The 57,063-nt window shown below is 68.5% G+C and carries 46 protein-coding genes and 3 pseudogenes (1 of these 49 only partly in view); 20 read left to right on the top strand and 29 right to left on the bottom strand.

What is annotated here, in order from left to right; all coding sequences use genetic code 11:
- Nucleotides 1–656: 656 nt before the first annotated feature.
- The 4 genes from AC07F3_RS34945 to AC07F3_RS34930 form a co-directional block, all read right to left on the bottom strand.
- On the bottom strand, nucleotides 657–1,688 hold the full coding sequence (locus tag AC07F3_RS34945) for a hypothetical protein (protein ID WP_479118664.1): 1,032 nt from the start codon (nucleotides 1,686–1,688) through the stop codon (nucleotides 657–659).
- Nucleotides 1,689–1,715: 27 nt separating this feature from the next.
- Nucleotides 1,716–3,089, bottom strand: a complete 1,374-nt coding sequence (locus AC07F3_RS34940) for a peptidoglycan-binding protein (protein ID WP_479118663.1) — start codon at nucleotides 3,087–3,089, stop codon at nucleotides 1,716–1,718.
- Nucleotides 3,086–4,729 carry a hypothetical protein gene (locus AC07F3_RS34935; RefSeq protein ID WP_479118662.1) on the bottom strand — a complete coding sequence of 548 codons (1,644 nt, stop codon included), beginning with the start codon at nucleotides 4,727–4,729 and terminating at the stop codon, nucleotides 3,086–3,088. The genes AC07F3_RS34940 and AC07F3_RS34935 overlap by 4 nt, the downstream gene beginning before the upstream one ends.
- 555 nt (nucleotides 4,730–5,284) lie before the next feature.
- Nucleotides 5,285–5,998 carry an alpha/beta fold hydrolase gene (locus AC07F3_RS34930; protein ID WP_479118661.1) on the bottom strand — a complete coding sequence of 238 codons (714 nt, stop codon included), beginning with the start codon at nucleotides 5,996–5,998 and terminating at the stop codon, nucleotides 5,285–5,287.
- Nucleotides 5,999–6,263: 265 nt separating this feature from the next.
- Here AC07F3_RS34930 and AC07F3_RS34925 point away from each other — a divergent pair, with 265 nt between their 5' ends.
- Both AC07F3_RS34925 and AC07F3_RS34920 read left to right on the top strand, forming a co-directional pair.
- Complete coding sequence (locus AC07F3_RS34925; protein WP_479118660.1) at nucleotides 6,264–7,487, top strand: IS110 family RNA-guided transposase; 1,224 nt, start codon at nucleotides 6,264–6,266, stop codon at nucleotides 7,485–7,487.
- A gap of 73 nt (nucleotides 7,488–7,560) precedes the next feature.
- A complete protein-coding gene (locus tag AC07F3_RS34920; protein ID WP_479118658.1) occupies nucleotides 7,561–7,764 on the top strand; it encodes a hypothetical protein in 204 nt (67 codons plus the stop codon).
- A 26-nt stretch (nucleotides 7,765–7,790) separates the two neighbouring features.
- Here the strand turns inward: AC07F3_RS34920 and AC07F3_RS34915 are convergent.
- Nucleotides 7,791–7,934, bottom strand: a pseudogene (locus AC07F3_RS34915) (IS5/IS1182 family transposase); the annotation flags it as partial.
- A gap of 402 nt (nucleotides 7,935–8,336) precedes the next feature.
- On the opposite strand from AC07F3_RS34915, the gene AC07F3_RS34910 reads away from it, so the two are divergent.
- Together AC07F3_RS34910 and AC07F3_RS34905 are read left to right on the top strand one after the other, a co-directional pair.
- Complete coding sequence (locus tag AC07F3_RS34910) at nucleotides 8,337–8,867, top strand: GNAT family N-acetyltransferase (RefSeq protein ID WP_479118657.1); 531 nt, start codon at nucleotides 8,337–8,339, stop codon at nucleotides 8,865–8,867.
- A gap of 133 nt (nucleotides 8,868–9,000) precedes the next feature.
- On the top strand, nucleotides 9,001–9,414 hold the full coding sequence (locus tag AC07F3_RS34905; protein ID WP_479118655.1) for a nuclear transport factor 2 family protein: 414 nt from the start codon (nucleotides 9,001–9,003) through the stop codon (nucleotides 9,412–9,414).
- 509 nt (nucleotides 9,415–9,923) lie between these two features.
- Here the strand turns inward: AC07F3_RS34905 and AC07F3_RS34900 are convergent.
- Complete coding sequence (locus AC07F3_RS34900) at nucleotides 9,924–11,711, bottom strand: eCIS core domain-containing protein (protein WP_479118653.1); 1,788 nt, start codon at nucleotides 11,709–11,711, stop codon at nucleotides 9,924–9,926.
- Between the two features lie 323 nt (nucleotides 11,712–12,034).
- Between AC07F3_RS34900 and AC07F3_RS34895 the strand changes: the two are divergent.
- A pseudogene (locus tag AC07F3_RS34895) lies at nucleotides 12,035–12,603 on the top strand (transposase domain-containing protein); the annotation flags it as partial.
- On the opposite strand, the gene AC07F3_RS34890 reads toward AC07F3_RS34895, so the two are convergent.
- Both AC07F3_RS34890 and AC07F3_RS34885 read right to left on the bottom strand, forming a co-directional pair.
- Nucleotides 12,513–12,911: a transposase gene (locus tag AC07F3_RS34890; RefSeq protein WP_479118651.1), complete on the bottom strand. Its 399-nt coding sequence runs from the start codon at nucleotides 12,909–12,911 to the stop codon at nucleotides 12,513–12,515. The pseudogene AC07F3_RS34895 and the gene AC07F3_RS34890 sit on opposite strands and share 91 nt — an antisense overlap.
- 46 nt (nucleotides 12,912–12,957) lie before the next feature.
- Nucleotides 12,958–13,143 (bottom strand): hypothetical protein, encoded by a 186-nt coding sequence (locus tag AC07F3_RS34885; RefSeq protein ID WP_479118650.1) that lies wholly within the window; start codon nucleotides 13,141–13,143, stop codon nucleotides 12,958–12,960.
- Between the two features lie 1,220 nt (nucleotides 13,144–14,363).
- On the opposite strand from AC07F3_RS34885, the gene AC07F3_RS34880 reads away from it, so the two are divergent.
- Nucleotides 14,364–14,891 (top strand): hypothetical protein, encoded by a 528-nt coding sequence (locus tag AC07F3_RS34880; RefSeq protein ID WP_479118649.1) that lies wholly within the window; start codon nucleotides 14,364–14,366, stop codon nucleotides 14,889–14,891.
- A 377-nt stretch (nucleotides 14,892–15,268) separates the two neighbouring features.
- Here AC07F3_RS34880 and AC07F3_RS34875 read toward each other — a convergent pair whose 3' ends face one another.
- The 4 genes and pseudogenes from AC07F3_RS34875 to AC07F3_RS34860 form a co-directional block, all read right to left on the bottom strand.
- Nucleotides 15,269–15,484: a hypothetical protein gene (locus AC07F3_RS34875; RefSeq protein WP_479118648.1), complete on the bottom strand. Its 216-nt coding sequence runs from the start codon at nucleotides 15,482–15,484 to the stop codon at nucleotides 15,269–15,271.
- A 371-nt stretch (nucleotides 15,485–15,855) separates the two neighbouring features.
- Nucleotides 15,856–16,084: pseudogene (locus tag AC07F3_RS34870) on the bottom strand (phosphodiesterase); the annotation flags it as partial.
- Between the two features lie 183 nt (nucleotides 16,085–16,267).
- The gene (locus AC07F3_RS34865; protein ID WP_479118647.1) at nucleotides 16,268–19,354 is read right to left on the bottom strand and encodes a jacalin family lectin; all 3,087 of its coding nucleotides are present in this window, start codon (nucleotides 19,352–19,354) and stop codon (nucleotides 16,268–16,270) included.
- Between the two features lie 457 nt (nucleotides 19,355–19,811).
- The gene (locus AC07F3_RS34860) at nucleotides 19,812–20,213 is read right to left on the bottom strand and encodes a hypothetical protein (RefSeq protein ID WP_479118646.1); all 402 of its coding nucleotides are present in this window, start codon (nucleotides 20,211–20,213) and stop codon (nucleotides 19,812–19,814) included.
- 480 nt (nucleotides 20,214–20,693) lie between these two features.
- Here AC07F3_RS34860 and AC07F3_RS34855 point away from each other — a divergent pair, with 480 nt between their 5' ends.
- The 3 genes from AC07F3_RS34855 to AC07F3_RS34845 all read left to right on the top strand — a co-directional run bounded on the left by AC07F3_RS34855 (nucleotide 20,694) and on the right by AC07F3_RS34845 (nucleotide 24,141).
- Nucleotides 20,694–21,578, top strand: a complete 885-nt coding sequence (locus AC07F3_RS34855) for a helix-turn-helix domain-containing protein (protein ID WP_479118645.1) — start codon at nucleotides 20,694–20,696, stop codon at nucleotides 21,576–21,578.
- Between the two features lie 58 nt (nucleotides 21,579–21,636).
- Complete coding sequence (locus AC07F3_RS34850) at nucleotides 21,637–21,987, top strand: hypothetical protein (RefSeq protein WP_479118643.1); 351 nt, start codon at nucleotides 21,637–21,639, stop codon at nucleotides 21,985–21,987.
- Between the two features lie 942 nt (nucleotides 21,988–22,929).
- Entirely contained in the window at nucleotides 22,930–24,141 is a 1,212-nt protein-coding gene (locus AC07F3_RS34845; protein WP_479118641.1) for a Fic family protein, read from the top strand.
- Nucleotides 24,142–24,350: 209 nt separating this feature from the next.
- Here the strand turns inward: AC07F3_RS34845 and AC07F3_RS34840 are convergent, their stop codons facing one another.
- The 4 genes from AC07F3_RS34840 to AC07F3_RS34825 form a co-directional block, all read right to left on the bottom strand.
- A complete protein-coding gene (locus AC07F3_RS34840) occupies nucleotides 24,351–25,319 on the bottom strand; it encodes an alpha/beta hydrolase (protein ID WP_479118640.1) in 969 nt (322 codons plus the stop codon).
- A gap of 795 nt (nucleotides 25,320–26,114) precedes the next feature.
- Nucleotides 26,115–26,837 carry a toxin-antitoxin system YwqK family antitoxin gene (locus tag AC07F3_RS34835; RefSeq protein WP_479118639.1) on the bottom strand — a complete coding sequence of 241 codons (723 nt, stop codon included), beginning with the start codon at nucleotides 26,835–26,837 and terminating at the stop codon, nucleotides 26,115–26,117.
- Nucleotides 26,838–27,321: 484 nt separating this feature from the next.
- A complete protein-coding gene (locus tag AC07F3_RS34830; protein WP_479118726.1) occupies nucleotides 27,322–27,489 on the bottom strand; it encodes a hypothetical protein in 168 nt (55 codons plus the stop codon).
- Between the two features lie 343 nt (nucleotides 27,490–27,832).
- On the bottom strand, nucleotides 27,833–28,189 hold the full coding sequence (locus AC07F3_RS34825; protein WP_479118637.1) for a toxin-antitoxin system YwqK family antitoxin: 357 nt from the start codon (nucleotides 28,187–28,189) through the stop codon (nucleotides 27,833–27,835).
- 471 nt (nucleotides 28,190–28,660) lie between these two features.
- On the opposite strand from AC07F3_RS34825, the gene AC07F3_RS34820 reads away from it, so the two are divergent.
- Together AC07F3_RS34820 and AC07F3_RS34815 are read left to right on the top strand one after the other, a co-directional pair.
- The gene (locus tag AC07F3_RS34820; protein ID WP_479118636.1) at nucleotides 28,661–29,281 is read left to right on the top strand and encodes a hypothetical protein; all 621 of its coding nucleotides are present in this window, start codon (nucleotides 28,661–28,663) and stop codon (nucleotides 29,279–29,281) included.
- Between the two features lie 291 nt (nucleotides 29,282–29,572).
- Nucleotides 29,573–30,610: a terpene synthase family protein gene (locus AC07F3_RS34815; protein ID WP_479118634.1), complete on the top strand. Its 1,038-nt coding sequence runs from the start codon at nucleotides 29,573–29,575 to the stop codon at nucleotides 30,608–30,610.
- 177 nt (nucleotides 30,611–30,787) lie between these two features.
- Here AC07F3_RS34815 and AC07F3_RS34810 read toward each other — a convergent pair whose 3' ends face one another.
- Nucleotides 30,788–31,396 (bottom strand): dihydrofolate reductase family protein, encoded by a 609-nt coding sequence (locus AC07F3_RS34810; RefSeq protein WP_479118632.1) that lies wholly within the window; start codon nucleotides 31,394–31,396, stop codon nucleotides 30,788–30,790.
- Nucleotides 31,397–31,757: 361 nt separating this feature from the next.
- Between AC07F3_RS34810 and AC07F3_RS34805 the strand changes: the two genes are divergently transcribed.
- Complete coding sequence (locus AC07F3_RS34805) at nucleotides 31,758–31,967, top strand: hypothetical protein (protein ID WP_479118630.1); 210 nt, start codon at nucleotides 31,758–31,760, stop codon at nucleotides 31,965–31,967.
- Nucleotides 31,968–32,146: 179 nt separating this feature from the next.
- Here the strand turns inward: AC07F3_RS34805 and AC07F3_RS34800 are convergent, their stop codons facing one another.
- Nucleotides 32,147–32,905, bottom strand: a complete 759-nt coding sequence (locus AC07F3_RS34800; RefSeq protein WP_479118628.1) for a TMEM175 family protein — start codon at nucleotides 32,903–32,905, stop codon at nucleotides 32,147–32,149.
- Nucleotides 32,906–32,938: 33 nt separating this feature from the next.
- Entirely contained in the window at nucleotides 32,939–34,141 is a 1,203-nt protein-coding gene (locus AC07F3_RS34795) for an alpha/beta hydrolase family protein (RefSeq protein WP_479118627.1), read from the bottom strand.
- A 113-nt stretch (nucleotides 34,142–34,254) separates the two neighbouring features.
- Here AC07F3_RS34795 and AC07F3_RS34790 point away from each other — a divergent pair, with 113 nt between their 5' ends.
- Nucleotides 34,255–34,866: a TetR-like C-terminal domain-containing protein gene (locus AC07F3_RS34790; protein ID WP_479118625.1), complete on the top strand. Its 612-nt coding sequence runs from the start codon at nucleotides 34,255–34,257 to the stop codon at nucleotides 34,864–34,866.
- A 1,167-nt stretch (nucleotides 34,867–36,033) separates the two neighbouring features.
- Nucleotides 36,034–36,360, top strand: a complete 327-nt coding sequence (locus AC07F3_RS34785) for a hypothetical protein (RefSeq protein WP_479118624.1) — start codon at nucleotides 36,034–36,036, stop codon at nucleotides 36,358–36,360.
- A 1,108-nt stretch (nucleotides 36,361–37,468) separates the two neighbouring features.
- On the opposite strand, the gene AC07F3_RS34780 is transcribed toward AC07F3_RS34785, so the two are convergent.
- Nucleotides 37,469–37,591 (bottom strand): hypothetical protein, encoded by a 123-nt coding sequence (locus AC07F3_RS34780; RefSeq protein ID WP_479118623.1) that lies wholly within the window; start codon nucleotides 37,589–37,591, stop codon nucleotides 37,469–37,471.
- Between the two features lie 479 nt (nucleotides 37,592–38,070).
- On the opposite strand from AC07F3_RS34780, the gene AC07F3_RS34775 reads away from it, so the two are divergent.
- Nucleotides 38,071–39,450, top strand: coding sequence for a M12 family metallo-peptidase (locus tag AC07F3_RS34775; protein WP_479118622.1), 1,380 nt, complete (start codon nucleotides 38,071–38,073; stop codon nucleotides 39,448–39,450).
- A 50-nt stretch (nucleotides 39,451–39,500) separates the two neighbouring features.
- On the opposite strand, the gene AC07F3_RS34770 is transcribed toward AC07F3_RS34775, so the two are convergent.
- Nucleotides 39,501–39,746, bottom strand: coding sequence for a hypothetical protein (locus AC07F3_RS34770; RefSeq protein ID WP_479118620.1), 246 nt, complete (start codon nucleotides 39,744–39,746; stop codon nucleotides 39,501–39,503).
- Between the two features lie 1,033 nt (nucleotides 39,747–40,779).
- Between AC07F3_RS34770 and AC07F3_RS34765 the strand changes: the two genes are divergently transcribed.
- Both AC07F3_RS34765 and AC07F3_RS34760 read left to right on the top strand, forming a co-directional pair.
- Complete coding sequence (locus AC07F3_RS34765; protein ID WP_479118618.1) at nucleotides 40,780–41,193, top strand: hypothetical protein; 414 nt, start codon at nucleotides 40,780–40,782, stop codon at nucleotides 41,191–41,193.
- Between the two features lie 287 nt (nucleotides 41,194–41,480).
- Entirely contained in the window at nucleotides 41,481–42,194 is a 714-nt protein-coding gene (locus AC07F3_RS34760) for a hypothetical protein (protein ID WP_479118616.1), read from the top strand.
- Nucleotides 42,195–42,758: 564 nt separating this feature from the next.
- Here AC07F3_RS34760 and AC07F3_RS34755 read toward each other — a convergent pair.
- Nucleotides 42,759–42,965: a hypothetical protein gene (locus tag AC07F3_RS34755; protein WP_479118614.1), complete on the bottom strand. Its 207-nt coding sequence runs from the start codon at nucleotides 42,963–42,965 to the stop codon at nucleotides 42,759–42,761.
- A gap of 595 nt (nucleotides 42,966–43,560) precedes the next feature.
- On the opposite strand from AC07F3_RS34755, the gene AC07F3_RS34750 reads away from it, so the two are divergent.
- The 3 genes from AC07F3_RS34750 to AC07F3_RS34740 all read left to right on the top strand — a co-directional run bounded on the left by AC07F3_RS34750 (nucleotide 43,561) and on the right by AC07F3_RS34740 (nucleotide 47,528).
- Complete coding sequence (locus AC07F3_RS34750) at nucleotides 43,561–43,995, top strand: PP2C family protein-serine/threonine phosphatase (protein ID WP_479118724.1); 435 nt, start codon at nucleotides 43,561–43,563, stop codon at nucleotides 43,993–43,995.
- Nucleotides 43,996–44,070: 75 nt separating this feature from the next.
- The gene (locus AC07F3_RS34745) at nucleotides 44,071–45,657 is read left to right on the top strand and encodes an FMN-binding glutamate synthase family protein (protein ID WP_479118613.1); all 1,587 of its coding nucleotides are present in this window, start codon (nucleotides 44,071–44,073) and stop codon (nucleotides 45,655–45,657) included.
- 143 nt (nucleotides 45,658–45,800) lie between these two features.
- Nucleotides 45,801–47,528 carry a thiamine pyrophosphate-dependent enzyme gene (locus AC07F3_RS34740; protein WP_479118611.1) on the top strand — a complete coding sequence of 576 codons (1,728 nt, stop codon included), beginning with the start codon at nucleotides 45,801–45,803 and terminating at the stop codon, nucleotides 47,526–47,528.
- Nucleotides 47,529–48,300: 772 nt separating this feature from the next.
- Here the strand turns inward: AC07F3_RS34740 and AC07F3_RS34735 are convergent.
- From AC07F3_RS34735 to AC07F3_RS34705, 7 genes are all read right to left on the bottom strand, one after another.
- Complete coding sequence (locus AC07F3_RS34735; RefSeq protein WP_479118609.1) at nucleotides 48,301–49,041, bottom strand: SDR family NAD(P)-dependent oxidoreductase; 741 nt, start codon at nucleotides 49,039–49,041, stop codon at nucleotides 48,301–48,303.
- An 84-nt stretch (nucleotides 49,042–49,125) separates the two neighbouring features.
- Nucleotides 49,126–49,557, bottom strand: a complete 432-nt coding sequence (locus AC07F3_RS34730) for an Rrf2 family transcriptional regulator (RefSeq protein WP_479118608.1) — start codon at nucleotides 49,555–49,557, stop codon at nucleotides 49,126–49,128.
- Nucleotides 49,558–50,341: 784 nt separating this feature from the next.
- A complete protein-coding gene (locus AC07F3_RS34725; RefSeq protein ID WP_479118606.1) occupies nucleotides 50,342–52,099 on the bottom strand; it encodes a SpoIIE family protein phosphatase in 1,758 nt (585 codons plus the stop codon).
- Between the two features lie 556 nt (nucleotides 52,100–52,655).
- Nucleotides 52,656–53,675 (bottom strand): YdcF family protein, encoded by a 1,020-nt coding sequence (locus tag AC07F3_RS34720; RefSeq protein WP_479118605.1) that lies wholly within the window; start codon nucleotides 53,673–53,675, stop codon nucleotides 52,656–52,658.
- 232 nt (nucleotides 53,676–53,907) lie between these two features.
- Nucleotides 53,908–54,816 (bottom strand): RNA polymerase sigma factor SigF, encoded by a 909-nt coding sequence (locus AC07F3_RS34715; protein ID WP_479118604.1) that lies wholly within the window; start codon nucleotides 54,814–54,816, stop codon nucleotides 53,908–53,910.
- Between the two features lie 373 nt (nucleotides 54,817–55,189).
- Entirely contained in the window at nucleotides 55,190–56,449 is a 1,260-nt protein-coding gene (locus AC07F3_RS34710) for a serine hydrolase domain-containing protein (protein WP_479118602.1), read from the bottom strand.
- 522 nt (nucleotides 56,450–56,971) lie between these two features.
- Nucleotides 56,972–57,063: the 3' portion of a LysR family transcriptional regulator gene (locus tag AC07F3_RS34705; RefSeq protein ID WP_479118600.1), read on the bottom strand. The gene runs 853 nt beyond the window's last position; 92 of the gene's 945 nt are visible here — the last part of the coding sequence; its start codon lies off the right edge, out of view — the gene reads right to left on this strand; the stop codon is at nucleotides 56,972–56,974.

Raw genomic sequence — 57,063 nt, 5'->3', positions numbered from 1 at the left:
CGCCGATGCACGTACGGCAAGTCCGGTAGGAAGATCCAGACTGAGGTGTAAACCAGCCCCAAAGCGGGTGCTTCAAGCAACTCGTACGGCACGTAGCGGAGGGGGAGCTGGAGTTAGGCCTCGCATGAGGTGGTCGGACCCGGTGGTCACGTCATGGCTGCGAGCAGTTCCATGTTCAGGACCGGGCGGGCACACTGGGCTGATGATGGAGGTGGACCCTGAGTGGGCTGCGCGCATCCAGTACGCGCCGGAGAATGATAGCCATTGTCGGTGCATCAACTCTTGGGTGCCTCCGGTCGAAGAACTGTTGTGGCGCACAGCCCGTGCCAGCACGCTCAGGCGCTTCTTTCCCTTCTCCAGTCACAATTCCCTATGCTTCGCGACGAGTTCCGACTTTGCGACTGCCGAGAATCTGGGTCCTTGCATCGTGTACTGCTACGACGACTACGGCAGCCCGGACCGCAGACCGGAGTACTGGGTGTGGGACGCGTGGCCGGACGACTGGCTGCGCAAGCCCGTCCTTCGGACGTACGACGTCGATGCCGCGGTACGCGAGCTGGAGCGGCTGACTGCAGGCTTCACGCCGACAGACACCCTCGTGGCCGGACCGAAGGAGGCGGCGAGGGTTCGGCCAGGAGCAGGGCGAATTCCAGGGGTCAGGACGGCGGCGTCTTCTTGGCGTACGCGGTCGTGACGAAGCAGAAGACCTGGCCCTGGGACGGGTCGCCGACCGTGATGGCAGGCGAGTTCAGGACGTCCGACGCGTCGAACGTGATGGTGAGGTCGTCGCGGCCAGAAAGGTTCGGGTCATACACGGAGAGCGTCACCTGGTTGCCGCTCATCTGGTAGCCCCACACCGCAACCTGGTGGTCGTGCTGCAGGTCCAGCGGATTGACGGAGAGGACCTTCACCAGGCAGATCGGAGCCGGGAATCCGCCGTCGATCCAGGTGCGGATCTGGGGCCAGGCGTCCTTGATGATGGTCGGCGACCGGCCTTCCAGGGGGTTTCCGGCGCTTCCGGTGTCGGGGTAAGCCGGGTTGCCGATGGCGAGCAGCGTCGCCGGGAGCGAGGGCAGGTCGAAGCTGTCGAGGAGCCGGCCGACGATGAAGTCGTAGAGAGGTGTCCCGGGGGCGGCCGGGTCGGGGCGTTCCTGCGGGACGGGCAGAGAGGCCGCCCAGTAGTCGAGAGCCGCGTAGACCATGCCGCCGCACAGCCCGTACTCGGCGTCGCCGATGGGGATGGTGGCCACTCCGAGGTCGATCGAGGTGAGCGGGGCGCTGGCCCAGCTGTTGTCGAACGGGAAGCCGTGCTGGGACGGCCGGAAGGTGGTGTTGTGCGGCGTGGACGGCTCCAGCACGTAGTCGACGCTCACGTTGTCGCCCGACCACCCGCTCTGGTACAGCGCGAAGCCCGAACTGACATCGGTGGCGTACTTGTTGGTGCCGGCAAAGGGGTTGTCCCAGGCGATCTTCAACGAGGCGCCGTCACCGCCGATCGCGTACACGGCGTTGCCCTCAGTGCCGGTGGCGATGCCCGAGGACTCGGAGGCCCATGTGGTGTCGGCCTGCGGGCCGACGTTGTCCGGCGGCTGAGTAGTCCATTCGCCGCCCGGGAGGTCCGTGGAGGTGAGGGTGAGGTCCTGGTCGGTATGGTTGTGCAGGACGACCTGGGTGCTGCGTGCGGCCATCGCAATCGCCTCCTCATGAGGTGTCGGCTAGGTGGCGGTGATGAACGGGACCTGAAGACTGTCCCAACTCGCCTGGCCTGGGCTGCCGTTGGCGGCGTCCTCGGAGAATCCGAGCTTGACCTGCCAGGCCTGGTACGACTCGATGTCCCCGCTACCCCATACGTCCTTCTGCGTGGTGCTCGTGTACCGGTCGCAGCCGACGGCGACGAGGCGGTCGTGCATCGCCGCGATGATCGGGCTCTGTCGCCCGGCGACAAAGAAGTCGGCACCGGGGAAGGGCTGGAACCGGGGTGGCGCCGCGGCCGCCAAGGCCGGGTCGCTCACGGGCGGCAGTGACGGCAGGACGCTTGCGACCAGGCCGACGGCCTGCATCCCGCTGCGCCCGAGCGGCGCCGCGCCCCCGGCCGCCGCATCCCCGGCCGAGACGAGGAAGGGGCCGAAGTTCGCGGTGTCGCGCGGCAGCTGGTCCGGGCTGTTGATGACCACGTTCCGGACGATCAGCAGGGCGTACGGGAGCGTGTTGGCAGTTCCCGCCGCGGGCTCTGGTACCAGCGTGCCGGCGGCGCGGCCGGGGACGTACCAGTTGGTGGCCGAGAGCAGGACGTCGTCCCACCACGGGCTGCCCGAGGCGAGCCGGGTGAGCGAGACCAGGGTGTATTGGAACGCGACGACGGCCTGGGGCGGGGGCTGCCCCGGGCCGATGATGGCGATGGGGGCGCCGGCGCTGACGATGGCGCCCTCCGGCACGAGCAGCTGGAGCAGGGTGCCGGCCGCGGGGGAGGGGATCTCGGTGTCGACCTTGTCCGTGCCCACCTCCAGCAGTGGTTCGCCGGACTGGACGGTGTCGCCGACCGCTTTCAACCACCGGGTAACCATGGCGTCCTGGGCGACCCCTTCCAGGGCGGGCATCGTCACGGCGGTGTCCGCCGGGTCTGCCGGATCGGGAGCCGACTGGGTGCGGGCCGTACTGGTCGTCTGCCAGGACGGCGCGTCCGGCAGCGGCCAGTCCGGCGGCTCGCTGCCCAGCGGCGCGGACGGCGGGACCTGGTCGAGCAGGGTGCGGGCCGCCGCGATCCGCTGGACGAACTGCTTGCCGGCGAGGCCGGACGGGTCGAGGGGCACGGCGCTCGTGACGATCGTCGAGTAGAGAGCAGTGGCGCTCTCGCCGCCCGGGGGTGCGGTCGTCTCGACCTGCCCGGGGCGCAGGAGGAGCGTCGTGTCGAAAGTCGTGAGCCACTGGGCCAGGGCCAGCGTGTTCACCACGCCTTTCTGCACGATCTGGTCGTCGACCGGCACGCCGGGGAAGAAGGCGACGGCTTTGTCCGGCGTGAGGGTGCCGAACAGCGCGGTGAGGTCGGCGACCAGCGCCTCTTCAGCGGTCTTCAGATCGGGGGTGGTCACGACGACGGGGATGCCGGGATGACGCGCACGACCCAGCCGAGGATCTGCGTCCCGTGGATGCTCAGCGTTCCGCCGGCGGCGGTGCTCTGGAAGCTCCAGCTGGAACTGCCGTCGTCCTGGCTGAACTGGCTGCCGTCGGTGCTGGAGTCCTGGTGGTTATAGGTGGCCCCGAGCCCGAACGCCCCCACCGAACCGCCGTAGCTGGTTCCGGAGGAGCTCGTCTGGCTGGCGGCGCTCTGGGCGAACGTGTTGGAGAAGGTCTCGAAGTCGCCCCAGTCGTCGCAGCTGACGCTGATGTTGCGGGCAACCAGGATCTGCACGGGCAGGGCCGGGAAGAAGTTGGCGTTGTTCCCGGCGGTGTTCGTGCCGTCGCTGAGGAAGTTCGCCCCCTTGCCGGTGATGTGCCAGCCCGCGCCGACGCGGAAGATCTCGTCGAAGAGCCACGGCCGGTCGATCGTCGCGAGGAAGAACTCGCCCGAGATGCTCGCGCTGCTCGACTGGTCCCAGCCGGTGGACCCGGCCGAGGAACCGGAGGCGAATCCGCCAGAGCTCTTGGCCGAGGAGAAGCCCACGTCCCCGGTGGCGCTGAACGGGCCGTACACGATCCCGACGCCGCCGGAGTCCGACTGGCTGGAGGAGCTGTAGTAGCTGCTGGAGAAGTCGTTGAAGGTGCTGCTGGAGGCTGAGTCGTAGGTCGAGTCCGACACCGAGATCTGCATGACGCCGAAGCTGTCGTCCGTCGCCTGGCACCAGGACGGCGGATCGATCGTGGTGTAGGCGAACTGGCCCACCGCGGCCGACGTCTGACCGAACAGCTCCCAGCGCTGCTTGACCGAGTCGACGGCGCCGGTGACGATGTCCTTGCCCTGCGCCCGGATGAACGCTTCCGCCTGGGAGTACGTCAGGGCGCCGGCGGCCTGGTCGGCGGCGTCACGGTCGGTCTCGGCGTCCTGGATCTGCTGGTCGAAGACCTTGCCGTCGCCCAGCGGGAACGCGGCTGCCAGGTTCGGGTCGCTCATGGCCGCGACGAACGCCGCCGCCTTCTTGCCGATCAGGCCGGTGACGGTTTCACGGGCCTTGCGGTAGTCGCGATACCCCTGCGAGGGCACTCCGGGGCGTGCGTAGAGGACACCGAGCGCCTGCTTGATGGCGGCCTCCTGGGCCGGCGGTGTCACCGGTGGCTGGTCGGCGGTCATCGACTGAGCGACCAGCTCCCAGGCGTCGGCGACCGAGCCCAGGCCGTACGCGGCGATGGGCGTGCCGAGCTGCAGGCTCACGTTGGCAAGACGGGAGGTGGCGACCGCCGAGTTGATCCCGATCTCGGCATTTGGGTCCGGTGGGGGCGGAGGCGGCGGTTTGTTCGTGGTCTTGGCGCCGTTCGCCGGCGCCGCGGGGGCCGGCGGCTGCTGGACCTGGGGGAGCTTGATCTCGCCCCCAGAGGCCATCAGCGCATAGGCGTCGCCGCCCTCGACCGTCCAGGGGTTCTCGTATTCCTTTGGATCGATGGGGATACCGGGAGACTGGTGCAGGAACACCATGTCCTTGTCGGCCTGCAGTACGGCGCTGATCGCGGCGCCCATCTGATCCAGTGCTGACAGGAGGGCCTTTTGCAGCGCTCCCAGACCGTCGATGTTGGCCATTTGAGGTCCCGATGTGAGTGGAAGTCTCGATCTGATGGAGCAAAGCCGATGAGCCGTACGCGGCTGCGCGGCTCCGCGTCGGATAGGACAGGGCGGCAGACAGCCAAGGCGATGTCCTTAACTCCATTCGAGCATGGCAGGCAGGCCCTGACCACCGGGACGCGACCGGGCCCGCCTTGGCTGCTGCCGACTCCCGTAGGGCGTGAGCCGCCTGGATACGGTGGCGGCATGGCAGTCATTTTGTGACATCCCCGCCCCGGCCTCACGTGGGACTGGTGGGCGACCGGCACCTGGCATGGTTCAACGACAACCCGGCGCCGCTCCACGCCTTCTGCCGCAGCGGCGAGCTCCAGACCTACACACGCAACGGCCGTCCCGGATTGCGGCCCCGGTTCAGCTGCGACGGGCAGTGGCAGACACCTGGACGGTCCATCTCGGCGAGAGCTGGGTCTAGCGGTCCGCTATGAGGCGACTGTCCTCATAGCGGCCATCGGCGAGTGGCTGTGACCAGCACACAAGCGCGTCCAAAACCAGTTCGCAACTATGGAGGTGCTCTCACTCCACGGCAGCATCGAGGAGAATCTGCGCCAGCTCGCGCGGCTGGGAGAACATCGGCCAATGGCCGGTGTCCATCTTCACCAGCCGCCAGCACTCGCTCGTCAGCAGCTCGGTCACATCTTCGTCGGGCTCGGCGTCGTCAGGCTCGCTCCCCGGCATCACGCACAGAATGTATGTGGCCGGAAGTTCACCGAGCGGCCCCGCCAGCACAGCGGGCTCGGTCAGCGTGGCACCTGGATGAGGCGTCGAGCCACGCACGAGGCGTGCGATCTGCTCATCGGTGAGACCTTCGCCGTCGTAATGAGTGGCTGGCGCGAGCGGCCAAAACCCCCCGTTCTTGGCGATCGATGCCTCCACCGCCGCCCCGCCGTCCGGCCAGGCGGAGACAAACGAATCGCCGTCAGTTGGAACACTGGAGTCGACGAATATCACGCGGGCCAGTCGGTCACCGATCCGCTCCGCGGCCTGGCCTACCGGAATGCCGGAGTAGCTGTGCCCCACCAGGACTACGTCACGTAGACCCTGGCGTTCCACCTCGGCAACGATGTCCTGGACGTGCGTGGCTTGTCCTGCCGGGACGCCCTGCTTGTCAGCCAGACCGGACAGCGTCAACGGATGGACGCCATGGCCAGCCGCGCGCAGATACGGCACGACCTCGCCCCACGCCCACGCCCCGAGCCGTGCACCTGCGACCAGCACGAAATTCACCATGCCCGCACCGTATCGGGCAGCCTAATGGGAGCTACGGAGTCGGGGAATGCTTGATTCCGTAGCCGCCAGCAGGTGAGCACTATCGCTGCCGGAACCAGTCGAGTTCTGCTGTCAGACCGTGCCCCTGCTGGTCGGCCGGGAGGCCAGACCGCTGATGGGGTGGCGTGCCCGCCCTGCAGGGCGTGAGCACTGGATCCATTAGGCCGCGTGCCGTGCCTTCCGCAGGCTGCACCGCTGTGTCAAGTACGGAACTGGGGAGGGTCTGTTGCTGCTGATCGGCGATGACTGGGCCGAGGACCACCACGATGTCGAAGTCCAGGACGAGACCGGCCGCAAACTGGCCGCCGCGAACCTGCCGGAGGGGGTGGCGGGCATCGCGAAGCTGCATGAACTCATCTCCCGCCATGGCGGCGCGGACCTGGACCCGGCCGAGATCGTGGTCGGCATCGAGACCGACCGCGGCTCGTGGGTGCAGGCCCTCATCGGCTCCGGCTACCAGGTCTTCGCGATCAACCCTCGCCAGGTCAACCGCTTCAAGGAACGCTATGCCTCCTCCGGGGCCAAGAGCGACAAGGGCGACGCGCACGCGCTCGCCGACATGGTCCGCATCGACCGCAACCAGCTGCGGCCCGTGGCCGGCGACAGCGAACAGGCACAAGCTGTGAAGGTCGTCGCCCGTGCTCACCAGAGCCTGATCTGGGAACGCACCCGCACCTTCCAGCGCCTGCGCTCCACTCTGCGCGAGTATTTCCCCGCCGCGCTGGCCGCCTACGCGGACCTCACCCTGACCAGCACGGACGCACTGGAACTGCTGATCAAAGCACCCACCCCGGCAGCGGCGGCGAAGTTGACCCGCACCCAGATCACCACCGTCCTGGCCCGCCACCGCCGCCGCAACCGGGACGCGAAAGGGGCCACCATCCAGACCGCCCTGCGAGAGCGGCAGCTCGGCCTGCCCGAACAGGTCACTGCCGCCTACGCGTCGGCCGCCACTGCCCACGCACAGCTGATCATCGCGCTGAACGAGCAGATCGTCGCGATGGAAGAGCAGGTGAAGGCACATTTTCTGGCGCACCCGGACGCTGAGATCTACCTCTCGATGCCCGGCATCGGGGAGATCAACGGCGCCCGGGTGCTCGCCGAGTTCGGAGACGACCCCACCCGTTACGCCAGCGCGAAGGCCCGCAAGAACTACGCGGGCACCAGCCCGATCACCCGGGCCTCCGGCAAGAGCCACACCGTCCAGGCCCGCTACGTCCGCAACAACCGCCTGGCCGACGCTCTCCAGACCCAGGCATTCGCTGCCCTGCGCTCGCCCGGCGCCCGCCGCTACTACGACAAACAACGCGCCCGCGAACTCGGCTACAACCCCGCCCTGCGCCAACTCGGCAACCGCCTCGTCGGCATCCTCCACGGCTGCCTCAAAACCCGCACCCACTACGACGAAGCGACCGCCTGGTCACACCACGCCCACACACCCGCCACTTGACCTCAAACGACATGGGGTGTCTGACAGCCTCGTGGCCGTGGTCGGACACCGCCGCGTGTGGATAATGCCTCCCGTGACTTCAGACATAGCCCGCCCGAGATGGTGGTCCGCGCTTCGAGGCTTCCTGCTCTTCTTCGTGTGTGGCGGGCTTGGCTCCTTCGCCTATGGGGTGATTCGGCATCGCCCGGTCGACGGGATGCCGTGGGGCGGGCTGCTCTTCGGGGCGATCCTCTGTGCGATGCTCAGCGCCCTGGTCCCGGGGCGACGGCGCCGCTGAAATCCCTCTCACGCGAGGGAACGCGTTCAGGCCACGTCAGCCAGGGCGAGTCTGCGGTAGCAGATGAGGGTGCAGGCGATGCTGGTGAAGGCGAGGAAGTGGTCGGCCTTGCGTTCGTAGCGGCGGCGGAGCCGGCGACAGCCGGCCAGCCACGACATGGTGCGCTCGATGGGCGCACGCCGCTCGATGTGCACCGTCTACAAGGACAAGATTGCCTGCGCCTCGCTGCTCACCAACAACAAGATGATCGCGGGGGTCAAGAACTGCCTCGTCAAGGCCGGAATCGGCGGAGCGGCAGCCTTCATCGTGGGCCGCACACCTCGGCGTGCTCGGGATCCCTGCACAGGCTGCTGGGGCGGCGGTTGTTGGTCAGCCACTGCCCGATCCGCCGGTGGAGCGCGGTGGCGTACCGGCGCGGCCAAAGTGGCTGCCTCAGGAAAGTGGGCCCGCGCGGCCGCCAAGTTCTCAGCGAAGCCCGCGTCGGCGGCGTCTATGTCTTCACCCCGGTCACCGCCACCCCGGTGCGGGAAATTCGCTGGTCGCCGGTTGCTGGTGGTGTTCATACTGCCGCAATGGATCCGGTGACGCTTGAGACCGACCGTTTGGTGCTGCGTGCCTTCACGTCTGCCGATGTGGATGCGGTGTACGAAGCCTGCCAGGACGAGGACATCCAGTTCTACACCCCGGTGCCCGTGCCGTACCGGCGGGCGGACGCGGAGAAGCTCGTCGGCGAGAAGCTGCCCGCTCAGTGGGCCGAGGACAGGGACTACACCTTTGGCGCGTTCCGCAAGGACACCCGTGCCCTCGTCGGCTCGTACTGCCTGACCCTCCTCAGCCGCGGGGTCTGGGAGCTCGGTTACTGGGCGGCCAGGGAGCAGCGGGGACGGGGGTACTCGGTGGAGGCCGCTCGGGCGCTGTGCGACTGGGGCTGGTCCACGCTCGACGTGCACCGGATCGAGTGGTGGGCCATGGCCGGGAACACCGGCTCGCGTGCCGTGGCGGAGAAACTCGGCTTCACGGTCGAAGGAACACTGCGCAATCGCGGTATCGCCAATGATGGCAGGCCGCACGACTGGTGGGTGGGCGGACTGCTGAGGCCCTGATGCTCGGAGCCGGTGCCCTGCAGCGGGCTGCCGCTTGTGCCCTGTTGGCCGTGACCATCAGGTGTGTCGCCACCAAGACATTGACCGACGATGTGGCTCGGGTTGTCGCTGCCGAGCCGGGAAGGACACGAGCGTGTCGCTCGCTCTGGAAGATCGCCTGGCGATCGCCGAATTGGTCTCCCTGCACGGCCACCTTGTCGACGACGGAGAACTTGAACGGCTGGGAGAGCTGTTCACCGTAGATGTCGTTTACGACTTGACCGATTTCGGCCAGGGCTGTCTCGTCGGAGCCATAGCCGTGCGGGAAGCGGCTCTCGCCTTGGGGGCAGCCAACCCCGTTGCTCATCACATCACCAACATCGTCATCACCGAGTCGACAGAGGGCCAGGTGCGGGTGCGGTCGAAGGGTCTGGGCATCAGGGCTGACGGCTCCTGCGGTTCCGTCTCCTATGACGACGTCGCTGTACGCGTTCGTGACGGCTGGCGGATCTGCCATCGCAAGGTGTCAGCACGGCGTATTCCGTTGAACGGCGTGACGCAGCTCTGACACCGCTCGGAAGTTGGTCGGCGAACCCAGTACCGATGGTCGGTGACGAGTGCCGGGTCGCCTGCGCCAGCGGGTCTTCAGCTCACACCTTCGGGCGTAGATCAGCCACGAGATGTGCTTCGACACCCTCTTGAGGGACGTCGAGCCTGGCACGATACGGGACCAACAGGGCTCCTGTGTCGACGGGTTGGCGAGTGAGATCACCAACGCAACGACCAGGGGCCCTGCCGCGTCACGAGCCCTCCCGAGGAGCCTTCATCACCCGCCGGGCACGAGGATGAGAAGCGTTCGCTGGGCGGAGATGAGTACCGACAGTCGGGAGGGTCCCAGTCCTGGCAGGGAGTGGGGGATTTACTGAGGAGTCGCAGCCCGCGCCAGTTGGGCGTGGCTTGGGGAAGCGGCCAGAGTCGGAATCGACCAGCCTCGTCAGTCCCCGACACTGGTTACGGCGTCCCCCGCTGACGCCCGCTCTCCGCCCTCACCGAGGACGGAGAGCCTCGCCGCGTGTCTCAGGCCAGGATCTGCACCCAGGGGCTCATGAGGCGGTACGGCGTCCCCGCGGGGATGTGCAGCCGCTGCATCTCGGCACGGATCTTGCCGTCGGCCTGGACCGCCTCCTGGGTTCCGGAGGGCACGAAGTGGGTGCGCCCGCCCGCGACGACCAGACCCCAGTACTGGTAGTGCGTGAGCGTCAGATAGACCCGCTTTTGGATGTAGTCGAGGACGACCTTGGTGTTGTGCTCGGAGTTCGAGCCGGTTCCCGTGTACTCGGCGAAGCCGCGCGGGAACCCGGCTGCGTTCAGGACCGAGGAGCCCGTGCCCGACTGGGAGTGGGCGCTGTAGTGATCGTGGAGGCCCTGGCTCTCCTGGGGGACCTGGGCGCGGAAGGCGTCGGGGCCGCCGCTGTGGTCCGCGCCGTTGGCGGGCAGCCGGCCCGTGTCGTCCTGGTGCCAACTCCGCAGCGTGCCGGGCTCGTTCGGTGTCGCGTCCCTCCGGGTGAGCTGGTCGGGCGTCCGCTCATCGAGCAGGGTGCCGCTCTCCAACTGGTACCGGACGTCGAATATCAGGTTGGTCAGCGGTCGGGGCAGCAGTTCCTTGGCCATGCCCCAGGTGAGCTGCTTCAAGGGATCGTTGCCGATGCGTCCGGTGGTCTCCTGCGCCTCGGCGGCCCGCTCTCCGAGCCCCTGACCGAACTCGTCCCACATCTCGTCGTCGTTCGCCCAGACCCCCTCCTTGCCGCCGGGCAGGCTCTGGTGCTCGTAGCCGCCCTGGGGCTCGACCGCGTACCGGGTGTTCTTGTTGGCCCGCAGCTCCGGTGGCACATCGGTGGCGATGACCTCCTGGATCGCCGCGACGAGGGCGTCCAGCTCAACTGCCCCGTTACTGGCGGTAGTCCGCACGGCCCTGGCCAGCCCCTTCAACCGCGTCCCGCCGTCCTGGGCGTAACCGACGGCCAGCTTGTAGTCGTCCGCGACGACCATCCGGTAGTACTCGCCGACCTGTGGCCGCGTCAGGGCGTTCTTGTCCGCGACGTTCTTGGCGCTCGCGTATCCGTCGAGGGTGACCGTGATGGCGCGTTGGACCGCCGGCCCGGCGGAGGCACTCTGGACCGGGGTCGGCCGCTCGGCGCCTGACTCGGCCGCCGGGGCCGCGGACTGCCGGGCGGAGCCGCCCGACATCACCCGGGTGGCATTGGCCTCCGCCTCCCGCTCGAACCGGTCGGAGGGGTCGGAGACCTTGACTCCGGAGCCGTTGTCGGTACCGGCCACGGGGCCCTGGCGCTGCTGGATGACGTGGGTCAGCTCGTGGGCGAGGGTGTGCTTGTCGGCGCCGCCGTCACCGATGACGACATGGCTGCCCGACGTGTAGGCACGGGCGCCGACCTCCGCCGCGGAGGCCTTGGCGGCACTGTCGTCGTGGATGCGCACGTCGGAGAAGTCCGCGCCGAGCCGGGCCTCCATGTCGCCGCGGGTCGCCTCGTCCATGGGGCGCCCGCTGCCGCGCAGGACATCGTGCACGGCGGAGCGCTGCACCGCGGGCCGCTCGGCCGGGTGGCCGCAGCCGGCGCCGTGCTGATGCCCGTCCCACTCGCCCGCGTGACCGGCCTGCCGGAGGAGCTGCACGACGGCCGCATTCCCCACGCTCTTCTGAAGTGCGCGCAGGCCCTGCGGTGGTGCCGCGCCCTTGGCTGCGGGCTTGCCCGTCGGGCCGCGCCCACTCGCGGCGTCGGCCCTTCGGGGGTCGTCATGGTTGTGCACGGAGCCTCTTCCTGCGCTGGACTGTATCCCCTCCTGCATACGCGGTGGAGACGCCCCGGCGCCAGGTACACGAGGGCACTGTCGCGGGGCCGCCCGGACAGAACCGCTGCGTCGAGACGGCCCTGGGTGTGCGTCTAGCCAGGCCATTTCTTCCGGATCATCTCTGGAGACACCGGTGAACCAGGAGCGTCCCTTGGCCCAGGGGGTCACGGGCCTTGACCCCAAGGCCGGGTAGTCAAGGAACTTGCTGGTAACGCAAGGGGTGTTGGGGAGCTTCGGATGTGGAGCAACGGAGCTCGTTGGTAGGGCAGTCGTCCAAGGCAGCTTGTACTCAAGGAGCTCCGTTGCCGTCTCATCATGTCCTGCCGCCTGCGCTGACGGCCATCACCAGAACGGTCACTGCGGCCGCAGGCCGGTTCGCTCCCGGTCATCTGGGAGAGCTGACGGCGGTCGTGCCGTTCGAACTCGTGGATGCCGTCTTGTCGGAGACCCGGACCGTGCAGCGGCGGCTGCGTAGTCTGCCCTCACGGGTCGGGATCTACTTCCTCCTCGCGATGTGCCTATTCCCTGAGGTCGGTTACCGGCTGGTCTGGGACAGGATGACCGCCGGCCTGTCTGGGATCCTGGTGGCCAGTCCGAGCGCGAAGGCGCGGCGTGACCTGCGCCGTCGGCTCGGCAGTGCGCCGGTGCGGGCGTTGTTCGAGGTGCTGGCAGGGCCGCTGGCCTGGGCGACGACGTCAGGAGTGCGGTTCGGCCCCTACCGGACAGTGTCGTTCGACGGCTTCAGCTCGCAGAAGGTCCCTGACTCCGAACGGCACGTTTCTGGATGGGCAGGACCGCTCACCATGGGTATCCGACGTTGGAGTTGATGACGCTCGCCGAGACCGGAACCCGGGCCCTGCTCGGCGCGGTGTTCGGCCCCACCGCCGAGGGCCCGTACTGCTCGTCCGCGTAGGTGTGGATGACGTCCGCATCCGGCCAGGTGGCGGGGTCGGGGCAGGCGAACCTCGCGCCGTGGCGGCGCGGCCGCCCCGTGTCCGCTGCTTTTCTGGGCGGCGGGTCGGCGTAGAAGGACCGGTCGGAGCGGGCCCGGATGAGAATCTGGGCTGGGCTGTCGGTGAGAGCAAGGGCCAGGCGGACGGAGTCGTAGCCGCCCGTCGAACACGAACAGCGGGCTCTGCAGGCCCAGTTCAGGACGCCGTCGTAGCAGGTGATGGATTTGATCGGCGGCGACCGCACTGGGGCTCTCGCCCGGCACCAGGCGTCGGGTATCGACCGGAGCGGTCTACGAGTTGGTCGCCAGCTCCAAACCGGCGAGCCAGGAGTAGGCCCAGCCGGCCACGATCGGCTGCCCCGCCGAGTGCCTGCAATCAGCCCGCCGGAGCAGACGGGCACTTCCGCGGAAGCGCATCAGGTTGGTCCGCCCCCGGCGGTTCGCCCTGGCCCCGAGCACACTGACAGCGACGGCCATCGCGTCCTCCCTGGCTTCATTACCTGGAGGATCCGCCGATGGCCGTTCCAAGTCCCGCAAACCACCCAACAAGCCGTGAACAACCACGCCCACGGGGATAGAAGCGAAGCTAAGTACAGTGATGCGTGCCGAACCCCGACGGGAGTAGGACGCCGTTTCTCAAGCACGCTGACGGCGAACTTCTCGGGCTGGTAGGGATGTGATCTGCCCAATGAAGGCAGGCAAGCCTGGGCGGCACCAGTAACGCCACTACCGATCGCTCGTGCGTGCGGAGGACTCGCATCGTCTAGGGCGCACCGGCCCTGTTGGTCACATCGGTTCGCGGTGGGAGCAGGTCAAGACGGTGGCGAGCCCGGCAGTGTGCTCGCCGGCGGTTGGCGGCGATGCCGCGTGGGTAACAGATGGTCTGTCCGGTCTGTGGGTGCTAGTAGTGCTTTGTTACTAGGTGGTGTCGTAGGGCTGCCATGGGAAGGTTTGCCGACAGATGGGGTAGGCGCCGGTCCAGGTGGCGATGGCGTGTTGGAGGGAGGCCAGGGCGCACGCGCACGGAACAGCGGGTCGATCGTGCCGAAAGTGCAGGGTCGGTTGGACCGCTACCGGGGTAGCCGCTCCGTGGATAGTCTGTGCGTCATCCCGAGAGGAAAGACAATGACGTGCACGAAGTGCGGACAGCCGATGACGAAGACACAGGACGGCTGGTGGATCTGCTACCCCTGCGGGACGTCACAGCCTGCGTAGACGCGGTCGACCCGGTCTGTCCCCGGTGTGCGGCTGACCTCACGCGGGCACAAGGCGACTGGAGTTCGTGCCCTGGCTGTGAGTACGAGATGGACGCTGATGCGGTCCAGCTCTATCAGCTCATGTCGGCCGCGTATGAAGCACAACCGAAAGAGTTCTTCGACTGGGTCGAGCGCCGGAGGGACAGACTCCGGGACGAAGAGCCGGTCTGGCAACGTCGGCGGTAACCGCCGCAGAGGGGACCCGCGCGAGCTGCTGCGCGGGTCCCCTCTGCTGCCCTGGACGGCCACCACCGCCACCGCCCTCGGCCCGTCGTCAAATGAAGCTCCGGTCTCACCGACTGCCGGGGCCGGGCCGGTTGCGCGCCCTGCGGGCCTCGACGCGCCCGCAGGTGTTTGCCCTCCCGATGCCCGGAGGGAGGTCTACGCTGAGCACCACGGGCCCCTTCGGGCTCTGGAACGCCCGTACATGGGGAGCCAGTTGTGGCAGCGCCGCTGTTTGCCGAGGGCGGGCATCGCCCCGACTATCCGCCGAAGACCCCGCCCCCGCCCAAGAAGCCGGTGGAACCCCCGCGGCCCGAAGGAGAGGCGGCAGCGTCCGCCATCGCGGTGCGGCCGCGGCCTGCGGTGCGGATCGCGAACCGGCGGGCGGCGAACTGGACCCTTGAGAACGCCCCCTGGACACCCGCGAAAGCAGCCCGGCACATCGTGGGCAAGCTCGCCGAGTGGGGCTACCGACCCGACGGCGGTAAACAAGCGGGCATCACCGAGGTGACCGTCCTGCTGACCCGCGCCGCCCTCACCGACGGCGGCCGCCGCATCAGCCTGCACCTCGCCGACCAGGACCACCAGGCCCTCATCCTCCTCCTGTCCCACCAGAGCGGCCACGCCCCCGAAAACGAGGACCTGCTGCGCCAGGTGATCGGTGGGGGAGTGGTGTCGTGTGGCACCGACACCGACCAGGAGGGCGGCAGCCGTCGGCGCTGGGCCCTGGTCGATCTCGGGGCATGAGCGGTGTCAACCTGCATCACTGCGCCCAGCTCGCCCCCGCCTGAACTGGCCTATCGCGCATGCGGGGCTCTCCCCGGCGCGGTACTCAAGCCCGCGTAAGCTCGGTGGCGTAGTAGGTCCGGAATCGGCGCATTCGGCGGCCAGTTCGTTGCCGGCCTCGCGCGCCAAACCCGCATCGACCTTGCACTGACCGACCAGGACGACGGGAGTTTGCTCGGCGACTACGTGCCAGGTGCGCAGCCAGGCCGAAGCGGATGTGCTGGCGGGAGACATCGAGGCCGCAGTAGCCCAGGTACGTGCCGGGCGGGACCGGCTGCCCGCCTGGTGCCCGCCGCTGTCGCCCTGATCTGCTAGCGCCGACTTTCCGGGCGGGGTGCTCACCTGTCGCCGATGTCCTGGGCCTGGGTTTTGAAGTCTTCGACGAGGTCGCGGTGTTGGTAGACGATGTCGCGGCGCAGTCGGCTCTCGTTGATCAGTCTGGTCACGGTGAGTTTGCCGGGGGCCGAGTACAGTGCGCTGCCGGTGAGCAGCCGCTTGGCGGCGGCTTGGATGACGGAGCGTTCAGCCGCGCGGTCGCGGGGTTTGCGGTTCACAACACCCTCCCACCGAACCGGCCCCGACAGGATAGTCCGCGCCTTGTGTCCGATCTCTGGGTCGTCGATGGTAGTCGGCCCACACGGACGCGGCAGAACTACGGAGGCTGTTGCCCCGTAAGTTCTCTACTAGCGGCCGGAGTCCGGAAGTGACCGTGGCCGCGGTCGCCGCCTGGATCACCCCCTGAGCGGTGCCAGACGAACGGTGCCGGTGTCGGCGGTTCCTAAGGTCATCTCCTCCGTGATGGTGCAGGCGATCAACTGCCGGTTGTGTTGGTGGTGTTGGGGAGTTAGGGGCAGGAATGCCGCGCCAGAAACCCGAGAACGGCGCAGGGTGGGACACGTTTCCCCCGGGTCGAGCAGACGGAAGGTCAGAGCACGACGCGGTAGTGGGTGGTCAGGCGCCGGTCGTCGCCCAGGATGTGGAAGGCGAGACCGGGCGGCTGGTCGCGGTCTGCAGGTCGGTCGCCTTCCCAGGGCATGAGCAGGGTCCAGGTGACGGCCGGTGCGACGATCAGTGGGCGGGCGGCAAAGGTAGAGGCGGCCGCGGTATGGGCGTGGTCGGCGGACGGCGACGACCTGCGGGTGCGGACTGTCTAGCGCGGGAGGGGCCGCCCCCGGGAAGTTCCGGCGGCGGCCTCTTGGTGCGATGTCGGTCAGCCGGGACGGATTGAGTCCGGCGGTGACGGTGGCAGTCGCCGCAGCCCGGCCCGCACACCCGCGGTTTGCGCCCAAGGGGTCGGCGCGGGCCGCGGGTGCGGTTCCTCGGGTGGCGCGACGGGGCTACTTCTTGTCCGCGCCGTCCTTGCCGTTCTGGTTCATCATGCCGCCCAGCGCGCTGAGGTTGCTGGCTCCGCCGGTGGCCACGCTCGCGCCCGCCTTGGCGGCTGCGTCGGCCGCGATCTGCTGCATCTTCTGCAGGTGCTCGGTGGCGGTCTTCAGGGCTTCCTGGCCGCGTTCGCCGACGGCCTTGTCGTTGCTCGCGGCGGCCTCGATGCCCTTGGTGAGGACCTGGGCGACGGTGTTGATGCCGCTCATGTCGCGGAACAGGTTGGCGGTGGCGATAGCCTGCGCGGTCTGCAGGGCGTTCGGGTCGGGCACCGCCACCAGGGGCGTGAACCTCGCCTCGGAGGCGCCCAGGGGCGCCACCTTGGTGTCCAGGTTCTGCGCGCGCGAGGCGGTGGAGACGGGGGCGATGTCAGCGGGGGTGATCTGGATGGGCGAGTCCTTCCAGTTCCAGAACCGGGTGAGGTCGATCTTCTCGGCCGAGTTGGCCCGGCCGAGGACAGCCTCGGCGAAGACGCCCTTGGTGGCGATCGCGACCGTGCTGGTCACCGGCGTCCCGTAGGCGGTGGCGGTCGCCTTGCGAGCATTGGTCCACGCCTCGCGTTCCTGCTCGCTGGTGAAGTTCCACCGGAAGCCGAGGTAGTTGCCGGTCGCGGCGATCGGCTTCGGGTCCAGCACCGTGCCCAGCAGGACCGGCTGCGCGGTCGAACCGGCGGGCGCGTAGGAGTAGTTGGCGAGGATGCGGCTCAGGGTCAGCTCGTCGGCGTTGGCCCACACGGCCTGGCTGTAGTGGCGGCGGTTGTCGTTCAGGTGGTCCAGGACCATCTGCGACACGTTGCCGCCGCGCACGTGGAAGCCCAGCGAGTCGACGTAGGTGCGGCTGCCGGACTTGATGACCGAGCCGAACAGCCCGCAGATCGCCGAGGCACCGCCCGCGTCCTCCGACAGGTCGGGAGCTGCGGTGGTGGTCTCGGCGACCCCGAAGTTCGCCACCCCGGAGGTCATCGTCAGGCGCAGGCCGGCGAGGCTGCCGCGGGCGCCGGTGCCGTACCAGGCGTCGACGGAGATCAGCTTGTCGGCGCCGCCGAAGGTGTAGGAGGTGCGCTGCTGGACGCCGGAGCCGCCGGTGTCGCCGCAGCGGGCGGTCTGGCCGGGGAAGATGACCTGGATGCTGCGGATGCCGACCTCGTCGTGCCAGACGTCGATGCGGGAGGCGTAGGGCGAGTCGGCCTTGGGCTGGAAGTCGAAGGGCGTTTGTGCCCCGCGCTCCGCGCCGATGACCCGGGTGAGGACGCCGTCGTTGCGCAGCACCCACACCTCTCCCCTGCCCCCGGGGGCGGTCCTGAGCGAGGCGAGGCTGTCGGAGGGGGCGGGGTTGCCGGACGGCGTCCATGACGTCATGCCGGGCGCCAGCGTGGCGGTCCTGTTGTCGGCGGTGTACGCCGTGATCGCGCCGTCCGAGCTGGGGGACAGGCGCTGCACGCTCAGTCCGGAGGGGGACAGTTCCTGCCAGCCGCTCTCGGTGCGGGTGAAGACCTTGCCCTGCCGGCAATACCAGAGCTTGCCCTTGCTGGTGACGGCGACGTCGTCGGCCTGCACGTTCAGGTTCGTCCAGGCACCGATATGGGAACGCTGCCAGAGCGTGTTGTCCACGCCGACGAGGTAGAGCGTGTCGTCCGCGCTGCTGGCTAGGCTCAGCCCCTGCCGTTCCTGCGCGTCGGCGGCCATCCAGGCCGTCCCGGTGAAGTGCACGAGCTTCTTGTCGGTCCGCAGCCCCCAGAGGATCTCCTTGCCCGGTGCGATGCGCTGCAGTCCGCCGCTGGGCAGGCTGGCGGTGGGCATCGGGTTCCACTGCCGGCTGACCGGCTCGAAGCGCACCGGGCTGCCGTCGGCCTTGCGCACCCCGTACACGCCCATGGGCCCGGAGGCGATGTCCGCCAAGTCCAGGCCGTCGAAGTCCTGCCGCGTGGGCGTCTCCGGGGCGGTGAGCGCGTCGAGCTTGCGGACGGTGGTGTCGAATGGGTTCGCCGCCCGGATCTTCGCCCCCCAGTCGCCCGGCGCCACCGAGGCGAGGACCTCCTTGTACCGCTGGAGGCTGGAGTAGGTGAAGGTCAGCTCTTGGAGCGGGATGAACAGGCAGCGTTCCAGCGTCGTCGGCTTGGTCGTGACGCTGTAGACCTGGACGACCTCGTAGTACTGCACCGACATGGCGTGCATGTGGTTGTAGTTGGTGACGACCCGGGTCAGGACCTGGTCCTTTTCTGACTGCGAGGTCTCGCGCACCACCGTCATGTTGCGGCTGCGGGCCGCCGTCGCCAGCTGCTGGGTGCGTGCGCTGATGCGCTGCGACGCCTCGTCCGCCACTGTCTTGACGCCGGTCGAGCGGGAGACGGCTGTCGAGAAGGCGCTGTTCTCCGACGCGCTCCAGTTCGCGCCGATCCCGCCGAAGAACGCCGCGAGGCCGATGCTGCCGCCGCCGCTGGAGGACTTGCTGTGCTGCCCCGCCGAGGAATTGCCGTACTGCTCCTCGCGGGCAATCGCGTTGGCGACTTCGCTGATCGAGCGGTTCTGGTCGGTGGTGGAGGACAGGGTGTCGGCCTCGGTGGTCTTCTCGGTGCCGGTGGCTCTGGTGGTGTTCTGCCAGTCGACAACTGCGACCTTGGTGCTCTCCCCGGGCGCGAGCGCCAGGCTGTGCAGGAGCCGGCCGAGGGTTACGCCCTGGGCCGACCAGCTCTGCTCAGTGGTGACGACCATTCCCTCGGCGGGCTTGTCGTAGAACGGCAGGTTCTCCTCGCCCAGGTCGATCGCGCCGGTCAGCTTGCGGGCCGCCTTCGCGGCCGGGATGTCGGTCAGCACCACCGACCGGTAACGGACTATCTCCGTCGGATAGTTACCGGTGGCCGGTAACAGGTCCTTCGGCGTCGCGCCGTCCAGCATCGCCCGGTCCACCTCGAACCCGGGCAAGGCACCGGTACCCGCCGGAGTGGTCGTGGCCGCCGGGACGCTCGAGCCGGGGCCGGTCGTGCTCGCCGGAGCGGTCGCGCCCGAGGCGCTGCCGGGCGTTCCATTGCTCGAATTGGACATCGCGAATCCCGTCTGCTGAGGAGAGATGAGGTGGAGCGCCACAGCACCGGGCATCAACTGCTGATGGCGCCAGGACGAATGACGCCATCCGGACCGAAAACCTACACAGCGTGTTCACGACATCGGCGCACTTTGACAGGAATGGCCAGAAATAGCGCCCGAACCAACAGCGCTCCCGCAGCGCGGACCGCGCACCGATCAGCCCCGCCCTGGTGGCGGGAGAGAGGGCAGAGTCTTGGCCGCCTCTTTCCGGTCATCGGGTCGTTGGCCCGGCCGAATGTGGTTGCCGTGGGGCCTTGAGGGGCATATGGCGGGCCCCGGAGCGTGCCCTGTCTGCCGGCATGCGGGGCTGTCTCCGATACTGGCTCGGCTGGCTGCACCGGACGTGACGGTCAGTCGAGGTGTTGGACCCTGATGCGGGCGCCGACGAGCTGTCCGCCTGCGGCGGCCTCCCGCATCAGGCGCTGCTTGGCCTTCTGGTCGTCGGCGGGGATTCCGGCGAGGCCGACCTTCCCGACGTACAGCACGCCCCAGCCGAACTGCTCAACCCCGGTGATCCACTGCGGAGGGGGAGCGATGGGGCGGTGTAGACGAGGGTGCCGTCGGGTTCCATCACGGTCAGCTGCGCGATGTGGTCCGGCCCGGGGGTGGTGTAGGTGGCCAGCCATCGTTCCGCGTGCGCGGGTGCCTGGCGCATCCGGCCGACAGGGGAGAAGCCGCGGGCCAGGACGCGGGAGGCGCGGATGTCCAGGAGTTCGGAGCCTCCGCCGGTTCCGGTGTTGATGTAGATGGGCGCCTCGAGTTCGGCGATGAGGGTGGGCAGCACGCTGCGGCCGTGTTTCACGGCGGTGGCGGTCATCCGCATCGCCAGCCCGTCGTCCGGCAGGGCCGGAGGCCGAGGGGGAGCGGGCTTCGGGGATCTCGACCATGGCTGACGCGTGGCAGTGGGCGTGCGCGTACCGCACGTGCAACAGAGCCGCCGATCCGTACGACCACGTTGGCAGCCCAACCCTGCGGGAGTTGACCCAAGTGATGATCGCCAGCAGGTTCACGGCATTGTCATCCGTTCGGCAGGGGGAGCAGTCATGCCGGGCCCGGAGGACAGCGGCCCTCTTGCAGGACCGCGAAATAGGTAATGGGGGGACGCCTGGCACGGGCGTGCCCCCTTCTGCGAACCGGAAATCCCCTGGTGCTCAAAGTCTGGTGTGTGCACGCTGGGCAGGAGTGCCGGGTGGTGTACGAGTCTGCGGCGTTGAACAGGGCTGGAGGCGCGGGGGAGTTGGTGGGGACAGATGGCGCCGCGGTGGTATGGCGAGCCTGGGAGGCGTGTGGTCCGGTCGTGGCGCGGCGGCCCGCGGATGCGCGGCTGGCCGGTCTTGTCGAGGGGTACTTCGGCTATGAGCGGGCGGCCGGTGGCACGATCACTCAACGGGTGCTTCCCTCCGGCGCCGTGGTGGTGATGGTCGACTTCGTGTCGGCGGACCGGCGGACGGTGGGCCCGGACGGTACGCGTTCTCCGTACTGCGGCATGCTCTCGCCCAGCACGGGACTCCTGGACCGGCCCGTGGACACCGAGACGATCGGGGCGGTCTTCGGTGCCGGAATTGTTCTGACCCCGCCGGGCGCCTTCGCGCTGCTGGGCCTGGCCATGCATGAGGTGACCAACACCAGGGTCCCGCTCGCACAGGCCTTGGGGGACACGCGCAGCCGTCACCTCAGTGAACGGCTGGCGGGCACACCGGCGTGGGAGGCGCGCTTCGCCCACCTGGACTCCGTGTTGCTCTCCGTACTGACGGGCCTCCGCCGTCCGGCCGCTGCCGGCACTGCGGCAGTCGCCTGGCATCGGCTGCGCCACACTGCGGGCCGGATCTCCATCACCACCCTTGCCGACGGCCTCGGGTTGAGTCGGCGGCGTTTGGAGGAGGTGTTCCATGAACAGATCGGTCTGCCGCCCAAGCGGGTCGCCCGCATCCTGCGCTTCCACCATGCGGTCTTCATGCTCGCTCGTCCACAGGGCCTGTCTCTCTCGGACATCGGGCACGACTGCGGGTACGCCGATCACGCGCACCTGAGCCGGGAGGTCAAGGCCATGTCCGGCCTCAGCCCGCGCGAGATCCGCACACTGACCCGTCCCACCGCCCTTCAGCCGAGCGTCCCGCCGGCTCTCGGACAAAGAGGTGGCACCGCGCATTCCTTCAAGACTCAGTCTTACGGCTCCTCCTAACGTCAGCAGTGCTCCGCGGCACCGGGCCGCGGAACCGGAAGGAGCAGTCATGTACTGGATGAGGAGAACCACCGCAGCGCTCGCGGTCACCACCGCAGCGCTGGTCACACCTGGTGTCGCCCACGCGCAGGTCACCGACGCCTACGAGGGATGCCCGTCCGGGTACGTGTGCATCTACCCGAACGCGTCCTGGAACAACGGTGTTCCGGAGCACCTCTACTACAACTACCAGCCGTACAACTTGACCAACGAGTTCGGCGTGCACCGCATCTTCAACAACCAGACCGGCGGGGCGACCGTGCAGACCTGCAAGGGCTACAACGGCACCAACTGCGGCGACAAGATGCCGCCGTGGACCTACCGCGACGAGGACCTGACACCGATCAACTCGATCCTCCTGCAGCCCTGAACGGCTCAGCCCCCGCCTGCCGGACGCCGACGCACCCCGGCGCTTACGCAGATGCTCGGTGTGGGGGTCGACGAAGCCTGCACGGTATTCGGGCAGCTGAGGCGCCACTACGCAGGCTGCGATGCGGTTCGCGAAATGTGCTGTAGGGCTGCCGTTCACGGCTGTTGGAGCTGTGAAGCCGCATGTCGATATTGATGCTCTGCTGGTGCACACGGCCCTGCAGGAATGCTGGCCGGTCCAGTGCGCGACAAGAAGTCGGCCGCCCAGAGCACACAGCGGAAGTAGAGGCCCGGGACGGGCCGCCGGTCACCAGCCGGGTGGCCAGGCACCCGCCCCGGACATCTGCACTCCACCTACGCCGTCCCCGGCTCGACGGTCTCGGCCGCTTTGAGGAAAGAGGCCGATCTGTCCCCCAAGAACGCATGAGTCTTCACCGGCGTGGCTTGTCCTGCTCGCCGCCCCAGAACGAAAGCCGGCCGGCAGCGGAGATCTCGGGCACGGCCGCGGCCCCGGCGAGGCGACGGCCTGGACACTCGTGACCTAGCTATAAACCGTACTTCTGCCGCAGCACAGTGGAGGTCCCCAAGGCACGTGCGTTGTCGCCAAAATCGCGGGACGGGCCTGCACGGGGCGGATTCCGGGATGGGACGACTTCGGCTGGCACCTGAGCATGTGAATTTGACGCTTTGACCGCCAAAGTTGTGGGGAAGCCCTTCCCCACATTCCTCCGGACCCTGCGGTAATCCGCTTGCACGACAGTCGGGGTGGCGTGGCAGGCTTGCGCGGTGATTGTGGAGCTGGCCCCCGGTTTTTCTGACATGGGACGATGTGGATCCCGCCCGTCATCGCTTCGACAGCGCGTCGGCTCGGCAGGTGGTGCACTCGCTCGGTCCCGCCCGGAGGGTTCCCAGCCGCCCCGACATTCCCTTCGGTGACCCGGCGATGAGTGTCTGGAGCTGGGGCGAGGGCAAGCCCTGGGCCGATGCCATGTCGCAGGCCCTCGTAGAGCACTACGGCCGCTGGACCGTGGGCTGGCGCTGGGCGCACGACGAAGGGGACTTCGACGGGGGACCGGTCGGGAACTGGTGCTGCCCTCAGGACTCGATCACCACCGAGCAGGAGACACTCGCCCGTGTCGTCGCGGCTCTGTGCGAGTGGCGTGAGTGGCTCGAGAGTCTCGCTGGGTGGTTCGACGCGTACCTGTTGAACCTGGCCGAGGTCGAGGACCAGCGGATCCTGTGGGAGCGAGCTGCCCGAAACCTGATCCTGCAGGTAACCGACCGCACCGGCTGCGGCAGCGGCTGGCACAGGCACTGCCATCAAGTGCTCACGTGGTTCCTGAGCCGCTGGGGCGTAGTTCCCGACCTCGCGAGAGAACTGGTCGAGGAGGCGATCGGCGGGCGGTTCGAGAGCTGGACCGGTCCCGACCCGGTGCTGGTCGAGGATGCCGCGGAGTCCCTCGCGCTGTCGCTGCGGCCGGACGACGGCACGCGGTCCGCCGGGCCCGCGCCGGACCACCTCGAGCGCTGGCTCGCGGTGCGCGAGTGCGTGCCCTGGCAGGAGGTTGCGGAAGGCGGCCGGGACGAGCCGGTGACCCCGTCGAGCGACGGTGCCGCGGAGGACATCCGAGCCTTCGACGGCGCCCTGGATCCGGCCCGCGCACGGGGCCTGCGTGCCGCCCTGGAACTGCCGCGGGCCGATGCGGCGCGCGGCGCTTTGCTCGATTTCGAGCTGATCCAGCGCTGGCAGCAGCACGTCCTGGGCACACCGACGCCGCCGTTCCGCCACCTGCCGGCCTTCGCCAAGGGCGGCAGGGAACGCTACGGAATCAGTTCGTCCACCCGAGCCCGCTTCGACGCCTGCCTGGCTCAAAGCGCGCAGGACGCCGAGCGGCCCCTTTCCCTCGCGGCCCGGGCCGCACGTGCCTATCTCGACGTCTGCTTCTTCCACCCCTTCGACGACGGCAATGCCCGATCCGCCTTCCTCACCCTCGTCTTCGTCCTCGCCCGCGAAGGCATCGCGCTCGACGGGGTCAGCCTGCTGCGGCGCGTCACCTTCCAGGCCGACGAGCCGCAGGACGCGCTCACCCTCACGCGGTACATCGACATCCACCTCGCGGAGACCCGACGCAACACCGTCTCTCTCGACTCCTAACGGCTGGACATAAAGTCGCTGATGAGACTGTCCGCTGGCTGTGTCTCACGAGTTTCGCCAGCAGATGTCCACCAGCTCCGACGGCACCTTGGGCCAGCCACTGTTCGATTGCGGCCGAGACGGCAATGCGTCGTACGTCTGCTCGGTGCGGGCTACCGGCTCATGGTGGAGCCGGTAGCCCGCCGACCGCGTCAACGGTGGTGTGCCGGTCAGGGCAGCGTCTTGATCCACTCCGTGATGACGTCGACGTACTGCTGTGCCATCGGCTCGTGCATGGTGTGCGGGGCGTCGAGCGGCTCGAAGGCCACGGGCTGGCCGGTGGATTCCATCAGGCGGCGGGCCTGAGCGGCCTGGATGTCCGTCATGGCGCCCATGAGCTGGCCGGTGTCGGGGTCGGTCATATGGAAGTGGTGCGTGAGCAGCACCGGCGTCTTGACCTGGGCGAGCATCGTGGCGTGGTCGACGCCGGCGTTGGCGGTGTCGTCGGCCCACGCCTGGCCCCATTCGGGGTCGTACTCCTTCAGGTGCTGCACCGGGGTGGACGATGCGCCGGCTTCGGGGTTGCCGTCGCCCATCATGAAGCCGATGCCGGGGTGCAGGAAGGCGGGCAGCTCGCTGGGAGCGGCCTTCACCATCCCGGCCCAGTCGCCGATCGACCACTGCGGGCCGAGCCACTTCGCCCACAGGGCGAAGATCGGCCCGAGGGTCTGCATCACGCCGGGCCCATACGGCGGGGCGGCCTGGGAGGAGAACAGCGGCGGGTCCTCCAGGACCGCACCGCGGACCAGGCCCGGCTTGCCGTAGGCGGCCAGGTAGGCGGTGATGATGCCGCCGGAGGAGTTGCCGGCCACGACCACCGGCCGCTTCACGACCAGGTCGATGAAGCGTTCCACGTCCGTGCCCCAGGTGCCCAGGTTGTAGCGGCCCGGTGTCCAGGTGGAACGGCCCTGTCCGCGCAGGTCGATCGCGAACACCTGGAACTCGGAACTGAGCAGCCCGATGGCGTCCTCGTAACCCCACCAGGATTCGCCCTGCGCGGGAACGAGCAGCAGCGCCGGGGAACTCGGGTCGCCCTCGACGACATAGTTCATGCGGATCTCTCCAAGGTCCACCAGTTGCTCGGTGAACCGGTGCGCAACAAAGCTGTCGGCGCGGTCGGCGGCCTCTGAGATGCCCATGGTCGTACTCCTTGCACGTGCGGCAGGCAGCCCAGGGGGCAGCGGCTACCTTCGTCATCCTTGCTGAGAGTCACCAGATCGGCGACCCGGTACGACCGTAGGGGCCATCTAGGACAGATGAGGTCCTCAATCCGCGTGCCGACCATCGTTACCCCGCAGCGGGTTCGCATGACGAGTCCCGGCGGGTGCTGTCGGAACGGGCGAACATTAGACCGAGCACCGATCTGACGGAGCGTCATTTTCTGTTGCAGGGCTGCGCACGCCATCTCACGCGGATCCGGATCCTTGCAATCGAACACCGCTTGGCCGTCTCGTGGCGTGAGCAGCCGCGGGGCTCGGCGTCCGTCACCTCGGCTTGGCCGAAGAATCAGAACCCCGACACTCACGCGCGCCATGGACAAGAGTAAGAAGGTCACTGCGCGGATCCTGGACGTGCCCAGTGCCGTATCAGGCGTGGTCGCCTTGTCGTGAACTGTCGCGCGGGTACTGCTCGTTGGTGCCGCAGGGCGGCCACACTGATCGCGTGGCTGAACGTGCGGGGACGTACGACGACAGCGACAGCTACGCGTACAGCCATGCCTGCGCCGTGGACCAGCTGTTCGTGCGGGTTCAGTACGCAGGTGCGGGCACCAAGCCTCGTCCAGCGCAGCCGTGGCGGACGGCCCGATGCTGGACTTCGGCGTTCGGGTGCGCGCGGCGCCGTGGATTGATGTGGGAGCAGCCAGCTTCCACAGAGATGCACAGGCCTGCCCCTCCTGGTGGGGGCGCGAGCGCTTCGGTGATCCTGTTTGAGGATCAGGCCCGGCGCGTCACGTGATCCTTGATCAGCTCACCTGCGGCATTCCAGCGCTTTCTCGTCATCTCCCGGCCGTTCTCATCGAAAACGACCACCTCCGACGGCTGGCCGTTGGCGTGCCAGTACCGCCACTCACCCACGGCGGCGCCCAGCCGGGTGACGCCCTCGGCCCGCTTGGTCCCGTCCGGCCACCACTCCTGCTGCCGCCCGTGCTCGAGGCCCAAGAAGTAGGTGCCGAGCAGCTCGGTGTGCCCGTTGGCCACGTGTTCCTCGACTTCGCCGGTGAAGAGTTTCCCTTCGTAGCAGGTGCGTCCGTTCTCGTCCAAGTAGGTCTGATCGCTTTTGACGCTTATCCCCCGCACCCGGGCCGGCGTCGTCCTGAGCGGTTTCGCCAGCGACTCGGCACCACCACGAGCCTCGGCGGCCCTGGACCCTGAGTCGCGCTCGGCGGCGCGCTCCTCGCGGGCTTCGAACTTGCGCATGAGCTCTGCATGCCAGCGCGCGGCGTTGCTGCCGTCCAGTTGTCCGGCGAAGGCGGCACGGGCGGCGTCGACGAGTTCGGGAGGGGCCCCCGGACCATACTTGGCGATCTCCCACAGCGCGTCATCCGTTTCCATGTCGAGCCCGGTGCAGGTCCGCAAACCCTGGCCGCTCAGCGCCTCTTCCAGCACAGCGGCGAAAATCTTCTTCAACTGGTCTTCGGTCGGCCAACCACCGAGCATGGATCCACCCCTCCCTTGAAGCGAACGAACTGTCCCAACCTGTACGACGTCCGGAGCGATCCGGCGGGTTCCCGCCGCCGGGCAACCGCAGCGCAGCCCCTGCTGGGTTTCACCAACCGATGGTTTGATCCAGCCACCCGACCGTGCCCCCAGGGAGACTGACCGGCATGAGCAGCGACGACACCCAGCAACCCTTTGACGGGTCGGTGAGCGAAACGGGCGGAGCCCCGGCGCTGTTGAGAGAGGTGTCGAGGCCCAACTCTCCAACACGAAGGCACGGTTGGTCACGTATCCAGCCGCACTTGACCTGCCGCACGTGCTCGTGGAAGCGGTCACGATGCTGATCGTCCTTCGGGAGAGTTGACCGCAGGTGCAAGCTCCGTTCGTCCTGACGTGTGCTGGTCGCGCTGATGCACCTGCGCCAGTGTTTCACCCTCGCGCAGATCGCGGCGCGCTTCCGGATCAGCGTCGGCACTGCCCATGGCTACGTCCGTTCCGCCACGGCGCTGTCGGCCTGCGGGGCGCCCGCGCTCACCGCGGCCCTGCGCGAGGACAGGCACGTGCGGAGTACGGGCCGGTCGACGGCACCCCGGCGGAGTGCGACCGAGTCGCCCACAGCCGCGGCGACCACTCGGGAAAGCACTGCCGTCACGGCGTGAACCTCCAGGTCATCACCGACCCGGGCGAGCCGGACCCTGTGGATCTCACGGGTGCTGCCGGGCCGCACGCACGATCCCACCGAGGCCCACCAACACCGTGTGATCCGTGCTCGGCAGCTTCGGGGTGAGGAGCGCGGGCAAGGCGTACCCGGGGGCTGGTCTGGATCGGGACCAGTCCGCCGCCACCCGCAATCCGCACCGGGTCTTGGTCCGCTGACGACGGGCGCGGCATCACCCGCTGGGCGTCGGCCCCACAGCCTGCCGGGCCAGGACGAGTAACTCGGTTGACCTGGGCGAGCGATGAAGCCTCAGGTCGGCTCGCCCGGCGCGGCCAGATCAGTCGGGGCGGCGGATCGCCTTGTCCATGGTGAGCTCACCGGCGGCGTTCCAGCGCCTTCTCCTCAACATCCGGCCATGCTCGTCCAGGACGACCAGCTCCGCCAGCTGGCCGCTGGCGTGCCAGTGCCGCCACTCACCCACGGCGGCGCCCATCAGAGTGACGCCCTCGGTCCGCTTGGTCCCGTCCGGCCACCACGCGTGCTGGGGCCCGTGTTCGACGCCGTCGGCGTAACTGAAGAGCAGCAACAACTGCCCGCCGTCCGCGCGTCTCTCGACCTCGCCGGTGAAGAGTGCGTCTTGATAACAGGTGCGCCCGTACTCGTCCAGCTGCACCTGATCGGCGCCTATTCGCATCGCCTGCTCCGTCACGGGCGTCGGGGCCGCTCTCTCGGCCGTGGACCAGCACCTCCCTGGGGGCGTCCGCGCCGTCAAGCAGCGTGCGAAACACTTCGGTCGAAGCGTTTCGCACTGGCGTTCAGGAAGCGGTCACGACCGTGACGCTTCCTCAGCTACGTGCCTAGCCTGCCTTAACGACGCTCAAGAAGCCGACCCGCAGAAGCGTGACAACCCAGATAACCGTGGGGTGCAGGGACAGAACCCACATGGCACAGGGCTGTCAGCCGCTCCTTGCTGGCATCCTTCCTGGTCAAGCATCGTACGAGATAGGTCTGGTGGGGTTCCAGGGCTCCTTCCAGCCCTCCGGAGGGAGTCTGGGGAGAATGCGCGACACCAGGCACGGGGGAACCGACCAGTGCCGGCCGTCCGTCCTTCGGGCGGAGTGGCAGGCGCTGCGGACCAGCGGCCCGGTGAGAGGAATGGCGGCCCATGACATGGGAGTTGGCGGAGGGAGCGTTCGGCGGCCTGCTGATCGTCGTCGTCCTTGTGGAGATCATCCGTCACGTCTTCCGACCGCCGGAAGGGCCCTTCGTCCTCGGCCGCCACCTGTCCGCCGATGGCGCACGGCTGGCCCGACGCCTCGCCACCCAGTACGACGCGCAGTCGCCCGCGTTCCGGGTCCTGGCCGACCTCCGATCCCAACGGAACGCTGGGATCGGCCGGTGGGGCGAGAAATGGACCTCCACCCCGCCCGTCGATCCGGCCACCCACTGGGACGGTTGGCGGGAGATTCTCGGACGCCGCGACCGGCTCGCCCGCCGTCTGGTTCGAGAAGTGTCCTTCTCCATCGGGATCAGGGACCTCACATACGGCGGACCTCGGACCATCCACCTGTGGGAACCCGATGTCCCGGCCTGGGTCGACCGGCTGGAGCCCGCCCCTCGGATCGCGGCTTTCGAGATCCTCAACAGGACGCACCCGAGCCGACGCTCGGAGCGGCTGGTCGACCCCCGGACAGGCATCCTCGCGCTCCGCCACGGCATGACGGTGCTGGCCATCGTCCCGCGCACCCATCCGAACCCCGCCAGCCCGACCTCGTACGACACTTGACCAGTAACGATGCCAGGAAAGGGGCGGCTCAACTGGGCTATCACGCCCACGGCGAGTCACCAACCCGGCTTGACAACCTCATGTCCACGGCCACGGTCAGCATCGGTTCGGGCAAGGACCACATGCGCAGAGTTCGAGGTTGACGTCCCCCTTCTGGGCCGCCGGCTGGCCAGCACCGAACTGCGCACAGGCCGCCTCCAGCTGAATTAGCACCAGCTCGGCGCGAAATAAACCATATGACCGGAGGGTGAACCCTGGCATCGCGGGGCTTGGGAGGGGAAGCAACCGATCATGGGATCCCTTGCACGTCCGCAGTTCCACATGCCGTTCGAGTCCCGCCTCAACCCTCACGTAGACCAGGCCCGCGCACATGCCAAGCAGTGGACCCGGCAGATGGGCATGTTCGATGAGGCGTACTTGGAGTGGCCGCAAAGGTGGAGCGAGGAGAAGTTCGATCAGGCCGACTTCCCGTTGTTTATTGCCTTGACCCATCCGGACGCCGATGCCCGGGAGTTGGAGCTGGTTACCGATTGGCATGTGGCTCTGTGGTTCGTTGACGATCTGTTCCTGCCGCTCTATCGGCGTGACCACGACCAGGAGTCGGCTGCCGCTCAGGTGGAACGGCTGATGCTGTTCTTGCCGCTGGATGGATTGCCGCGGCCGCTGAGCCCGGGCAATCCCGTGGAGCGGGCCTTCGCCGATCTGTGGACCGGCACGGCCGCCACCATGAGCCCGCTGTGGCGCGACCGGTTCATCAGCAGCGTGCGGCGCTTCCTGGACGGGGTGCTGTGGGAGCTCGAACATGTCGACCATGCTGTGACCGACCTGATCGAATATCTGGGAGCCCGCCGCGACTTCGGCGGCCTGCAGTTCACCGCCGTGCTCATGGAGCACGCGATGGGCGAGCTCCGTCCGAACGTGCTTCGCAACAGGGAGTTCCGCACCGCCGTTGACGCGTTCGTGGACGCCGTCAGCCTGCACAACGACATCGTGTCCTACGACCGGGAGGTCGCTGAGGGCACAGTCGCCAACAACGGGGTGGAGGTTGCCCGCAAAGTTTTTGGGCTTGATCGGCCTGACGCGGCTGCTGTCGTCAACGATCTGCTGACCGCCCGGGTCAACACTCTGGCCGAGGCTCCTGCGGCCGTACCACCCGAGGCAGAAGAGTTCGTCGAGTCCCTGCAAGAGGCGCTGGCAGGTTCGTACTTGTGGCACGAGCTGACCGGCCGCTTCGGCCAGACAACGGCCGGAACTCCTGGTAAGCCCCGCGGCCTGGGCACATCCGCGGTATACGCCTTTTCCGGGCCGTTGCGGGGCCGCTCGGGTTGAACTGCGCGGAGTCCGACGGGCCGACCGCGCCGTCGTCAATGATCATTCTGTGCCGAGGTGATACGCCAGAGGATCGACTCTGTGTGGGACGGTGATGCGGTGCCACGACGGACGTTGGCCGTTCTCTCCCTATGAGGTCTTGCTCCGCGGCCGCCCGGACCGGCGGACGGGGCGACGTCAGGCAGGGAGGCCGAGCGGCGGGTGCTCCAGCACGCGGGGCCTGTACTCGACCAATTGGGTGCGGCCGTCGAAGGTGCGGTGATCGATCATCTCGAGGGCAACGTCCGGATAGCCGTCGTAGATGCGTTCTTCGCCGGTGGCCCCGGTGATCACCGGGAACATCACGACCCGGAAGCGGTCGACGAGTCCGGCTCGTAGCAGGGACCGGCACAGGCTGAGGCTGCCGATCGTGCTGAGGAGCCCCGAGCTACTTGACGATTTCATGGCGCGGACCGCCTCGACTGCGTCGCTGCGGACCAGCGTGGAGTTGGCCCACGTCAGTGGCCCCTCGAGGGAGGAGGAGAACACGACCTTGGACGCTTGCGTGAGCTCGTCGACGGACGCCTCTTCTTCGGGCCTGAACTCGTCTTGGCCATCGGGAACCTTGCCTGCGGCGAAGCCCGACATCAGGCGGTAGGTGTTGGCTCCCATTAGATAGGTGGCCTCGGGCTGCTCGCCGAGCCATGCGAGGTACTCCGGGCCCTCCAGGCCCCAGAACCCGGGCCACCCCTCTCCCGATGCGTAGCCGTCGAGGGAGGTGATGAAGTCGACGAGAAGCTCCGGCATGGCGGTGTCCTTTCCTGGATGTCACGAACTTGGACCGGTCCGAAACCATAAACTCATCGGCCGTGCCGTGAAGCAGCCAGAAAACCCGTGACGCCGCAGCTGATCAAGCCGGCGGAGCCGCACTGCTTCGGAGGCTCGGGAGCCTGGATGATCCGTCAAAGCCCCAGCTAAGCCCCGCCCGCGAACGGCCCGGGCCAACCGTCACGCTCAGCCGGGCCAAGTACAACGCTCAGGGGCCAAACTGAAGCGCGACCACGGGGGCGGCGCTCCACACCCGCCTGAAGGTATTCCGGTCGGTAGGCGGGAACAAACAGGTGTCCGGCCTGATCCACATCGCCAGCGGCGACCCCCCGGTCCGCCTGTGGGGCCCGGTCATCAGCGCGCTGGAGCCGAGAGAGAACGCACAGGCGTCATCGACCCCCTCGGCATCCTGGACACCCTGCACACGCTGGACGTGGACTTCGAGGCCGCCCACGCCATCGCCGCCCTCCACCGCCGCCAGATCCCTATGGAGTGGCGGCAGCCGTCCACGCGGCCCGCCCCACCATGGGACGCCCCGACGGAGCGTTGATCGCCATGGTCGGCCCCGAGGCCTACGCGGGGCTTGGTGTTCCGGTGATGGATCTCAACTCCTGACGAGGGCCCGGGTCCTTGCGGAAGTTCACCAGCGTCCCTGGGTAGGCGCGGATCCCGGGATCTGACTGGGAGATCCCGGGACCCTCTTCATGTCTTGACCGCCCCGCTCAACGGTCACGCGTGGACTTGGTCACCTTGATGGGCACTGCCGGTCGTGGAAGGCCGGTTGATCAGGTTTGCCTGGTGGGGAGCTGTGTGGTGGGAAGGGGTGGTGGGGTGGGGCCGGGTTCCGCCGCGGCGTCGCAGGAGGGAGGTGACCGCTTGGGCTATGGCGCCGGAGAGGGACCAGAGGATTTGGACCCAGGGGGTCCACCAGGCGAGGAGGAGGGTCAGGGCCCAGTAGGCGGTGACCAGCCAGGAGATGGCGATTTCCTGGCGTTGGGCCGGCTCCTGGGCGGGGGAGGAGAGGACGCCGTGGCGCCCGGCCTGGGTCTGGATGCCCGAGCGGCAGAGCATGAGGAGGAAGACGGTCAGGCCGAAGAGCAGTGCGGCCAGCGGGTTGTTCGGGTAGTGGCCCATGATCGTGGTGGCGAATGGCAGGAAGCCGGTGAGCAGCAGCAGGGGGAAGTGGAGCATCATCATCGGGCCGGGAACGCGGCTGATCCGGTCGAGCATGGTGTGGTGCTGGCGCCAGACGATCCACAGGACCAGGAAGGCCAGCAGGTAGGAGTAGAAGGAGCCGGCCTCGTGGGTGAGGAAGTGCCAGAGATGGGTGGCGGCCTGGGACTTGGATCTGCCGTCGGTGGTGTCGAAGTCCTTTCCCTGGGGGCGGGGGATCTCGATGACGAGCAGGGTCATGGCGATGGCGAACACGGCGTCGGTGAAGAATCCGAGGCGCTCCGGCGTCTGTCCCGGTGGTGGTGAGGGGTCCATGTCGTATCCGTACCTCGTGGTCGGCGCCGTCGGTCAGGTGGTGGGGAGAGTGGTGTCGAGCCAGTCGAAGGTGATCTGGTTGAAGCGGGCCATGGCTCCCATGTGGCAGTGCTCGCCCGCGCCTTCGGCCTCGGGGAGGGTGATCAGGGTGTGGGGGCAGGTCAGGGCGGCCTGGACCTGCTGGGGCTGGCCGCGGAAGAACTGGTCGTTCTCGGCGTCCAGGATGAGGGTGGGGCAGTCGATGAGGTGGGCGGCTCCGTCGAGGGTGTAGTCGGCGGTGCGGCGGACGTAGTCGGCGGCGGAGGTGGCACCGAAGGCCCAGACGCCGTTGCGCAGGGCCCAGCGGAGCTGGGTGCCGCTCTGCATGAGCAGGCTCATGACGGGGTTGGCGAGGTCGTCGCGGCCGGACTGGATCCAGTCCCACAGGAACGGCGGCATGAAGCGGGTGTGGGCTTCGCCGTAGCTGTAGAGGCCGTCGTCGAGGATCAGGGCGGCCGGGCGGTGGTCGTGGGCAGCGGCGCGGGCGACCAGGTAGCCGCCGAGGCTGTAACCGAGCAGAGCGAGCCGGTGGGGGGCGATCTCGGGGCGGGTGAGCGCGTAATCGATGACGGGGGTGACCACGGCTTCCCAGTCCGGGCGGAAGTGCAGGTGCTGCTCGCGCAGTGCCGCGCCCTGGCCGGGGCCGTCGTAGGCGAGCACGTTGTAGCCGCGGCGCAGCGCGGCCGCGCCGACGACGAAGTAGGCCTCTTCCAGGGTGGAGTCGAAGCCGCTGGTGAAGATGACGGTGGGGCGAGGGGTGCCGGAGTCGTCGACGAGGAAGAGGTAGCCGGGCAGGCTGGTGTCCTCGTAGGGGATGCGGACGGCTTCGACGGGGGTGTCCATCAGAGCCGCGGCGGCGGCGAAGGTCTCGCGGGAGAGCGTGGAGAGGCGCTTGACCTCGGGGTCGTTGGCGGGGTCGTCGCGGCGGTAGAACTCGGCGGTGCGGTAGTAGCTGGAAGCGCGCAGCAGAGCTTCGCGGGCGCTGACCCGGTGCCCGGCCGTCAGGGCGCTGTTGCCGATGGCGTGGACGCGCTCTGCGGTGGCCTTCCACTCGCGCAGCCAGTCTTCCTCGTTGCCCTCGCTGATGTTGCGGGCGGTGGACAGGACCTCGCCGAGGTCGGCGCCGCCGTAGTTGGCGAAGCCGGCGGCCCGCAGCGCCTCGAAGGAGAACGACTCGTCTTCGAAGAGGAACTTCATGGTGCACTCCCGGTGTCTCGGTGAGACGGAACGGGTCCGTCTCGACTGTGTGGCAGACGTTAGCGCCCGCCGAGGCGAGACGCAACCGTTCCGTCTCGTGATAGCGTGATGGCATGTCGAGCGCGCCCCCACCGCACACCCCTGGACGCAGGCTCCCCGGGGGACCGGTCCTCCAGGACTCCGTGACCGAGGCGATCGCGGCCGCCTTCTTCGAGGAACTGGCCCAGGTCGGCTATGCCAGGCTCTCCCTGGAGGCGGTCGCCAAGCGCGCCGGGGCAGGCAAGGCCGCCATCTACCGGCGCTGGCCGTCCAAACTGGCCATGACTCTCGCCCTGGTCACACAGGTCGCGTCGAGCACTATCGAAATCGGCGACACCGGATCCCTGCGCGGGGACATCGCCGCGTTCGTCACCGACGCCGCCGCGGCACTGAGCCACCGGCTCCCAGCCAAGATCATCCCTGACCTGCTCGCCGAGGGCAGCCGCAACCCCGAACTGGCCCAGGCCCTGTTCTCCGCGGTACGTGATCCCCGCCGGGCCAGAGCAGTCAGCCTCCTGGAACGAGCGATCGAGCGCGGCGAGCTGTCGGCCGACGTCGACCGCGACCTCGCCCTGGACCTTCTCGCCGGCCCCCTCTATTGGCGCCTCGCGGTCGTGCACGGGCCCACCGCGCCCGACTACCTGGAACGGCTGACCGACAAGATCCTTGCCGCGATCCTCGCCTGAGAGGCAGGGCTCCCCTGACGCTGCGCGCAACTCCATGGAGCCGCGCCTGCCGGCTGGCCAATGCGGCCACGCGGCTGCTCGCCAAGCCTGACGCGATGGCCGTCGCCGCCGTCGTCACCTTCCTCGGGCGGCATTGCCACTCCCGTCACCACTCCCGGCACGCTCACCTTCGCCAATTTCGGCCACAGCTTCGCCGTCCCCACGCGGTTGGGCGATCGGACCGGATGACGTCAGGGGGGGGCAGGCAGGGCGAGGAGGCGCGTGTGCTGCGCGGCGGCTGGACCCGGTGCCGACCTGGCCCAGTGGTCCGCAAGTTGGGCTGGAGCGGGCGCCTGAAGGCTGGCGGCTCCCGGGGTCCTGCTGTGCGTGGGCCCCGGGGAGCCGCAGCGCGCCATCTGGAGCGGGGCGCACCGTGATCAATGACCGGTAGGGAGGCAATCGTTGCCCGCCGCGCGGGTGGAGCACGTCCGGTGTGAATAGCACGAAGTCCCGCGACCTGACCGCGATCCCGGGACGCCCTTCGTGCACTACTTCACTACCGTCCGCTTCAACGGCCGTGCGGGGCCCGGGTCATCAGCCCACGCCGACCGTAGCCTCGGCCCAGTAGATGCCGAGTTCGGTGAGCAGTGCGAGCTGCTGGGCCGCTCATCCGGGCACGGTGGTTCGTCCGGTTTGCCAGCGATACATCGAGCCGTGCGGCGTGCTCCTGGCCAGGGAGCTCCTGCGTCTGGGCGCGGCCTTGGATGCGCCGGGGCCCTGGCGCCCATGGGAGAAAGGCGTCAGGGCCGGTGAACACGAACCGCCAGCCGGGGGGAGCCACAGTTCTACGTGTCGCCCTGTCCAACGCAGTGCCTGCCCCAAGGTCACGGCCTCACCGTACGACGGCCAAGGGCCGGAGCGCGCTGGGCAGTGGCTTACCTCCCGACGGACCGTTGCCCCGACACAACAGCCTCGGGGGCAGGTCGGGGCAGCTGTGAACAGAGCACGGGGCGGGGTCTGCGGGGCATGGGCCGCCTCCAACAGTGGCAGGAGCCCCTCACATGGTCGGTAGCAGTACGGCCGTGCGCCCTACCTACGGGTGGTTTACATCTGACGCACCGACGTTTTTCGCACTGGTCTCGCGACACTGGGCGCGACACGTCCCCTGCGCGGTAAAGGAATTTCCGCATGCGTCTTCGCCATTCCGTCGCGGCTGCCCTCGGCGCCCTGGCGCTCGTCGTTACTCTGCCTACATCCGCCAACGCGGCCGTCGGCGATTTCCTCTACAAGGTCGGCCCGGGGATTCCGGCCGGGTTGGCCGACCCGGAGAGCAAGAAGTGCATCAACGTCTTCGGGGCCACCGAGAAGGACCCGGCCTTCGCGCCGGAGAACCTCACCACCTCTACCGCGACGGTGTTCCTCGACTTCGACTGCACAGGCGACACCTTCTATGTCATGAACCCGGGCAAGATTTTGGGCGACCGCCTGAAGTTCCGCTCCGTCACCTTCAGTTGACTCCAGGCCGCCCCGGCAGTAACCGTGCAACACCTCTGCCGGGGCTACTCACGGCCGCCCTCAAGGCACCCGACGTCGCGGAGGCTGCTTGGCAGATCAACCGCATCGGATGTCTGGCGGAACGAGCACGCCACCGACACATGCCTCCCGGAGGTCGTGAACAGGGCGAACATTGCCTGATGCGGCAGTAGCGGAAAAGGGCGGCAGGCGCCCCATTGCCGCTGAGGGTTCAGCGGTGGGCGTGACGGCCTGTTTTCCGGTGCCGAGGCCGCGGGCCGAAGAGGTATCGCTCGAGGTGGCCCAGTGCGAGTACCAAACCCAGCAGGGCAACGGGCAGTAACACGGCGACAACGACCGTGACCGGGTTAGCCGGATGGGCTGTCAGACGCGGGCCCCGCTCGCGGAGCCAGCGCGGGCGGGGCCCGCTTCAGCCGCTTCCACAACAGCAGACAACGGCAAAGCCAAGGCACCTGCGAGTTCCGCGAGTTCTTGCCGGGTGGGAGCAACCGGTCCGTGCACCCCGTCCTGCACGAAGACCCGAATCCGGGGTGTACGGATTCCAGTCGCCTGAGCAAGAGCATCCACACTCAACCTGCGACGACGCATCGACTGCCGCACCAACTGCACAAAGTCAGCCATGATGCTCTCCTGCCCCGTCCTGTCTCCGCCACACCCAGGGCATCGAGCGCGTGACCGTACGGGCCAGGCGTTCCACTGCCCTGCGGATCCAGGCCCCAATTGGAGGAGGCCGAAAAGATCGAGGACGGCGTGCTCGCCCTGGTCCGCGAGGTGGCGCCCGAACTCCTGGACCCGCTCGGCGCCGGGCCCTACACCTGGCCGCGGTGTGTCCACCATTCGCGGGGGAGGAGCAGGGTCATGATCGGTTCGCCGGTGGTGCGTTTCGGTGAGGGCCAGGAGGCGGTCGTCGCCCGTGGGCGCCTGTCCGCGGGGCAGGTCTCGCGCAGGCACCATGCGGCACTCTCGTTGGGAAGCGTCTGCCCGATGGCCTGGGCGACAGCGGACATCCCCGTGTGCAGGCGCCCTGGCCCGCCTTCGCTGTCGCCCGCCACGAATTCCCGCCATGCGTCCGCAGTGATGAGCAGCGGCATCACAACGCCCGCGAGATGCCCGCGAGAGAGACCGCGGCGGGCAGGATCGGGATGAACGCGCCGCCTGCGAGCGCCTCAGCGCGCGCGTAGGAGGCGACGACAGGATCGTACTCGTCGTCCATGTCGTGCTCCGCCTTTCTCAAGTCCGACACGTCGCCTGGCCCGTTGAGCCCGCAGACTGCCCCCTGGGAGCGTTATCCCTCGAACGGATGGGCGTCTGCAGGGGGTGTTCAGTCGCCGACGGACTCAGGACGGGATGCCGACAGAACCGGAAGGCTCGTGCCGTGCCGGACGGGACCTCAATTGGGCCGCCTTTCGAAGCCGAACGGCTGCTGAGCCCTGCCAAGAGCGTGAATCGAGCGCCGTCACAGGCATGTCGCACCCGTGCCAGCTCTTCCGCAGCCTACTTCTTAGCCTCATGAACTCTCCTGGTCATCCCCGGCTTTCCCGCCTGCTTGCCATCGGCATGGCTGTCCTCATCCCGCTTCCGATGGCCGCGGCATCCAGTGTTTCGGCGGCAGCCTCAACGCATCGCCATTCCTCTCCGGTCAGGTCCGGCGGGGAAGTGCTCCGTGAGCGCACGCTTCGCTGGCAAGCCGACATGTTCACCGACCTGTGCACCCGAGCCCCGTTCGGGGCGCCGCACGAGCACACCTTCGTGTTCTTCGACGACGTGCACATCACTGCTGTGGAAGACGGGGCTGAGGAGAACAACGGAACCCTTACCTGGAGCGGGCACGTCAAGGGCCGGCCCGACACCAGCGTCATCGCCTCTCTGCGGGGTGTGTGTGGCGCCGGTCATTCCCACACGGAAGCCGTTCCCGCCGTGGAGGTCATCGGCGACCTCGGAGCTCGCGTCTACCGTCTGGAGACCCTCCCTGGCCACAGCTCGCGCCTGCACGCGACCGAGGAGGATCCGAGCCGACGTCCGCAGCCGAAGCCCGACGACGACTTCGCCGAGCCCGGCGCGTCCAAGTCGGCGCTGCGCAGGGGCCTCGAAAGCCGCCCCCGGGACACGCCCGCCGATCCGGTCGTCATCGACGTCATCGCCGGTTACACACGTGGGGCTGTGGCCGAGGCGGGCGGTGAGCAGCAGGTCATCAACACCATCGACTGGGCCGAGCGGAAAATGAACGAGGCCTTCGCCAACAGCGGCATTCCCGCCAGCATCGACATCATCGGCACCTACGACACGGGCTACCAGGGGGACAACACCTCGTCAGCCCTTCTCAGCAAGCTGAACAACCCCCAGGACCACCAACTCGGGTCCACCGCCGCCGCCCTGCGCCAGCGGTACGGAGCCGACCTGGTCACCGTCGTCAACAGCGTCGACCCCGGAGAGTCCTCGGGTCAGGGAGACCTGCCCATGCGGGGAGCCTTCAACGCCCGTGATGCCTTCTCCGTGGTCGACTTCAGGTCACTGACCGGCTGGTACAACCTCGGTCACGAAATCGGCCACAACTTGGGGATGTTCCACGACCGCGCCACCCTGGACTCCCAGGCCCCCCGCCATGTCTGGACCGACCTCCTGAACAGGCACTCGGGGACCGGCTGGATCACCCCGCGCGGCAACTTCCACACCCTCATGGCCTACGCCACCTCGTGCCCCACCAGCTGTGCCACGGTCAACCAGTACTCGAACACCGAGAACACTGTCAATGGCCAGCCCCTCGGTGACCAGAACAACGACAACGCCGCTCTCGCTCGCCTGTCCGCACCCATCGTGGCCGGATACCGCGCTCCGGCCGTCGCCAAAACCCGCTACGCCCTCAGCCTGACCGCCACCGACGGCGGCACCGTGCGACCCGCTGTCTACGGGCCCTACAGGCCTGGCACCACGGTCAGTGTCACTGCCCGGCCGCAGCCCGGATTCCGCCTCGCCGCCTGGATCTACGACGGAGTCCAGTACGCCCCTCACCCCGAGGTCAACTTCACCATGGACCGACCCCACACCCTGCGCGGTGTGTTCCTGCCGTCCTGATGCTAGGCCGGCCCTCCCCGCGCCGGCCGGGATGTATGAGGGGGCGCTTCTCAGGCGATGGTGACGTCGAAGAGGATGCAGCCGGCCCGGTCGCTGAGGTTGAGGGTCCGCCGGTAGTTGACCGAGTTCTTGTCGTTGGCGTAGTGGCGGGTTCCCGTATAGCCGTTCAGGCTCGGGTAGCGGTCCACGAATCCGGGAGGGGCCTCGTGCTTGCCGGGGTTGAACCAGAGGTATTCCCAGTCCCTGCTGGGACTGTGTACGCCCGAACACGAGTTGGGGGACCGCTTGATGTTCACGAACGCCGTGTCCTTGGCGACGACGGACCGAGGTTCTCACCGGTCTTGCCGTCAGCTTGATCGCACGCGACCCGTGGGCCTTGGACACCCAGATTGCCGCGTCACTGCCGCCGATGTACATCTCCTTTTCGTAGACGAGGAACGCGTTGGACGGGCACGCAGGCCGTGCCCTGTGGCCTTGTACGCGGTGGTCTCCGGGGCCGCCGTACTGGCAGCGGCCAGCGGCACGTGGGCGAGATCAGCGTGGTGAGTGCACCGGTACTTCAGGGGCTGGACAGCGCCGAGCCGCTCACAGGGACACGCGCCCTCGCCGCGTGCCGGCTGACGATTGTCGCCCTGGCTTACCCACCGGCTGCCCGCAGCCCCGCACGGTCCTGCAGTTTTGGATGTGGTCGGCCGCGATGCCGTCGGTGCGGGACCGGACCACTCTCTTCGACCTGCAGGATGCCTTGCGGGTGAGGGTTCGGGAACGCGTCAGGCCCTCGCAGCCGACTGCCCGCGAGGGCCTGACGGCGTGCGCATACGCGGGATGAGGCGACCAGTTCAACAAGGGAGCGGCCGGTGCGTTCCAGGCAAGACTCCGCCTCCAGAGCGGAGTCAACGGGCCAGGTTCCAGCGGCTGGTGTCCGAGGTGGGCCTGGACCAGGGCGGGCTGGTGCTCGGCCTGGAGAGACGTCACGGCTGGCCCGCCGCAGTCTGGAATGGCACCAGCTCTGCGAGCTGGGTGCGCTCTCCGCCGCTCTGCTCGCTGCCCGGCATAGGGTCTATGACCCCGCAGACCACAGGGACTTGTGCCTGCTCCGGTCCCACATCGAGTCAGTGATCCCGAACCGGACGGACACATCCGGCCAACTGGCCAAGCTGTCACAGGGACACGCTCTTGTTCGACACCGCGGGCCCCGCCCAGGCTGGCCGAGGCAGGGGAGCGCGATCACGCGAATGTGCAGGTCAGGGACTTGTGTTGATATTGTGCGCAGCGTTCGGCCCGTCAGTGTGACCGGGCCCTGCTGTACTCGTATAGATCGGGTTTCTTGTGAAGAAGTCGCTTTCCGCGCTGGCCGTCGCCGGCATAACTGCCGCCTCCCTGGTCGCTCTGGCGCCCACCGCTTCCGCCTCCGGGTGCGTCTCGACCTGGCTGAGGAGCCCGGGCACGACGACGAACGGTGCCATGGTCGCGGTCAAGGCCGACTCGCCTTGCCACGACCTCAACGTGTCTTGGTCGCAAGCCGCCAATGCCCCCGACTCCAAGTTCTCCGGGTACATGGGTGTGTACCGCAAGTCGAGTTCGGCGGGCTGGTTGGTCGGGTCCAAGGGCTATGTCCAGATGGACAACGGCTACCACGACATCAACAACTCCTACTTCGCTCTGGTCACGGACCTGGCCCCGGGCACCCAGTTCTCCGTGATCAGCCGAACCCCCGGCGACCAGGTCACCATCGTTCACTGATCTCGCGCTGTGCCTGCCTGGCGGAGAACCGTGTCCGGCAGGCACGGCCTGCGATTCCGGTCCACCCTCGTCATCGGAGGTAGGCGGACATGCCCCGCCCCGCCCGGCACCCCCGCCGCCCCCGCTCCCTCGCTGCTCTGGGAGCGGTGCTCGTCGGCACGCTCCTGCCCCTCTTGTCTGGCTGCTCGACGCCAACGGCTAGTGCTCCCACCCGCCCTGACGCCTCCGCACACGCCGTCGATCCCGCCTCGCCCGTTTCGTACGGCCTGCCGCAGGACGTCACGCCCATGGTGCTGCCCGCTGGCGGCGCGGACACCCGGCTCACCCAAGGCCTCGAAGGCTTCACCAGCCTGATCCGGTCGCAGACCGTACGAGCCTGCTTCACGTCGGCGCACGCGCCGCTGCCGGATGCCCCTCCGGCCATGTTCGTGCGGCTGTTCGAGATTCCGGACCTGGAGACCATCGCGCACAACGGCTTCGTCTCCGCCACGGTCCCCGGCCAGCAGCTCTCCTCCGCTGGTGGTGCGGCGCCGGACAACGCGCTGGTGCAAAGTTGCGGTCAGAAGGGCGATACGGCGGCCGCCGAACTCCAGTCCGTCTACGGTCCGTTGTTCTCCCGCTGGCTGAGCGGGCTCGCCCCACTCGAGACGCAGGACACCGTCGTGTCAGCACGCAAGACCTTCTCGGGCTGTCTGGCGGGCAAAGGCGTGCAGGCGAAGGACGAGAACGATTTCTTCAACGGGGTCGACAAGAAGATCCAGGAGATCGACGACCGCGATGCCATGAAGGCGGAGGAGCGCAGGCTCGGAGCGATCTACGCGGCGTGCATGAAGCCGGTCGAGGCGGCGCGGGAACCACTGCGCGCGAAGGCGCGGGAGCAGTTCGTCGCCGAGCACAAGGACGAGCTGGCGCAGATCCGCACCAGCCTGCCCGACCGGATCGCCACCATGGAAAAGCGCTACGGGATCCGATTCTCCGTCCCCGCTCCTGCCGTTCGCTGAGTGGCCTCGCTGGCCGCGGTAGGGCTCCGCTCAAGGACGCGGGTACAGCTCTTCGCACAGTGCGCGGCACCGGTCGGGTGACCGGCCGGGCTGCTGGCCGGGGTCACGGTCCGAAACCACAAAGAACCCTAATGGGGCGCGGCCTGACCGTGAAGGTGAAGCGCTAACCCGCGCATGACAGAGCCGCCCACACCCACGCACGGGGGTGGGCGGCTCCTCCCTGCGACGCGTCAGCGGAGACGCGGGCCGGCAGTTCCGCGGCGTTCGACGCTTCATCGCGGTGTGGGCTCGGATCAGTCCGGAAGCTTGAGGTCGTGGCAGTTGTGTTCGCCGGGCAGGAGCGGGCGGGTGTGCAGAAGGAACGTCGAGCCTTCGCTCGTCCGCAGGGAGGCTGGCCGGGCGGAGGTCAGCAGATGGCGGGCGTGGTCGCGGTCGGCGCCACACAGTACCGTGCAGGAGCCAGCGTTGACTCGCTCTCCGACCGCCAGTGGATTGAGCGGCCTCAGCTGATCAGAACCGGTGCTTCCCCCGAGACCGAGATGTGCCGGAAGCCATGCGGGGTGATCAGCGCTTCGGCGGCTTGACCCAGCCCTTCTTCACCAACTGGTCGCAATGCCACCTGCTGTGGGCGGGGGACTCGCCCTTCTGCTTGGTGGCAGCCAGGCAGTCCGAATAGGAGTACGGCGGTGCAGGACGGGAGACGGGGGCAGCGCTCGCCATCGGAGCGGCCAGGCTGATGGCCACGACCGCCGTGGTCAGGGCAATGCTCATTCGACGCATAGGAGTTCACCTCTCGCTCAACACGGGGACGTTCGTGAACGCCAACGATCCTGGTCGTCTTACGACACGACCCCGTGGTCGCGAGATCTCGCACACCGGCCCCGGACGCCAGGCCAGCATCACCGAACGTGAGCAACGAGGTAGGAACAAGGTGAGAAGCTGGACCTCAACTCCTGTTAGGGCTGCTGTGGTTGGGCCCGGCGTGTAGATACTGCTCTCTGACAGTCGAGAAACACCTCGCCACCAGGGAAGATCTTGGAGGCCGGGTCGGGGAGGAGTCGGCTTCCTCCCGGAAGGGGCGCTGTTCCGTCCCTCGCGGTGCTCCCGTTGTCTATCCGCAGCCAGGTTTCGAGAGCCCTGGGGAATGCGGAAGCCGAGAGCATCGTCCAACTGCTGGATGTCAGGGTCCGTGGCCGGGGATTGAGCGGCTGAGCACTGGGAGCCGCATGGTCCTCCCGCCATCTGACGATCCCGGTCCAGGACGAGGTGGCGGCTTCGCTGTAAGACCTGTGTATCTGCGGCTTCAGAGTTCACGAACGCCGGGGCGGCGCGAGCGTTCCACGGTACTGGGCGAAGTCCGACGCCGATCGAATGGATATCCACGACCACCCCCACTGGCCTGGCCATCGAGCTGGTACGAGCCGGCTACACGCTGTCGCGGCGCCTGGACAGCCGGCATGCCGTGCACCCCCTCGACGTGCCCGGGCTCCTGCTCGGTGCCGTTGCCGACCCTCAGCTCACCCCGCACCGCCTGCGCCTGCGCCCCCACGAGAGCCTGGTGCTCTGTACCGATGGGATCACCGAAGCACGCCACGAAGGCGAACTGTTCGGGGACCCGCGCCTGACGGACGCGGGGGCCGACGCCCCCGGCCACCTTACGGTGCAACACGTGGTCGACACGATCACCCGGGCCGTACACGCTTTCACCAGCGGCCCCGTAATCGACGACGATCAGGCCATCCTCGTCCTGACCGCCACCGCGACTGCATGTGCGCAGGCCGCGGAACCTCCACGGGGGTAACGCGGGAGCACACGGCGTCCTTGTGTCGTACCGCTGCCGTACATGAATGGCGCGATCCCGGATATCCGGTTATCCATGGTGCGATTTGGGTCCGTGGCCTTCCTCATTGTGTGTGCCGCCGCAGCGGTGACCTCGGCGTTCGCAGTCTCTCCGTGGTGGTGGTTCGCGGGCGCTCCGCTGCTGGTCGTCGCCCTGCTGGGCTGCTACGACCTCCTCCAGCGGCGCCACTCCGTCCTGCGTAACTATCCGGTCCTCGGACACGCCCGATTCCTCCTGGAAGCGATCCGGCCCGAACTCCAGCAGTACTTCGTGGAGCGCAATTACGACGGCCGCCCCTACGACCGCGACACCCGCAGCATCGTCTATGAGCGGGCCAAGGGCGTCGACGCCGAGGAACCCTTCGGCAGCGAGCGCGACATGTACGGCCGCGGGTACGAATTCCTGGTGCCCTCGATGCGCCCGGTCGACATGCCGAAGCAGGCTCCCCGCGTGCGGGTCGGCGGCCCCGACTGCACCCGCCCGTACGACATGGCGCTGCTCAACGTCTCCGCGATGAGCTTCGGCTCGCTCTCCGGCAACGCTGTCCTGGCGCTCAACACGGGCGCCGCACGGGGAGGCTTCGCGCACGACACCGGTGAGGGTGGCCTGTCCGAGTACCACCTGCGTCCCGGCGGCGACATCATCTGGGAGATCGGCACCGGCTACTTCGGCTGCCGTACGAAGGACGGCGACTTCGACCCGGAAATGTTCCGCGAGAAGGCCGCCCACCCGGCCGTCAAGTGTGTCTCCCTCAAGCTCTCCCAGGGTGCGAAACCCGGCATCGGCGGGGTGCTGCCCGGCGGCAAGGTCAATAGCGAGATCGCCCAGGTCCGCGGCGTTCCGGAGGGGAAGACGGTTGTCTCACCGCCGTACCACCGGGTGTTCTCCACGCCGCGCGAGATGGTGCGCTTCCTGGCCCGGATGCGTGAACTCGCGGACGGAAAGCCGGTCGGCTTCAAACTCTGCCCCGGCTCCCGCGTGCAGTTCCTCGCCGTGTGCAAGGCGATGATCGCCGAGGACATCACCCCCGACTTCATTGTGGTCGACGGCGCCGAGGGCGGTACCGGCGCGGCCCCGCTGGAGTTCGCGGACCACCTGGGCATGCCGCTCACGGAGGGGCTGATCACCGTCCACAACGCCCTGGTCGGCGCCGGGCTCCGCGACCGGATCCGGATCGGCGCGAGCGGCAAGGTGGCCACGGGCGCCGACATGGTCAAACGCCTCGCCATGGGCGCCGACTGGACCAATGCGGCCCGCGCCATGATGTTCGCCGTCGGCTGCATCCAGGCCCAGCGCTGCCACACCAACCGCTGTCCCACCGGCGTCACCACGCAGGACTCGCGACGGGCCCGAGCCCTCGACGTCGCGGACAAGTCCGAACGGGTACGGCGCTTCCAGGAGGCGACCGTCTCCAGCGCCCTGCAGATCATGGCTGCGATGGGCGTTTCCCACCCCGGGGATCTCGGCCCCCACCTGCTGCGCCGCCGCGCCACTGACAGCGACGATTTCCGTTCCTACGCGGAGCTCTACGAATGGCTGAAGCCCGGCGAGCTGACCCTCGACCCGCCCGCGAGATGGGCCGCCGACTGGAAGGCCGCCGACCCCGACAGCTTCACCGGCTGACCACACGGCCATCCGTCCCACTGGCCCCCATTCCGTTTGGACGATCCATGGCGGGCGCACCGGATGTGTACACCCGACACCCCGACCAACCCCTGCCCGCAGGCCATATCCCGCGGGCCAGCTCCACAGAAAGGACACCATCCATGTCCCGCACCGTCGCCCACCTCTTCGTCGATGCCCTCGAAGAACTCGGGGTCCGGCAGGTCTTCGGAGTCGTGGGTGACGCGCTCAACCCGCTCACCGACGCCATCAGGACCTCCGAGTCCCTGTCCTGGGTGGGCTGTCGCCACGAGGAGGCCGCAGCGTTCGCGGCCGGAGCCCAGTCGCAGCTGACCGACACCCTCGGCGTCTGCATGGGCACCGTCGGACCCGGCTCCGTCCACCTGCTCAACGGCCTGTACGACGCGGCGAAGAGCGGCACGCCCGTCCTCGCCATCGCCGGCCAGGTTCCGCGCTCGGAGGTCGGCACCGACTACTTCCAGGAGGTCGACAACGACCTCCTGTTCAAGGACGTCGCCGTCTTCCGCGCCACCGTCACCTCGCCCGAGCAGCTCCCCGCCCTCCTCGAAGTCGCCGTGCGCACCGCCATCGGGCGCCGGGGCGTCGCCGTCCTGACCATCCCCGGCGACATCGGCGACCAGGAGCTGCCCACCGACCGGCCGCTGCGGCTCTCCGTCGCCCATTCCGAGAACCGGCCCGACGACCCCGCCCTCGACGAGGCCGCCCGTCTCATCGACGAAGGCGGAAACGTCACCCTCCTCGTCGGACGCGGATCCCGTACCTCGCGCGACGACGTCCTCGCCCTCGCCGACCGGCTCGCCGCGCCCATGGTCCTCACTCTCAAGGCCAAGGAAGGCTTCGAGGGCGACAACCCGTTCCAGGTCGGCCAGACCGGCCTGATCGGCAATCCGGCCGCCGCCCATGCCATGGACCACGCGGACACCCTGGTCCTGCTCGGCACCGACTTCCCGTACCGGGATTGGTACCCCGAGGGCAAGAAGGTCGTCCAGGTCGACCGGGTCGCCGAGCACATCGGGCGGCGCGTGCCCGTCGACGTGGCGCTCGCCGCCGATGTCGGCCCCACGGTGCGGGGACTCCTGGAGCGCGTCGCCGCCCGCGCGGACCGCAAGCACCTCGACTCCGCACGCGAGAAGTTCACGCACTGGCAGGACGGACAGCGCCGGCTCGCCGCGCCCGGCCACGACAAGGGCCTGATCGGCAAGGTCCGCTCCGCGTTCGACAACCGCGACCACCTCGTACGCCCCGAGGCGCTCGCCGCCGCGGTGGATGCCGCGGCCGCCGCCGACGCCGTGTTCACCTCCGACACCGGCATGGCCACCGTCTGGCTCTCCCGCTTCGTCGAGATGCGCGGCAGCCGCCGGTTGATCGGCTCGTACAACCTCGGCTCCATGGCCAACGCGATGCCGCAGGCCATCGGCGCACAGTTCCTGGACCGCGACCGCCAGACCATCGCGTTCTGCGGGGACGGCGGCCTGTCGATGCTGCTCGGCGACCTGATGACGATCCGCACCGAACGACTGCCCATCAAGCTCGTCGTCTTCGACAACCGGCGCCTGGGCATGGTGAAGCTCGAACAGGAGCAGGCGGGCCTCCCCGAGTTCGGCACCGTCCTGGACAACCCGGACTTCGCCGCGGTCGCGCAGGCGCTCGGCATCAAGGGCATCCGTGTGGAGCGCGCCGAGGACCTGGCCGAGGCAGTCGAGCGCACCTTCGCCGAACCCGGACCGGTCCTTCTCGACGTGCTCACCAATCCCGACGAGATCGCCGTGCCCGCCAAGCCCACCGTCCAGCAGGGCTGGGGCTTCGCCATCGCCAAGGTGCGCGAGAACCTGCGCAGTACGGGGAGTTGAGAGACCGTCCGTGAACCTCCCCATTGGGGAGCGTGGGTCATAGGTTGCTTGGATCTGGCTGGGGGTGGACGCTGCGGTGTGGGGCCGGGGCTTGCCGTCGGCAGGAGGAGTCTCGCGCCCCGGTAGCAGGGGGCTGGCATGACCGACTTGCCCAAGGTCGGGAGTGTGAGCAGGCAGCGGTACGAGGAGATCGTGGACGAGCCGCGTGAAGCGGTACAGCAGGAGTCCAGGGCCCGTGTCCGGGCGACAGGTCGTCGATGAAGGGGGCCTCGCCGAAGCGGCTCCGCTTCTCCTCCCACGCTTCGTGCCGAGTGCAGCCCGGCAGCGTGACCCATGCCGCCGTGCACCAAGGCTCCCCGCCATGGAAGACATGCAGATCGCCGTGGTCGAAGCAGAATGCGTACGTGGTCGGTGTGCCAGGCACCACGACGACCATCCGCAGCGACCGCTGCAGGGGCAGCCCCACCTCGCGAGAGCCACCCCCCGTATCTGTTGTGAGGCTGCACCTCACTGACCGATGACGCTGAAAGTTGCGTCGGTAGGCGTAGTTGACCAGCGAGACGAAGCGTGTGGTTTCACGGCGCGCGTCGGCGATACGCAGGGCATGACTTGCGGATTCGGTGGGCGAGGACTTGCCGGACCGCCCTCGGGCACCCGAAGCCGCGAGAGTCTGCGGGGCATGTCGCGGTGGTGGAGGGGAGCCGCTGTGGCGCCGAGCAGGTGGCAGTGAATCGCCCTCGGTGCGGGATTGCACCGAGGGCGGTCTGTGTGACTAGAGCTGGGTGGCTCCGCCGTCGACGAACAGTTCCGCGCCGGTGGTGAAGGAGCTCTGGTCCCCGGCCAGATAGAGGGCGGTCGCGGCGACCTCGTCGGGGTGGCCGGCCCGGCCGAGCGGGGTCGGCGCGGTGGGCTCGGCGCCGTCCTGCGGGAGGGCGGCCCGCAGTTCGTCGGCGCCGGGGGTGGTGACGGGACCGGGGGTGAGGGCGTTGACCCGGATGCCGCGGTCGGCGAGTTCGGCGGCCCAGGTGCGGGCAAGGCTGCGGATCGCGGCCTTGGTGGCGGCGTAGATACCCAGGCCGGGGACGCCGCGCAGGGCCGCGCTGGAGGAGAGCAGGATCACCGAGGCGCCGTCCGGCAGCAGCGGAAGCGCCTTCTGGACGGTGAAGACAGTGCCCTTGAGGTTGATGGATGTGGTGCGGTCGTAGTCCTCCTCGGTGATTGTGCCGAGCGGGCCGAAGTCGCCGACGCCGGCGTTGGCCACGACGATGTCGAGGCGGCCGCTGCGTTCGGTGATCTCGGCGAAGAGCCGGTCGAGGTCGCCGAGTTGCGATACGTCGCTCCGGATCCCGATGGCACGGCTGCCGATCTGCTCGACGGCGCTCTTCAGTTCGGCCTCCCGGCGGCCGGTGAGGTAGACGGTGGCTCCTTCGGCGGCGAACCGGCGGGCGATGGCCAGGCCGATGCCGGTGGAGGCCCCGGTCACGAGGGCGGTCTTGTTGTCCAGCTGTCCCATGGCATTCCCCAATGCTTGATGTAACTGTTGTTGTTACGATCCGGGGCGCAAAAAGTGCCGCCCTGCCGCAATCCGCGGCTGAAGCTAAGCGTCTCTCAGTACGTCACGCAGCACGTCCTCCAGCGTGGTCCTCGCCAGTTCCGCGCGGAGGGCGGTCTCGACACCGTCGTAGGCGGCACCCAGCACCGGCGCGATCCCGCGGCCCACGACGCACTCCCGGTCGGGCGTGGCAGGGTGCAGGGCGAAGATCGGCCCGGACTCCACCGCCTCGTACACGTCGAGCAGAGTGATTGCCGACAGCTCCCGCGACAGCGTCCAGCCGGCCCCGGCGCCCCTGCGCGAGTCGACCAGGCCGGCCTTGCGCAACTGGGCGAGCAGGCGGCGGATCACCACGGGGTTGGTATTGACGCTCGTCGCGATCTGCTCCGAGGTCGCGACCTCGTGCCCACGGCGCTGATACAGCCCGATCCAGGTCACGGCATGCGCGGCGACCGTCAGTCGACTGTTGGCCCCCATGTCGTCTACCACCTCCCTCTAGTTGAAACAATAACAGTTACGACTGGCTTCTGCGAGTGTCCCGGGCCCCTGGAACCTCGGTGATCACCGCCCCTGGCCCGTGGCGCGGTGGCCGTCGAGCGAGGCCAGGCGGCGGCCGGTTTGTCAGAGCCGCCGCCGGGGCGTGCAGCCTCTCCACGGACACATGCGCAGCACAGGCAGCAGAGCGGCGGGGGGGGCACCTGCGTCGTACGTCATGGCCAATCCCCGAGCACTATCCGGGAGTTCCTACCGGTTCCCTGCCGCGCCGGCTCGCATCCGCGCAGGGCGCATAGGGGTCCCTCACCTGGAGCGCGCCGAGGTCCTGCCCCACCTGCTCCAGGAACTCCGGGAGCAAATCGCCCGGCATCCCTGCCACGAGCGGTTCTGACGACTCAACGACCGACTTCTCCGCCCAGCGCCCCCATCCGCCGAGCGCAACGCCCTGTCGCCCCCGGCGCCTGACACGCATGCCAGCGCCAGTGTTTCTGCGAGTCCCACAGGCCTGGCGCCTCAGTGACCGGCGGCGGCTTCCTGGAGGCGTGGTTCCGGTGCGCGGAGGCCAGGAGCCCCCGCCGCGCAGGACGGTCCCGGTGACACCTTCACTGCAAGCAAGAACGATTCATCTCGCAGCCGGACACCAAGATCCTCACGGCGCCCGGGTGGAGGGTCGGGACAATCGCTGGGCTTGGGCGAGTGACCTCCACTGTGGTCACAGTCGTTGATCTCGATGCCGGCCTTCTCCTGCGAAGTAATGGTGCCGCTGTCAGCCTGCTCGGAAGGGGCGCCGGCCCGAGGGGTCGGCTGCGGGTGTGCGAAGTGCCAGCACGGCGACGTCGTCGTCGTTGTCCTCGGGGCGGATCTGTTCCAGGAGCAGATCGCAGAACGATTCCAGCGGACGGTGGGCGAGAGCAGCCGCATGGCGCCGCAGCCGCTCAAGGCCCGCGTCGATGCCGCGGCGTGGTGATTCGACCAAGCCGTCGGTGTAGAACATGACGGTGCTGCTGGGCGGCAGGACGCAGAGGGCGTCGGGGCGGGGCGAGTTCACGCCGGCGCCGAGCAGAATGCCGTGTCCCTCGGCGAGGTAGCGCGCTTGACCATCATGGCCGACCAGCAGAGGCGGAGGGTGGCCTGCGTTCGTCCAGCGGAGGCGCCACAGTCCGTCGTCCCTCACGGCGAGGGTGCTGAGGATCATGGTCGCCATGGGTACTTCCGCTATGTTCTTCAGCGCTTCGTCGAGCTGGGCGGCGATGGCACTGGGAGCGTCACCGGGCCGGGACCAGGCGAAGGCGCGCAGCATGTTGCGTACCTGCGCCATTCCCGCGGCGGCCGTGAGGTCGTGTCCGACGACGTCGCCGATGACCAGGGCGTGGGTGTCCTGGGTGATGGCGAAGGCGTCGTACCAGTCGCCGCCGACGAAGGAGGCGTGCGGGGCGGGCACGTACCGGGCCGTCATCAAGATCCCCGGTACCCGGGGGAGTTGGGGCAGCAGGTGGCGCTGCATGGTCTCGGCGACCTTGCGCTGGCGCTCGTACAGGCGCGCGTTGTCCAGCGCGAGCCCGGCGCGGCGCGTGATGTCCTCCAGGAACGGCAGGTCGGTGGAGGTGAACACGTCGGACCGTGCCGCGCGTCCCAAAGTCAGGGCGCCGAGCACGTTGCGCAGGCCCCGGATGGGCGCGATGGCCGCGGAGTGGATACCGGTCTCGGTGAACAGCCGGGCCTGTTCCACCGCGATGCCCGAATCGGGTGGGCCGTGATACGTGGCCGGGCCGGCCAGCGAGGACGCCGCTCCGCGCAGTGCCCGGGACAGGGGCATGGGGGAGTCCTCCAGGACCGGGGGCATGGGGCCTTGCAGGTCCTCGCGGCCGATCAGTACGCCGTCCTTGTGCTGCATCACCAGGGCCCGCCGCACTTCGTCCCGCTCCGTGAGCAGATCGATCACCGCCCAGTCCGCGAGGCGCGGCACGGTGAGGGCCGCCAGGCGGCGCAGGGCGTCGTCGATGTCCAGGGTGGAGGTCAGCTGCGTGGTGGTCTCGGCCAGCAGGGCCAGCCGGTCCAATTCCGTCAAGGACGCCGGTTGTCCGTCGCGGATGCCGTCCGAGACGTCGGCGTCCGCCTCGTACAGCGTCACGTAGGCGCCGCCCTTTCCCGTGCTGGACGACCACGGTGCGCTGAACCATGACAGTTGGACGAGCGTGCCGTCCTGGCGGGCGAACCACTCCGCGTCACCGTGCTGCGTAGCGCCGGCGAGCAGGGCTCTCCTCAGCCGGCATTGCATGCGTGGCAGGGCGTGCCCGTGACTGTCACGGTGCAACAGGTCATGGAAGTCCTGCCCGTTGAGGTCCTCGGGTCGGTGCCCCAGCAGGTTGCGCACTGCGCTGTTGGTCGTGACGATGCGGCCGTCGGCGTCGGTGACGACGACAGCGGCCTGCATGTCTTCTACGGCCGTGCTCGTGAAGCCGCCCGCCGCGGCCGTAGAGCCTGGACCGGGTGTATGCCCGCCCTCGTGCCCGGTCACGTCCATCTCCCTAACTGACAAAAGCCGACCTGTCACACCTGCCCGTAATGCGACCACGCAGCCGAGGCGACCGCGAGACGATCCCTTTTCCTGGACAGGAGTGCCAGAGCCCCAGAAGGGGGCGGTTGAGCTGGGCGCCGCAGGCCGCCAGGGTGCCAAGCGGCATCCTTCCACCGACCGCTTCCCGGGCCCGCCGCCGGCCGTGACCCCAGGGCGCGGCCACGGCCCCGCACGACGGACACGCCAAGGCACCAGCCCGCAGCCGGCGTTCCACGAGCACGACGTGCGTGTCGACGACGAGCACTCCGTACGTCCACCTCGTGCACACCGTGTCGTGGCGCACGAAGAAAGTTCAGACTGCCCACCAAGATCAGCACTCATTTCCGCCGTGAATGTCGCGAGCCCCCGCCTACGTGCTCATGCAGAGAGTCGTCCCACACCACCCCGATCGCACCTGCCGTCCATCGGGCAGCGCGCCAGCACCACCCGCCTGCTGTCGGCCGACCTGGCACGGCAGGCCCAGGCCTGTCCCTGTCGGTTTCCGGCTCGGGCGTCCACCGGCTCAGCCATGCCAACCCGCCCGGACCCCGGCGACAAGCAGAAGCGTGCCCATCCCCAGACTCGTCACAGGGTAGGCAACCAGGACGGCCACGAACTCCCGCAGGGTCGCGCTCGGCCAGTAGTACGCCGCCGTCGGCGCGCCCGCGGCTTCACCGGGCACGCCGGCCTTGCGTGCGAGGACGGCCGCGCGAAACGCGTGGAAGTCATTGGTCACGATGACGCAGCGATAGCCCGGCTGCAGCCGCTCCATCAGTTCCCGGCTGAACTTCAGGTTCTCCTCGGTGCTCGTCGAGGAGTTCTCCCGTACAACATGCTTGTCCGGAACCCCCCGCCCCGTCAGGTAGTCGGCCATCGCCTCGGCTTCCGGTACCTGCTCGTCAGAGCCCTTGCCGCCGGAGACCAGCAGGATCGGGGAGCGTCCTCGTGCCTTCTGCCGCCGGTACAGGGTCAGTGCCCGCTCCAGCCGCGAGGCCAGCAACGGCGGTACAACGGACCCGTCCGTCAGCCCGGCGCCGAGGACGACGACGAAGTCCACCGGGCGGCGCTCCGCGACCCGCTGGTACAAGACGGCATAGCCGATGAAGCAGGCGAAGAGGAACGAAAGGTAGCCGGCTAGGAAGAGCGTGGCGACGGCCACCGCGCGCAGGGGGTCGTTCTCGACCCGGGCGGCGGCACCCAGCAGGCCGAGTGCTACCAGGACCGCGACGCCCGCCAGTAGGGAGAGAAGGTTGGCCAGGCCGCCGCCTTCCGTACGGATCATCCGGATCCCGTTGGTCACAAAGAACCCGGCGACGACCACCGCACCGACTGTGGCTCCGACTATGAGGCCGGTTGCCACCGCCCGGGTCAGCGGTCGGAGGAGGTGATCGAGCCCGACGAACGAGCCAGCCAGCAGGAAGAGCGTGCACAGGCCCAGAAGGACGCCGTTGCCGAAACGGCGCTGGTCATCGCTGAAGCGCCGCAGGAAGGCCAGCAGGACCAGAGCGGCCGCCAGAAAATAGGAGAAAAAGGGAAAGGCCATCGCGGGTCCTCGCTTCCCGGTGGTGGGGGCCACAGCTCATGGGTTGCAGCCCCCACCGCCGGTATGTCCCCTTTCGGACTTGGCTTCGGTGCCCTGGGCCTGTGGACGGTTCCACGTCATTTCGGCTTGGCCGGAGCGGAATTCGGACGGGGGTGGGGCGGGTGCGTCATACGTCTGTGAGGCGCGTCCGCCTTTTACCGCGGGCCCGCCTCACAGGTTTGGTTCTTCCGGTTCAGGCTGTCTGGTCGAGCATGCCGGTGCGGAGCTTGGTGAGGGTCCGGGAAAGGAGGCGGGATACCTGCATCTGGGAGACGCCGAGCTCGGCGCCGATTTGTGCCTGAGTGAGTTCGTGTCCGAAGCGCATGCTGACGATGCGTCGTTCGCGTTCGTCGAGCTGGTCCATCAGGGGTGCCAGCGTGTGGAGGTTCTCGACCTTTTCTATCCCGGGGTCTTCCTCGCCGATGAAGTCGGCGAGTGTGCGGCTCTTCGCGCTGGCCGACTGGCCGCTGTCGTCGGTGTCGGCGGATATGTCGAGGGAGCCGGCGGTGTAGCCGTTGGAGGCGATGATTCCGTCGATGATCTCGTCCTCGTTGAGCTTGAGGTGTGCGGCGAGTTCCTTGACGGTGGGGTCGCGGTCGAGTTGGAGGGCGAGGTGTTCTTTGGCTTTCGCGATCTCGGTGCGCAGTTCCTGGAGGCGGCGTGGGACGTGTACGGCCCAGGTGGTGTCGCGGAAGAAGCGCTTGATCTCGCCGACGATGTAGGGGATGGCGAAGGAGGTGAATTCGACTTCGCGGGACAGGTCGAAGCGGTCGATGGCCTTGATCAGGCCGATCGTGCCGACCTGGATCACGTCCTCCAGGTCGCCGTCGCCGCGGTTGCGGAAGCGGCTCGCTGCGAAGCGGACCAGGGACAGGTTCATCTCGATCAGGGTGTTCCGCGCGTACTGGTACTCGGCAGTTCCCTCTTCCAGAACCTGGAGCTGGTCGAAGAACACCTTCGACAGGGCACGGGCGTCCTTGGGGGCCACGGTGCCCGCGTCCTTGATCCACGGCAGCTCACCCGCCGCAGCCGCCGCAGCGCTGGACTGCGTGCTGCCGGCCGCTACCCGGTCCAGCTGCTCCGGTTGTGCCACCGCTGCCATGCGATTCCCTCCCCAGCCGACGTCAATGCCGTTCGGCCAGCCGCATACCCCGAAGCCTTCGGGGCATGCGCGCTGCGACACAGGTCACGCCACCAGCCCCGCGACCTGCCACTACTGGACAGGCCGCCGCGTCCGCAAGGGGCCCGCGGTACGGCAGGCGGACCTGGCCATGCGAAGGGGAACGGCCTGCGGCTGATCCCGTGCGGCTTCCTCCCGGGGTGCACCAGGCCCGGACGGTCCCCCCGACCGCGGGTCGCAGCCGTACTGGAACGTAACGACCTTGGGAGAAATTGACGTCAGGGTGTGGTGGTCTGGTGGGTCGGCTGGTGGGTGATCAGCAGGCGGCCTGCCAGGTGAGGGTGCTGAAGTACCGTCAATGATCAGTCGGGGCCGTGAAGGTGGCGGAGAGGATCCGGTTGACCAGGGCGAGATCGTTGCCGCCGCCGGTGGTCGGGTTGAAGGAGTAGACCAGGCGTCGGCGCAGGTCGCGGGTGGTGAACATGCCGTCGGTGTAGCCGAAGGTGCTGCCGGTCTTTCCCCACACGGTCACTCCGTTGGGCAGGGTCGCGCGCAGCAGGCCTGCGCTGTAGTAGGCCCGGCCGTGGCCCGGGTCGTGGTCGGTGCCGCCGAGGTAGGGGACGTCGGGGACGTCGAAGAGCTCGGCCTGCTCGGCCGGGGGGAGCAGCCGTCCTCGGAAGAGGGCGGTGATGAAGTGGTCGAGGTCAGCGGTGGTGGAGATCATGCCGCCGGCGTCCGGGTTCTGTTCGGTGATATCGACCAGTTGCGTTCCGCCGGCCGGTTGTGGCACGGCGATGTAGCCGTGGGAGTGGGGACCCCAGATGGTGGTGCCGGTCTGCGGGGCGGTGGTGTCGCGCAGGTGCAGCGGCTGCACGATGCGGTTGGTGATCTCCTGCTGGTAGCTGTGTCCGGTGAGGTTCTCGACCAGCATGGCGGCGACGTAGTAGCCGGTGGCGCCGTAGACCTGCATGGATCCGGGCTCGGCGAAGGGGCGCTCGTGGCGGACGGCCTTGGCGACGAGTTCGCCGAGCGGGTGGTTGTCGAAGCGGTGCTCGACGATGCCGTCCGGGGTGGTGGGCAGGTCGTCCGCGGTCAGTTCGGGGAGGCTGCTGGTGAAGTTGAGGAGGGTGCGGACGGGGATCGGCGGGTAGCTGTCGGGCAGGACGTCCGGCAGGTAGCGCTGGACAGGCTGGTCGAGGTCGACGCGGCCCTCGGCGGCCAGTTGCAGCACCACGGTCGCGATGAAGGTCTTGGTGACGCTGCCGAGGCGGAACCGGCCGTCGACCGGCACCGGCGCCCCGGTGGTGACGTCGGCGCTCCCGTACGTCCCGGTCCAGTGGCCGTCCGGACCGCTCACCCGCGCCAGCACACCCGTGACCCGGTCGGGCGCACTGGACAGTGCCTGCTGCAACACCTGCGGATCGAGATTGGGCAGCTGGTCACCGATGTGCTCGACGGACACCGCGGGCCGGGTGGCCGGAGCCGCCACCGCCGGAACGGCCGCGCCCAACGTCATCGCGGTGAGCACCGCGCAGGCGAGCGCCGCCATCGGCACTCGCCCGTGCCGGCCCGTCGTCGTGGTCCCGGCGTTGGAAGAAGAAGGCTTGAAAGTCATGCCCATGACCGTGCCGCACAAGCGCGGTGCGACTCATCAGGGATCACCCCCGATCGCACCCCCATTGATCCCTGAGTCCGTCTCAACTTCCAAGGCCCACCGGACTGGGAGATCCAGCCGGTGCAGGGCCAGTAAGGGGTGTTGTCGTCGGTCATGCACACCCCGAGCTGGCGTGTCCCACCGGTTCGGCGCCGGCGCGCACGGGCCGGGGCAGTTCGGGCCACACAGAGCCCGGCTTGCGTACGGCGGGAGTCGGCACGCTCAGGGCCTTGGCGAGTTGGGGCACGAGGCGGAAGTGGCAGTGTGGTACCGAATCGCCACCTTGCCCTTCCCGGCCCGGCACGGGGAGCCTGGGGGTGGCGCAGGTGGACATCGGGCAGTCGTGCGATTCCACGCGTTTGAAGTCGTCACGTCCAGCCGCTTGCAACAACTCATACATGATTGCCGGAGGTTGACCGCCGAACGGTCGGCTGTTTCGTGAGCGACCACCGATGAAACGGGCTCGGCGCTGTCGCTACGAGGTCAGTCCGATCCGGGGCCAGGATCGCTGGTGGGTGGTTCGGGCAGCCAGTCGCGAGCCGGGTCGTACTCCAGCCATCGCCTGCGCCCAGCCT

This window comes from Streptomyces sp. NPDC045846 (genome assembly GCF_056431605.1).
Note: the sequence above shows the minus strand (reverse complement) of the source record. Positions and strands in the feature narration are given on the sequence as shown.

Bases quoted from the DNA above. Each gene is read 5' to 3' on its own strand.
- AC07F3_RS34945 (WP_479118664.1), bottom strand. From the start codon at position 1,688: ATGGCCGCACGCAGCACCCAGGTCGTCCTGCACAACCATACCGACCAG.
- AC07F3_RS34935 (WP_479118662.1), bottom strand. From the start codon at position 4,729: ATGGCCAACATCGACGGTCTGGGAGCGCTGCAAAAGGCCCTCCTGTCA.
- AC07F3_RS34930 (WP_479118661.1), bottom strand. From the start codon at position 5,998: ATGGTGAATTTCGTGCTGGTCGCAGGTGCACGGCTCGGGGCGTGGGCG.
- AC07F3_RS34910 (WP_479118657.1), top strand. From the start codon at position 8,337: ATGGATCCGGTGACGCTTGAGACCGACCGTTTGGTGCTGCGTGCCTTC.
- AC07F3_RS34900 (WP_479118653.1), bottom strand. From the start codon at position 11,711: ATGCAGGAGGGGATACAGTCCAGCGCAGGAAGAGGCTCCGTGCACAAC.
- AC07F3_RS34885 (WP_479118650.1), bottom strand. From the start codon at position 13,143: ATGGCCGTCGCTGTCAGTGTGCTCGGGGCCAGGGCGAACCGCCGGGGG.
- AC07F3_RS34865 (WP_479118647.1), bottom strand. From the start codon at position 19,354: ATGTCCAATTCGAGCAATGGAACGCCCGGCAGCGCCTCGGGCGCGACC.
- AC07F3_RS34860 (WP_479118646.1), bottom strand. From the start codon at position 20,213: ATGACCGCCACCGCCGTGAAACACGGCCGCAGCGTGCTGCCCACCCTC.
- AC07F3_RS34850 (WP_479118643.1), top strand. From the start codon at position 21,637: ATGAGGAGAACCACCGCAGCGCTCGCGGTCACCACCGCAGCGCTGGTC.
- AC07F3_RS34845 (WP_479118641.1), top strand. From the start codon at position 22,930: ATGAGTGTCTGGAGCTGGGGCGAGGGCAAGCCCTGGGCCGATGCCATG.
- AC07F3_RS34840 (WP_479118640.1), bottom strand. From the start codon at position 25,319: ATGGGCATCTCAGAGGCCGCCGACCGCGCCGACAGCTTTGTTGCGCAC.
- AC07F3_RS34835 (WP_479118639.1), bottom strand. From the start codon at position 26,837: ATGCTCGGTGGTTGGCCGACCGAAGACCAGTTGAAGAAGATTTTCGCC.
- AC07F3_RS34825 (WP_479118637.1), bottom strand. From the start codon at position 28,189: ATGCGAATAGGCGCCGATCAGGTGCAGCTGGACGAGTACGGGCGCACC.
- AC07F3_RS34820 (WP_479118636.1), top strand. From the start codon at position 28,661: ATGACATGGGAGTTGGCGGAGGGAGCGTTCGGCGGCCTGCTGATCGTC.
- AC07F3_RS34815 (WP_479118634.1), top strand. From the start codon at position 29,573: ATGGGATCCCTTGCACGTCCGCAGTTCCACATGCCGTTCGAGTCCCGC.
- AC07F3_RS34810 (WP_479118632.1), bottom strand. From the start codon at position 31,396: ATGCCGGAGCTTCTCGTCGACTTCATCACCTCCCTCGACGGCTACGCA.
- AC07F3_RS34800 (WP_479118628.1), bottom strand. From the start codon at position 32,905: ATGGACCCCTCACCACCACCGGGACAGACGCCGGAGCGCCTCGGATTC.
- AC07F3_RS34795 (WP_479118627.1), bottom strand. From the start codon at position 34,141: ATGAAGTTCCTCTTCGAAGACGAGTCGTTCTCCTTCGAGGCGCTGCGG.
- AC07F3_RS34790 (WP_479118625.1), top strand. From the start codon at position 34,255: ATGTCGAGCGCGCCCCCACCGCACACCCCTGGACGCAGGCTCCCCGGG.
- AC07F3_RS34785 (WP_479118624.1), top strand. From the start codon at position 36,034: ATGCGTCTTCGCCATTCCGTCGCGGCTGCCCTCGGCGCCCTGGCGCTC.
- AC07F3_RS34780 (WP_479118623.1), bottom strand. From the start codon at position 37,591: ATGGACGACGAGTACGATCCTGTCGTCGCCTCCTACGCGCGCGCTGAG.
- AC07F3_RS34775 (WP_479118622.1), top strand. From the start codon at position 38,071: ATGTTCACCGACCTGTGCACCCGAGCCCCGTTCGGGGCGCCGCACGAG.
- AC07F3_RS34760 (WP_479118616.1), top strand. From the start codon at position 41,481: ATGGTGCTGCCCGCTGGCGGCGCGGACACCCGGCTCACCCAAGGCCTC.
- AC07F3_RS34755 (WP_479118614.1), bottom strand. From the start codon at position 42,965: ATGAGCATTGCCCTGACCACGGCGGTCGTGGCCATCAGCCTGGCCGCT.
- AC07F3_RS34745 (WP_479118613.1), top strand. From the start codon at position 44,071: ATGGTGCGATTTGGGTCCGTGGCCTTCCTCATTGTGTGTGCCGCCGCA.
- AC07F3_RS34740 (WP_479118611.1), top strand. From the start codon at position 45,801: ATGTCCCGCACCGTCGCCCACCTCTTCGTCGATGCCCTCGAAGAACTC.
- AC07F3_RS34735 (WP_479118609.1), bottom strand. From the start codon at position 49,041: ATGGGACAGCTGGACAACAAGACCGCCCTCGTGACCGGGGCCTCCACC.
- AC07F3_RS34730 (WP_479118608.1), bottom strand. From the start codon at position 49,557: ATGGGGGCCAACAGTCGACTGACGGTCGCCGCGCATGCCGTGACCTGG.
- AC07F3_RS34725 (WP_479118606.1), bottom strand. From the start codon at position 52,099: ATGGACGTGACCGGGCACGAGGGCGGGCATACACCCGGTCCAGGCTCT.
- AC07F3_RS34720 (WP_479118605.1), bottom strand. From the start codon at position 53,675: ATGGCCTTTCCCTTTTTCTCCTATTTTCTGGCGGCCGCTCTGGTCCTG.
- AC07F3_RS34715 (WP_479118604.1), bottom strand. From the start codon at position 54,816: ATGGCAGCGGTGGCACAACCGGAGCAGCTGGACCGGGTAGCGGCCGGC.
- AC07F3_RS34710 (WP_479118602.1), bottom strand. From the start codon at position 56,449: ATGACTTTCAAGCCTTCTTCTTCCAACGCCGGGACCACGACGACGGGC.